The organism is Roseovarius aestuarii (assembly GCF_019966515.1).
GTDB classification, from domain to species: Bacteria; Pseudomonadota; Alphaproteobacteria; order Rhodobacterales; family Rhodobacteraceae; genus Roseovarius; species Roseovarius aestuarii.
On sequence record NZ_JAIMIB010000021.1, the window covers coordinates 1 to 57,671 of the forward strand.

Below are 57,671 nucleotides of genomic sequence, written 5' to 3' on the forward strand. Positions count from 1 at the left end.
TAAACATGCGCCCACCAGTACCTGAAACCTTATTAGAGAAACCTCAAATCAGTGGTACGGAAACAGGGGGCTAGACACATAAACTTGATAACAAGGTGATTGGCTACACCTCGGATCTCGGAGAGGCGCAGCGCATGATCGGCGCAGGACTTGGCTTCGGACCACTGCCGGTTCATGTCGCAGAGCGGTTTGTCAATCGCGGCAAGCTTTGGCGCCTGCCGCCCTATGAAAACTCGCTGGCAATTGATATCCATCTGGTACATCACAAAGGGACCCGGCTGGATCGGGCCGAACATGCCATACTTGACATGTTCCAACGCCGGATTTCGTCCATCCCGCTGGAACAGCGCAGCTACGATCCCGCAGAGATGGAATAGCTATCTGTGTAATTGACCGGACACGGAGACCAGAATTATGACAAAACATAAAACGCTGTCACTGCTGGCCTGCCAGTTAGAGATACCTCCCACGGCAGATGCGGCAGCCCGTGACAGGCATCTTGCCGCATCTGCCGAAAAAGTTCGCGTACAGCTTAACGCAGAGAAGGCAGACCTTGTTGTTCTACCCGAGCTGTCCAGCATAGACTACTCGCGTGAAGCTTTTGACAATCTTGACGAGATTTCGGAACCACTTAATGGGGCGTCGTTTCAGACCTGGCGCTCAGTCGCCCTCGAATTCGGCGTCTACGTATCCTACAGCTTTGCCCGAAGGGATACGGCGGGAACCTTCATTTCCATTGCGGTTGTCGCGCCCGATGGCACGCTGGTCGGGCATTATGACAAGCTTCACATGTGCCAATATGGCGCCTCTATGGAGAAGGAGTACTTTGATGCTGGCGATCGTGTTTTTACATTCAGCATCAATGACTTCACCATCTCCCCGATCATTTGCTACGATATTCGCATTCCCGAGCTCGCGCGCGTTTTAACCCTGAAACACGGAGTTGAACTGATCCTGCATTGCGGCGCCTACTACCGTGATGAATCCTTTAAAACCTGGCACGCATTTGCCACGGCGCGGGCAATGGAAAATCAGATTTTTCTGCTGTCTCTGAACCGCGCTGGAAAGACCTGGGGCAACTCAGTCTTTTGCGGGCCCTGGATGGATGAAAATTCACCGCCCGTCCGATTTGCGGACACGCGCGAGGAGTTTCGCTATCTCACGGTCGACAAGGAACAGCTGCTTAACGTGCGGGAAAAATATACGTTCCTGGCGGACCGTCTGACAGATTATGACTTGCTTTAAATTTCGCAGTCATACTGTTGGCTCGTTCAAGTTGTAAAATTGCGAAATCCTTGGTTGAGATTTGTGATGAAGAGCCGACGGTTGGTCATAAGATTTCGACGGTTTGAATAGAAGGACGATCAATATGAAACCCAGTTTGAAGCCCACATGCCGCGCATTGTAGTCGCCCCGGTTACCTGCGGAGAAATTCCCTCGCTGGATTTTGCGCTGATAGCGTTTTCATCCTAATTGGGCGATACACACCTTGCGGATCGGAAGGCGTTGGAAACAAGTTTCATGGGTAACCCGGCTTTCAATGCTCTGCTCGCTTACGAGTCCGCAGACATGTTCGGAGTGCTCGTGTGGTCCCCTCTATTTTCTACGACCCGAGGTGGCGGAGGCCTTTTTGTAAGCGATCTTTGGGTGGCTTCATCTGCAAGAGGACAAGGAACTGGACGCAAGCTATTGGCCCATGCGATTTCTGATGCTGAGGACTCATCAGGGGCGTGTTTTGTAAGATTGGCGGCTCATCGAAATAATCCCTCCGCATGCTCCTATTATGCGCATATCGGGTTTGACGAAGAAGCTGATATGTTGAGCATGCTACTTGAAGGTTCGGCGTTGCAGTACTTCAAGGAAATTTAATAAAGAGTCATTTCGCAGCCAAAACGTTTTCTTCGTTTACATTTGAGTTTCAAAAATTGCTTACTATGATAACGAGTTCGGTTAAGATGAACCTTGAATTTCGCCGACGCAAATTGCACCTAGTGCCGCTCCTCGATATTGGGTCCGACTGAGGCGAATGTCGGTCTGGGATCGACTGGATTGGGTTTGGTTGATCGATCGGTCTAAGGAAAACCGCTGCGTCACGGAAGCCACGCTACTGCAATCGCAAAGACTTTCTGCGCGAGCATTAGCTGTACCTGCACAAGTCCGTTTAGTCCGCAAGGAAGACGTTTGGACGATGCATAGCGAACGTCGGATTTCACGAGTCAACGCCACCACTTCAACATGTTATTCAATTCTGCCAAGAACATTAGCTATCCTGGAACCATCAAAGCAAAATTGATGGATAATAAGGCGGATATATATCCTCGTATTTATACTAATATACTGATTTATAATTATTTATTAAAATTTATTGGTGCGGGTGGAGGGACTTGAACCCCCACGCCTTGCGGCGCCAGAACCTAAATCTGGTGCGTCTACCAATTCCGCCACACCCGCACATGCTCTGGCGCGCTCTCTAGCAAAGCTTTGCAGCGGTTGCGAGCATAAAATTGACGAAATTTCCGCACTCTGACTCGCAAACAAAAAAGCGCGACATTTACCTATTCTTGCCATATTCTGTTGAAAATACTGAGGCAGAGACAAAGCGAGAAACGCCATGAAACCGAAAACGGTCGGGCGGAGCTACGGCGGCATGGCCGCACCTCCCCCCGAGGACCCGGCTGGCCTGTTGGCCGAAAGCATAATTCTGACGCTTGATGGCGAGAAGCGCGTTAGCGATGTCAGGCCGGGACAGCGCATCATCACCCGCGACAGCGGTACCAGCATGGTCAAATCAGTCACGCGCCGTCAGGTGCTCTGCCCGACCGTTCTTATCCGCGCCGGTTCGCTTGGCGACACCCGCCCCGACCGCGACGCTACCCTGCCCGCCGGTCAGGGCGTGCTGGTGCGGGACTGGCGCGCACGCGCACTTTTCGGCGTGCAGTACGCCTTGGCTCCGGCCTCTTATCTGGTGGATGAGGAATTTATCCGGCTCCTCGCACCGACGCTCGTGACACTTTGTGAAATTGAGTTTGACCATCCGCATATTCTTTATGTAGATGGCCTTGAAGTGGCCGGTCACATCACCGCCGCCGCGCATGCCATAGCTGCCTGAAGGAACGTCCCTCCTGGCAAAAAAACCCCGGTGCCGCTGCGGTGCCGGGGTTTTCATTTGTCACAGGCCGAGGTCGCGGAACACTTTCGGCAGTTCCTCGGGCAGGTCCTCGGCAATCAGCCCCGGCCCGAGACTGCGTGCGCATTCCACATGGAGCCACGCCGCCGTCTCCGCCGCCCGCATCGGGTCAAAGCCCCGCGCCAAAAGCCCGGTGATGAAACCTGCCAGAACATCGCCGGAACCAGCGGTCGCCAACCAGGGTGCCGCGCGTTCATACTGCGCCGAATTGATGCTGCAGCGCCCATCGGGATGCGCGATCACCGTATCCGGGCCTTTGAACAAGACCACGCACCCTGCCCGCTTCGCCGCCTCGCGCGTGGCATCCACCTTGGAATAGGCCGGGCCTTTGGTGGCGGGTGCGTTAAGCTTTTCCGCGATATCCGGAAACAACCGCGCAAACTCGCCCCCATGCGGCGTCAGCACGCAGTTTTTGTGCAGGCAGTCAAACAGAGCCTTATCCTGCGCCAACAGGGTCAGCGCATCGGCGTCCAGCACCGTGGCGCGTTTTCCCTCCAATGTGGTCTTCACCAGCGCCTCGCCCCGCGCCCCGATACCCAGACCCGGCCCGATACAAAGCGCGTTGATCCGGTCGTCCCTCAGCGTGACATCCAGCCCGTCAACTTCACCACTACCGTCTGTGACTCGCCGTAGCATGATCGCCGTGACCTGGCTCGCCACCTCCATTTGGGCCGAGGGCGGCACGCCCAACGTCACCAACCCTGCTCCGATCCGAAGCGCGCCACGAGCGGCCAATCGCGCCGCGCCGGTCTTGCCGGGACCGCCCGCAAAGATGAGAGCATGACCGTGGGAATACTTATGAGTTCGCAACGTTTTCTGCATACCATTGTCGAACCAGCCATCTTTATCCAATTGCAAATCCGTGTAACCAAGCAACCCGACGGTATCTGCATCTGTGTTCCAGTGAAAATTCAGATCAACGGTCTTGAATGACTTGATGTCGTACATGTTATGACCAAGGAAATGCCCCACCTTTGGCGTTTCAAACGTCACAAGAAGCTTACTGAACACCCAGTGACCGCCAATACACTTGCCGGAATCACTACAAAGGCCCGACGGCATATCAACCGCAACAGCGTATTCATAACAGTAATCGCCCCATTCCTTGAGCACATCCAATAGGTCTTCTTCGAAACGTCGCTTCAACCCCGTTCCAAAAAGTGCATCAATAAAGATGGTTTGCTGCCCGATGTTAGTCTCTGATTCCCAAGTTCCAGAGGCGTCGTATTGATCTTTATAAATGGCATTTTCCAAACCACGGTCGACTGACTGATCCAAAGAACCGGGTATAAGTGGCGCTACCTCGCCCTTCTCGCCCCACCGCTCATAATTCACCTTCGCATCCGGCGGCAGTTTCTCGGGATCACCGTAGAGGAATACCTCCACCTCCCAGCCCCATTCCTTCAGCAGCCGTGCGACCACGAAGCCGTCGCCGCCATTGTTGCCCGGCCCGCACAGAACCACGGCGCGGTGCGAGGTCTGCGCCAATTCCGGCCATTCCTCGAAAATCGCCTCGACCACGCCCCGCCCGGCGCGTTCCATCAGCTCAAGGCCCGTCACCTCGCCCGATGCAATCGCAGCCTCTTCGATGGCGCGCATCTGCGCGGCGGTCAGCAATTCGGTCATGGTGCTCCTCGGCAAAAGAAAACCGGCGCCCGTTTCCAGACACCGGTTATGCTAAATCTCTGGCGTGGCGCTTACCAGCCCTTGGGCAAAGGATCTTCTGCCAGAAATGCGCGCATGCCATTGGCCTGCGCCTCGTCCATCATCGGCAGCATCGCCCGGACCGAGTAGAAGCCATAGCCTCTGCCATCCTCGACAAAAGCCCAATCCTTGATCTGCGCATAGGAAAACTGCACTTCATCGCCAGCCTTCATCCCCGGAAGGTCCACCGGATCGTTGCTCAGCCTGCCGCGATATTGATCGGCACCATCCTGGTGGAAATCCGCAACCCAGATGTTTTCGATCTGAGTTTCCCCTTCCAGCGCCACCTTTATGGTGACCGTTTGCCAGCTTGCCGGCGCATTTGCCGCCGCCTCAAGGAAGGTAGGCAGACTGGCGCGCGCGGTCTCTAGCGCCTCTTGCATAGATTGATCCGCCGTTGGCACCTGAATCACATTGTTGCTGGAATTTGTGCCTGCAACGGCGGCGGATTGGCTCGACGACAGTAAGCCCATCTGCTGCCCCGCCCAAATAACGGCGGCAAGGCCACCCCAGAAAATCATCCTCTTAATCGGGAACCCATATGCCATCTTTGATCCTTATCCATTTCTTTCCAATTGAAGGTCTCAATTTTTCAGGCTCGTAGGGCGGGATTGGGGCGGATTTCGGGTTTTTCGACCGCACTGAGTCGTCCATATCCGTATGCCGGGCTTTGCAGATGGCCGTAACAATGGTCAACGCGATTCAATTATGATCTTTATTTGTGCACTTCGCCTAATTATTAGGCAAAGTGTTCCGATGAGCCACGCGTATGCGCGCGCGTGTCACCGATCTGATTGAAGCGGGTAAACAGAAGTGGTCATTGGCCTCAAATTCCAGATCAGGAGGCTGCCCCCCATGAAAAAGATCGAAGCGATCATCAAGCCGTTCAAGCTCGACGAGGTCAAAGAGGCCCTGCAAGACGCGGGCATTCAGGGCCTGAGCGTCATTGAGGTCAAAGGGTTTGGCCGCCAGAAAGGTCATACCGAGCTTTATCGCGGCGCTGAATATGTGGTCGATTTCCTGCCCAAGGTAAAAATCGACGTGGTGCTGGATGATGACCAGGTCGATGCTGCGATCGAAGCGATCTGCGAAGCAGCCAAGACAGACAAGATCGGTGACGGCAAGATCTTTGTCAGCCCCGTCGAACAAGCCATCCGCATCCGTACCGGCGAGACCGGCTCGGACGCGCTGTAATCCCTAAAATTTCTAAAGAAGAAGGACCAAGAGAATGAGCAAAGACGCAGTTCTCAAACTAATCGCGGACGAAGACATTGAGTATGTCGACATCCGCTTCACAGACCCGCGCGGCAAGCTGCAGCACGTCACCATCGTCGCTGATCTTGTGGACGAGGATTTCATTGAAGAAGGCTTCATGTTTGACGGTTCTTCGATTGCCGGCTGGAAGTCGATCGAAGCCTCGGACATGAAGCTGATGCTTGATTGTGACAGCGCCTATGTCGATCCGTTCTATGCCGAGAAGACGCTCTGCGTGCATTGCTCGGTGGTCGAGCCTGATACCGGCGAACCCTATAACCGCGACCCCCGCGGCACTGCCGAAAAGGCCGAGGCCTATCTGAAAGCGTCGGGCATCGGCGATGTGGCCTATATGGGCCCCGAGGCCGAGTTCTTTCTGTTTGACGATGTACGTTTTTCTAATTCTATCAACAAAGTATCCTACGAAGTTGATGCGATAGACGCCTCGTGGAACACCGATACCCAGTACGAGATGGGCAATACCGGCCACCGTCCAGGCCTTAAGGGTGGCTATTTCCCGGTCAACCCCACCGACGACGCGCAGGACATCCGCAGCGAAATGCTGAGCACGATGAAGCGCCTCGGCATGAAGGTCGATAAGCACCACCACGAGGTGGCGTCGTGCCAACACGAGCTGGGCCTGATCTTTGACAGCCTGACCAAACAGGCGGACGAGCTGCAGAAATACAAGTACGTTATCCACAACGTGGCGCAGGCCTATGGTAAATCAGCGACCTTCATGCCCAAGCCGATCTATGGCGACAACGGCACCGGCATGCATGTGAACATGTCTATCTGGAAAGATGGCAAGCCTTTGTTTGCAGGCGACAAATACGCCGATCTCAGCCAGGAGGCACTGTATTTCATCGGTGGCATCCTCAAGCACGCCAAGACGCTGAATGCCTTCACCAACCCGTCGACCAACAGCTACAAGCGGCTGATCCCTGGTTTCGAGGCCCCCGTGCTGCGCGCCTATTCAGCGCGCAACCGCTCGGGCTGTGTGCGTATCCCGTGGACTGAAAGCCCCAAGGCCAAGCGTGTCGAGGCGCGTTTCCCCGATCCGGCAGCCAACCCCTACCTGGCCTTCGCCGCCCTGCTGATGGCCGGTCTGGACGGGATCAAATCCAAGATCGACCCCGGCGAAGCGATGGATAAGAACCTCTACGACCTGCCCGCGGAAGAGCTGGAAGGCATCCCGACCGTCTGCGGCTCCCTGCGCGAAGCGCTCGAGGCGCTGGCGGCGGATCATGACTTCCTGCTGGCTGGTGACGTGTTCACCAAAGACCAGATCGACGGTTATATCGCGCTGAAGATGGAAGAGGTGGAGCTTTTCGAGCACACACCCCACCCGGTCGAATTCGGCATGTACTACAGCTGCTGATCCGGCAGGTATCACATTTCTGAAAGGGCGCCTCCCGGGGCGCCCTTTTCTTTGATTTCCAATGCCAAGGGCCCGACTGTTTCTTTGTTGCGAAATCCGACCCAAAAGTGGCAATTTATCCTGATTGCCCAAATGGTTCCGCAATTGAAACAAATTGTTCTCACTATTGCCTGCGACACCACAAAGTGACGAAAAGGGATAGTATTGGGCTGAAAAATGACAACCGAATTCACAATGCCAACCGCTGGGCTGATATTTCAGGGGCTGCGTGAGCTTGACATCGTCAAGATTGGCAATCGCGTCAGCAATGCGTTCGAAGCGCTTGAACAGAACGTGACCGGCGTCCGTATCCTTTCGACGGACAGCGCGCGTATTTCATCCAGCCATCACAATGTGACCGTAAGAGTGCTAGAAGATCAGGTGATCGACGGGCTGCCCAACCCTGCACCGCAACTGGTTGAACTCGCCATTGATGGCGGGTGCGATGACGATAGCGCGGATGTGCCCCGCATGGATACGGTCCTGGCGCACGCGCTCAAATCGCTCCATTGGACATTTTCTGCCGATCAGATCAAATGGGTGACCCCCGGCGCCATCCTCAGCAGCGCCGATTTCGTCATGGCAACATCACAGCCAGACACGCCCAATCCGACGCCCAAACCAAAGATGACACTCGCGCGCAATGCGGCTGGCATTGTCGAGCGGCGCTACGAGTTTCCCAATGTGGACGAAGCCAACGAAGTGCTGAATGAACAGCTGACCCAAAAGGCGGTGCAAGCGCTGGAAACCGGCGGGCAGTGCAAACTCTATGCTGCCTTCCTCGAAGATCCGCAGCCGGAAAATACGGCAGATGAAGACATTCGCGAAGAAACCGCGCCACTACGGTTATCGGTCTGGATGGTCACATTTACCGTTTCTCTCTTCGCCCTGCCGGTCGGCGCGGCCCTTTTGGTTTTCAACCTGCTCAAGGGTGAAAACCTGCGGTTGACGGCACAGGCCGCCGCCCTCACTGGCACCTTCATTACGCTTGAGACCCACGGCGCCATGGCACAAACCTTTTCGGTAATCCAACACCTGGTTGGTTAGGGCTGCGCCGCAGCGCACGAATTTTCTTTTAGGGGTCCTAGCGCTCCGTTACACTCCCGGTTGTGATGCTAGGTAGGAATGATTGATGGCCTTTCGAATTTTCGCTGCTCCGTCCACCGTTGCCGTTGCCCTTCTGCTGGCCGCACCGCCTCAGGCCAGCGCGGCCTCCTGTGGTAATAATGCGGGCGGGTTCGAGGCATGGAAAGCGGCCTTTGCAACACAGGCCAAGCGCAACGGTGTTGGCAAACGCGGATTGCAGGCGCTGGCGCAGGCGCGGTACGCCACCCGTACCATCGCCGCCGACCGCAACCAGAAAAGCTTCAAATACAGCCTCGAGAAATTCATGAAGGTGCGCGGGGCGACGACGATCATATCGCAGGGCCGCGCGCGCAAAGCCCGCAACCCGGGCTTTTATGGCGCGCTCGAACAACAATATGGCGTCCCGGCCGGCGTCCTGATCGCCATACACGGGATGGAAACCGGTTTTGGCGGATTCATGGGCGACAGCGCGATTGTCTCGGCCATCACCACGCTGGCTTACGATTGCCGGCGGTCCGATTTCTTCATCCCCCACGCTCTGGGTGCGTTGAAACTGGTCGATCAGGGGGCCATCACCCCCGCCACCAAAGGCGCCAAACACGGCGAGCTGGGCCATACGCAGTTCCTGCCTGGCAACGCGCTGAAATACGGTGTCGATGCCAATGGCGACGGCCGTGTCGATTTCTACAGCCAGGCCGACGCGCTTGCCTCAACAGCGAATTTCCTTCGTCAGAAAGGCTGGAAACCCGGTGTGGGTTATCAGGAAGGCCAGCCCAATTTCGCCGTGATCAAACAATGGAACGCCGCGAGCGTATATCAGAAGGCGATCGCGATCATGGCCGCCCGGATTGACGGTTAGACCCATGCGCGCACTCCTTTGGGCTGCCATCACCTGCATTGTGCTGTGGTCGCCGCAGGCCGGCGCCGACCCGTTCAGCTTTGTTGTGGTCGGCGACCAGCCCTATGGCAACAGCGCGGGCGTCAAGAGCCGTTACCGCACGCTGATCGACGCTATCAACGCCCATGACCCAGCGCTCGTCATTCATGTCGGTGACACCAAATCCGGCGGCACGTTGTGCTCGGATAGCCTTTTGCAGGAGCGGCTGGATTTCCTCAACGCCTTCACCGCCCCCACCCTCTACGCGCCCGGCGACAACGAATGGACCGACTGTCACCGCCTGTTCACCGGCGCCTATGATCAGACCGAGCGACTGGATTTCATCCGCAAAACCTATTTTGCCGACCCGGCCCGAAGCTTTGGCCAGAACCCGATCGAGGTCAGCCATCAAGCGGCCGAAGGATATCCGGAAAATGCCCGCGTAATGCGCGACGGCATCATGTTCATCACCGCCCATGTGGTCGGCTCGAACAATAATTTCGAGGCCACACGGCCCCAGGCCGCCGTCGAATTTGCTGCCCGCGACGCTGCCAACCGTAAATGGCTGCAAGACAGCTTTGCCGCCGCCAGCGATGCAAAGGCACTGGTGCTGGCGATCCATGCCGACATGTTCGAATTTGATTTCGGCCCGTCATGGGACCCCGAAGGTTTCCTGCGTCATTCCGGCTTCGGGCCATTCGCCGAAACGCTGATCTGGCAGGCCGTGCTGTTCGACCGACCGGTGCTGCTGACCTATGGTGACAGCCATAAATTCCGCATGTTCCGCCCGTTTCCCGAAGGCGCCCCTAACATCATGGCGCTGGAAACCTTTGGCGATGCGCATATGCATGCGGTGCGTGTCCACGTCACACCCGACGATCCCTACCCGTTTGCGATCCAGCCGCTGATCAACCCCGATCAGCCGCTCAGCCGCAAACAGAAATAACCGCACCCTTGACGGCGGCTTAAGCGATCCCTATCTGCGCTGCACGGGGACAGGCCCCGGCCGTTCGCAGGGCAGTTGCCCATGGTGAAGTCCTGAAACCTTTCGCTTCCAGTTTTTGACCAAGGGTCGAGGGACAGGATGGCAACGCGAACACCCTTCGATACACCCGGATGACCCGTCAAGGATCTGGAAACATGACACTGCACAATCTGCCCACCCGCGCTGCGCTGAAAGCGCAGGCCAAACGACTGCGCGCCACGCTTGGCGATCAGGGCACGCCGCTTACCCACGCCGCCGCGCTTGAAACCATCGCCCGGCAATGGGGATATCGTGACTGGAACACGCTTAGCGCCGCCGCCGACACCACGCCGACATGGCAAGTAGGCCAGACGGTCACTGGCCATTATCTGGGCCACGCCTTCACCGCGCGGCTGAAGTCTGTGCGCGAGGCGGCACGCGGCCACTGGCATCTGACACTGGTATTTAATCACCCTATCGACGTGGTCACATCCGATCAGTTCAGTTCGCTGCGCCGTCAGGTCAATGCCATCGTCAACGCCCGGGGCGTCACACATGAAAAAACCTCGGACGGACAACCGCATCTGGTGCTCCGGATGGGCTGAACACGCGCCGCGCGCCTCGTTTTGGGGCGCGCGGCGTGGCTGATGGGTCAAACCGGGCAAACCGATGTCGTAATCGGGCAAGCGTGCCGGACGTCCTGCATCGACCATCGGATCTAACAGCAACTGAGGTCCACGCATGAACACCCATTACCGCGACACCCGTAAGATCGATCCGAGCAAGGGCGCAACCCTTGGTGACAACACGCCCAATGATGCCAACCGGATCGAGATCGGACCAACCCGGCTTGCCTTTGCCGAGTGGGAAGCAGCGGGGCTGCAGCTACCCGACCTTCAGGCGATGCGGCGGCACCGCTGGGAACGGTTGACACGCCATATCGTTGATCGCGACTATGCCGGCCTTCTGATGTTCGATCCGCTCAACATCCGCTACGCCACCGACAGCACCAATATGCAACTTTGGAACACTCATAACCCGTTCCGCGCGCTGCTGCTCTGCGCTGATGGGTACATGGTGATCTGGGATTACAAGAATTCGCCCTTCCTCAGCACGTTCAACCCGCTGGTGCGCGAACAGCGCTCAGGCGCGGACCTGTTTTACTTTGATCGCGGCGACAAAATCGACATCGCCGCCGACAGTTTCGCGAACGAGGTACGTGGGCTGCTTCAGGAACATTCGCCGGGCAACAAGCGCCTCGCCGTGGACAAGATCATGCTGCACGGACTGCGCGCGCTCGAAGCGCAGGGGTTCGAGATCATGGAAGGTGAGGAAGTGACCGAAAAGTGCCGCGCCGTAAAAGGCCCGGATGAAATTCTGGCAATGCGCTGCGCCAGCCACGCCTGTGAGGTCTCGGTCAAGGCGATGGAGGATGCCGCCCGCGCCGGGGTGCCGATGGGCAATATGTCCGAGGACGATATCTGGGCGGTGCTGCATGCCGAAAATATCAAACGCGGCGGCGAATGGATCGAAACCCGGTTACTCACGTCAGGGCCACGCACCAATCCGTGGTTTCAGGAATGCGGGCCGCGCATCGTTCAGAATAACGAGATTGTGGCGTTTGATACCGATCTTATTGGCAGCTACGGCATCTGCGTCGATATTTCGCGTACCTGGTGGGTCGGCGATGAGAAACCGCGGGATGACATGATCTATGCCATGCAACACGCCCATGAACATATCATGACCAATATGGAGATGCTGAAGCCCGGCGTGATGATCCCCGAACTCACCGCCAATTCTCACCGGCTGGACGATCAGTTTCAGGAGCAGAAATACGGTTGCCTGATGCACGGCGTTGGGCTTTGCGATGAATGGCCTTTGGTGGCCTATCCCGACATGGCGGTGGCTGGTGCCTATGATTATCCGCTGGAGCCCGGGATGGTGCTCTGTGTCGAAGCGGCCGTTGGCGCTGTCGGAAGCGATTTTTCGATCAAGCTCGAAGATCAGGTATTGATCACCGAGGACGGGTACGAAAATCTGACGAAATACCCGTTTGATCCACGTCTGATGGGGCAAGGCTGACCCTGCCCCATAAGCTCACCCAAAGTCTGGACCCGGTTCAGTACGGCCCATACGACCGCTTCACGTTTCCATGCCAATCCTCAGCCTGAGGGACAGTCTGGTCGGCTTCCGGTAATGTCGGTGCCTCGATGTTCTGCGCCCCGAACCAGAAAACCATGCCCAAAAGGGCTGCTATCAAAACCAGCATTGCAGGGTTTGCGCTGCGAGTGGGGACACTTCTTTCGGTATAGATATCATGTGCCATTTCGCTCTCCATCATGTTGCGATGGGTCATAGGTAGGCGTAGATAAATCATAATTAAAACGAATTGTTGTTACGCTATATATCACAATGCGTGATTAAAAACACGCAATCCGGGTCACCAAAACAGGCACCGGCATTCGCTAACGGCGGTGTGCTAAGTTGCTGTCTCCGCCCATGTTATATCCTTGTCCAGTTCAGGGTTGTAAGTATAGACCCGGTCCCGACCATCCCGCTTGGCTCGATACGCTGCCAGGTCTGCCTGGTGAATGGCGTAGTCCACCTCCGAGATCGACGACGCCTCGGCCACGCCGAAACTGGCGGTAAGGCGCATCTGTTGACCTTCAGCAATGAATACCTTCTTGCGCACCTGATCACACAGGCGTTGGGCCGTCACGACGCCGTCTTCAAGCGACATCCCCTGCAGCAGAACTACAAACTCTTCGCCGCCAAAGCGGGCAATGACGTCTTCCTCACGGCTGTTGCGCGATAGCGTGTTGGCGAATTGCTTCAGCGCGCCGTCACCGGCTTTGTGGCCATATTTGTCATTGATTTTCTTGAAATGATCTATGTCTGCCGCGATTATCACCAGTGGAAGATCGTCCATCTCTGACAGGCGGCGATAAAAGCTTAGCCGCGTGCACGTGCCGGTCAGAGTGTCGTGATTGACCGCATGTTCCAGTTGCACAGTCAGATCGCTCACATCCTGAATTTTCAGCCCGACAAAATAGGTAATAGGTGTCATTACCATGATGGTGATCACAGAGGACGTAAACAGAACCTGATCAAGAATCGCAGCCGGCAGCATGAAAAACTGCAAAAGGATACTGAACGACAGAGCCGTGACCGTAATCGCCGCCGAAAATAATCGGACTTCATTCTGGTTTTTCAGCCGCAACTGCATTTTGGTCAACTCAAATCGATTTCTCACGCAAACTCTCATCTGCGGGTTAACAGCCGGTAGGCGGGCAATTGCATTCCGCACCCAATAAGAGCTAAATTTTAGACAGATGTGCTGGATATCGGCCCGTTTCGGCAAACGGCAATCCCACCGCAAGCGCCGTTGCCGCCTATCTCGAATAGTCACCTTAGCGTGACGGTGCTGACACATGACTGGTGCCTCGCCTATGGGCTGACTACCCTCAAAAAGATCCGCCACCTGAAGGAAACCCCATGCCGACCGAACGCCTTACCTTTCGCGGCCATGACGGCAGCACCCTTGCCGCCCGGCTTGACCTGCCGGAAGGGCCGCATCTGGCCACTGCGCTCTTTGCTCATTGCTTTACCTGCTCCAAGGACATCCCCGCCGCCCGTCGGATCGCCGCGCGCCTGGCCGGAATGGGCATCGCCGTGCTCAGGTTCGATTTCACCGGTTTGGGCCATTCCGGGGGCGAGTTCGAAAACACCTCGTTTTCGTCGAATGTTCGTGATCTGGTGCTGGCGGCCAGCGCCTTGGGCGACAGGAACATGGCGCCCGACCTGCTGATCGGCCATTCGCTGGGCGGCGCGGCGGTACTGGGCGCTGCCGGCGAGATCGACAGTGTCAAAGGTGTTGTCACCATCGGCGCCCCGTATGATCCGGGCCACGTGACTCATAATTTTGGCGACGCGCTTGAGGCGATCGCGGCCGAGGGCGCCGCAGAGGTTCAACTGGGCGGGCGCGGCATCCGTATCGGCCAGGGCTTTGTCGAGGATGTGAAAGCCGAAAACCTGACCATCAGGATCGCCAGCCTGCACCGCGCCCTGTTGGTACTGCACGCGCCGCGCGACACGACCGTGGGCATCGAAAACGCCGCTGAAATTTTCGGGGCGGCCAAACATCCCAAAAGCTTTGTCACCCTCGACAACGCTGATCATCTGATCACCGATCCGGCAGATGCCGAATACGCCGCCGAAGTGATCGCTGCCTGGGCCACGAAATACCTCAGCCTCAAACGTCCGGCCCCGCCCCCCGGTGCACCCGAAGGCATCGTCTGCGTGTCCGAGGCCGACCCGGACGGCTTTCTGCAGGACATAAATTCAGGGCCGAACCACCACGCTTTGGCAGATGAGCCGCTGGCCTATGGCGGCACCAATCGCGGCATGTCGCCTTACGGATTCCTCACTGCGGGTCTGGGGGCCTGCACGTCGATGACGATCAGGATGTATGCCCGTCGCAAGGGTTGGCCGCTTGAACATGTGCAGGTGGCGGTCAGCCATGACAAGGTGCATGCGCAGGATGCCGAATGCGGCGGCGGCAAGGCTCAGGCGGATACATTCAAACGGGTGATCAAATTGACCGGCGACCTCAGCGACGACCAGCGCGCGAGACTGATGGAGATCGCCGACAAGTGCCCGGTGCACCGCACGCTGGAGCGCAGTTCGACCATCATCACGCAACCGGGCTAAGCTACGGCGTTTCACCAGCCCGCAGCTAATCAGCGTCGAGGCGCTGCCCGGTCTTCGCTAATTATATCCTGCTCTGGCTTCACCCAAATGGTGAAAAAGCCCTGCGCCACAGTCTTAGACGATCTGGCGCTGCATAATGTTGCTTCGCATGGCGATAGAGCGCGACATCCAGCGCGTTTCTCTCTTCCAAAGTCGCCATTTGTTGAGGCGTGAATACCAGCTTTTCCGTTTGATTAACCCCGACCGAGGAATCGAACTTCACTCTCAATATCCGTAGCGCCCGGGCAAAGGTTTCAAGATCATCGCAAAAGCCCAGCAAATCAATGCTGTCCAGCGCTGCAATTGCATAAGCCAGCCTGCGCTCGGGATCGCCAAGCTCGCCACGCATAAGTGTATGGTTGGCGTTTGCCAGGTCCGGGGCGCCGACATCATCCAGGGACCCGCCCAGCAAGCGGGTCATGACGTTATCCGGCACCGGCAACCTCCCCTGGTCAAGCTCTGTGAAGGTCCAATCACGCCTTTCCGGATGCTTTCGGATCATGTGCCGAACATGCGAGGCGGCGCGTTCCACCGGATCACGCATAACTACGACTACCAAAGGGTCTCTAAGCCGGTGACGCAGCGAAAGGTGGTAATGCCCGCGGACCAGCCTGACCGACCGCGCCTTACAGGCCGCAACAAAATCATCAAGTGGCGGATAAGTATTGTTATTCGCCGCCGCCATTTCGCGTCTTGGCAAAATCTTATCGGGCCTGAAAGATGCCTCGAATGCCGCGGCAACGGCGGTGCCTGCGGTCTTGGGTATGTGGCAAAAAAATATTTGTCGCATTGGTTGGATATGCCAAGGATTTCTCCTGCATTTCAACCTGAAAGACACTCTGAGGCGAAGGCATTGTCATGCTTACGGCCTGTCAATCGGGGTGCAACGATCAATCCCGGGGAAAGTCCGGGATCTGGTTCGAAGCATTGCTTGGCAGAAGGGTTTTATGGCAACCGCCCGTAAACCTGCCGACCAAGCGCCAAGCGCAGGCAGGGGGTTTATTTCACTTGCGCGACGGCAGCGACTGGTCCAAGCCCCTGATGCTGCAGCAAGACCACTACCGGCGCATTCCCCTGCACCTGAGCCTGCATCGACAGCGGCTGACGCGTATCCCAATCGCCCAGTGCTCTCAGTTCGGTCACGACATTGGCATAACTCAGGGTGCGCCCGGCATTCTCGCCTCGCTTGATTTCGACGGTCTCGCGGGGCGAGTAGCGAATTAGCTGCACCGTTAGATCGTCCGTGAGTGGTTTTTCGACCGTGCCCCGAATGCTCAGCGTGGTGCCTTGCCGTTCAATATGCAGATTGACATAAGGTTTCGCCGCCTTGTGCTGATTGATCAGCGTCACCACGTCCCGCGGTCGGTTGCCCACCACATGATCCTTGCCGTTAATGATCATTTGCGGCGTGTAGATCATCCTGCGCCCGCCCGAGCTTGCATAGGCGCGCTGACGCTTGGTGTGTTCCGCGCTGCCAAAGCTATCTTTCCAGCCAATATAATCCCAGTAATCCACATGCATCGCCAGCGGAATGACATCATCGCGCGCCGCCAGCTCGTGCAGGAACGCATCAGCGGGCGGGCAGGATGAGCAGCCCTGCGATGTATAAAGTTCGACCACGACAGGTTCGCTCTGGCCCAAGGCCGGGGTGACCAGCATCATCGCAGCAGCGATCAGGGTGGAAATCTTGCGCATGTGTTTCGTCCGGTTGTTTTTCAGTGTGTCGGGAACTTATCTACGGATTAATGCGTTCAAAGACCAATCAAGGTTTCGCGAGACATTAGTGAAACTTGAAATATCTTGAATTGTGTGCAATGGTATACAAATTCTTCACCCTACCTCTTGAACGCACGAACCAAATCGGTCAGAAGCAACGTCAACTACACTATTCTCACCTCGAAAGGATGGCCCGGATGCCTATTGTCGTCGGACAGGATACAGCCAATACCCGTAAAACCCTCAGTGTGAACGGCGCGTCGGTGTCGTATTATTCCATCGCCGCTGCTGAAGCCGCCGGTCTGGGCGATTTCTCGCGCCTGCCCGCGGCATTGAAGGTGGTGCTGGAAAACATGCTGCGGTTCGAGGATGGCAACACCGTCACCACAGACGACATCAAGGCGTTTTCCGAATGGGCCGTGCAGGGCGGCAAGAACCCGCGCGAAATTTCCTATCGTCCGGCCCGCGTGCTGATGCAGGATTTCACCGGCGTGCCTGCGGTGGTCGATCTGGCAGCGATGCGCGATGGCATCGTGGCGCTTGGTGGCGATGCCCAGCAAATCAACCCGCTGAACCCAGTCGATCTGGTGATCGACCACTCGGTCATGATCGACGAATTCGGCAACCCCCGCGCTTTCCAGATGAATGTCGACCGCGAATATGAACGCAACATGGAGCGTTACCAGTTCCTAAAATGGGGTCAGGGTGCGTTCAACAACTTCCGCGTCGTGCCGCCGGGCACCGGCATCTGCCACCAGGTGAACCTGGAATATCTCGCCCAGACCGTCTGGACCGACAAGGACCAGAACGGTGACGAAGTCGCTTATCCCGACACGCTGGTGGGCACCGACAGCCACACCACCATGGTCAACGGCGCCGCAGTGCTGGGCTGGGGCGTCGGCGGGATCGAGGCCGAGGCCGCGATGCTGGGCCAACCGATTTCGATGCTCATTCCCGAGGTCGTGGGGTTCGAACTGACCGGGCAGATGGTCGAAGGCACTACCGGCACCGACCTGGTGCTGAAAGTGGTCGAGATGCTGCGTGAAAAAGGCGTGGTCAGCAAGTTCGTGGAATTCTATGGCAAAGGTCTTGATAATCTGCCGCTCGCCGACCGGGCCACCATCGCCAACATGGCCCCTGAATACGGCGCCACCTGCGGCTTCTTCCCGATTGACGACGAAACCCTGCGCTACCTGCGCAACACCGGCCGCGACAAGCACCGGATTGCTCTGGTCGAAGCCTATGCCAAGGAAAACGGCTTCTGGCGTGATGCCGATTATGCACCGGTCTATACTGACACGCTGCATCTGGATATGGGCACTATCGTGCCGGCCATCTCGGGGCCCAAACGCCCGCAGGACTACGTGGCCCTGACCGATGCGAAATCGGCCTTCAATCGCGAGATGAAGGAAACCTTCGAACGTCCGATGGATAAGGAAGTACCCGTCGCGGGCGAAGATTATACGCTGTCGTCCGGTGACGTGGTCATTGCCTCGATCACCTCCTGTACCAACACCTCGAACCCTTATGTGATGATCGGCGCGGGCCTAGTGGCGCGCAAGGCCGCCGCCCTTGGCCTGAACCGCAAGCCCTGGGTCAAAACCTCGCTGGCACCCGGCAGCCAAGTCGTGTCGCATTACCTTGAGGCCGCGGGACTACAAGAGGACCTCGACAAGATCGGCTTCAACCTCGTCGGCTATGGCTGCACCACCTGCATCGGCAACTCCGGCCCGATCCAGAAGGAACTCAGCGAGGCCATTGCCGAGGGCGATCTGGTCGCGACCTCGGTCCTCTCGGGCAACCGCAACTTCGAAGGGCGGATCAGCCCGGACGTGCGCGCCAACTACCTGGCCTCGCCGCCCCTCGTGGTGGCCTATGCGCTGGCGGGTACAATGGACATCAACCTCGCGTCCGACCCGATTGCACAGACACCCGAGGGCAAGGATGTCTACCTGAAAGACATCTGGCCCTCGACCAAAGAAATCGCCGAACTGGTCGAACAGACCGTCACCCGCGAGGCGTTCCAGTCGAAATATGCTGATGTCTTCAAAGGCGACGACAAGTGGCAGACGGTTGAGACGTCCGAGGGCGAAACCTATGACTGGCCGCCTCAATCTACCTATGTGCAAAACCCGCCTTACTTCCGGAACATGTCGAAAGACCCTGGCGAGATCGCAAATATCGAAAGTGCCCGCGTTCTGGCCCTGCTGGGCGACATGGTCACCACCGATCACATCTCACCTGCCGGGTCGTTCAAGGATACCACACCGGCCGGTCAGTACCTGACCGACCGTCAGGTGCCCGTGCGTGAATTCAACTCCTATGGCAGCCGCCGGGGCAACCACGAGGTGATGATGCGCGGCACCTTTGCGAATATCCGCATCAAGAACGAGATGCTGGACGGGGTCGAAGGCGGTTACACCAAAGGCCCAGATGGCAAACAGACCTCGATTTACGAGGCCGCAATGGCCTATCAGGATCAGGGCACACCGCTGGTCGTCTTTGGCGGCGAACAATACGGTGCAGGCTCCAGCCGCGACTGGGCGGCCAAGGGCACTGCCCTGCTGGGCGTCAAGGCGGTGATCGCCGAGAATTTCGAGCGTATCCACCGATCAAACCTTGTGGGCATGGGCGTCATCCCGTTTGAATTCACAGGCGGCGACACCCGCAAATCACTGGGTCTCACAGGTGAAGAAGAGGTCACCATCCTGGGCCTTGATGACGTCAAACCCCTGCAAGAGACGCCGTGCACGATCAAGATGGCAGACGGGTCGGTGAAAGAGATCACCCTCAAATGCCGCATCGATACGGCAATCGAGATCGACTACATCAAACATGGCGGCGTGCTGCACTATGTCCTGAGAAACCTGGCCAAGGCGGCCTGACACATTCCCACGCTCGAAAACGGCCCCTTCGCGGGGCCGTTTTACCGATGATCGACCTGATGGCAAACCTACAGAATTGGCCTCTATAAGCAGGCTTTCAATTTTTCCGCCGTCGCAAACATAAGCGGTATTTCCTGTTTCAGGTCGTGTATGGATTTGCGTGTGGTAAGCGCATGGGTGGAAAGGCTTGCAATCAGCGTCCCCGACGCGGCGTAGATCGGGACAGCGGCACCGACCATGTCATCAAACCACTCTTCCTTGTCCAGCGCGTATCCCCGATGTCTGATGTCAGCCAATTCGTCGGCAAAGGCACGCGGGTCGGTAATTGTATTGCGGGCCGATGGCTTGTCGGAAATCCGCTCGAATATGCCAAGGGCCGCCTTCGGTTTTAACGTTGACAGATAAAGCTTGCCCGACGCACAGCAATGCAGCGGCAGCGGCGCACCGACTTTCAGGTTCACCTGAAACGGCCAATGAGATTCGAGCCGGTCAAAATAGATCAGCTTGGTGCCATGCGGGATCGACAGGCTGACGGTTTCGTTCAATTGTTCGGACAGGCTGCGCAGCAGCGACCGGCGCTCGGTCACCCCGGGCTCGTATTGCAGGCTATTGAGGATCAGGTCACGAAACCGCTCACCGGGGACGTAGTGGCCAGAGGCGGTGGCGGCGATGAACCGCTCTTCGCTCAGCGCGTCCAACCAGCGGTAGATTGTCGGTGCCGGAATTTCCAATGATTGTGACAGCCGTGAAGCCGTCGCCGCCTCGGGATTCAGGCAGATGGCCTCGATGATTTCAAGAATCCGCCGTGGTGAATTCCGGGATTTTCTTTCTGCAGTCACGCCAAGCCTCGCTGCTTGCTGATCAGTTGGGACGTCCTGTTACAGCCAATTCAAAATTCTACAAGATGTTCTTTTTCGCAACCACACCAACAAGGTAGGCGCGTAAATCGGTGCACGCTACCTGGTCGATGGTGACCCAGTATTTTTCATAAGTCAACTAAATGAGAATTTTTATATCGTTTAGTTGACATAAGTAGAATGATCCCCGTAGGCTTGGTCAACGCCTTGGCAGTTCGTCGCGGTGTCAGGGGGAATTTCAATGACTGTTCGCGTTTGCACGCCAAGATATCTGAACATTGGACGCGGTGCGCTTGGCGGTATTGCCGAAATTCTTGACCGGATGGGCGGCGTCAAAAACCCGCTGATCGTAACCGACAGGTTCATGGTTGACTTTGGCATCACCGGTCAGGTGCAGACATTGCTGCACAAGGCAGGGCTTGCCTCGGGTGTCTTCGATGCGGTGCTGCCGGATCCAACGGATACTGTCGTTCTTGCCGGGGTCGATGCGCTGGAAGCCGGCGGACATGATGCGGTGATCGGGCTGGGCGGCGGCAGCCCGATTGACGCCAGCAAGGCGATTGCGGTGATGGCCAAAGGCAGTCGCAACATTCAGGATTATCGCCCGCCAAAACAGTCCGATACACCCGGCCTGCCGGTGCTGGCGATCCCGACGACGGCCGGGACCGGGTCAGAGGTGACGCATCACGCGGTCATTATCCATGACGCCACGCGCGAAAAAATTTCGTGCCGCGGCGAAGGGTTTGTGCCCACAGCCGCCATTGTCGATTTCGAACTGACCCTGTCAAAGCCCAAACGCCTGATCGCCGACAATGGGCTGGATACGCTGACCCATGCCATCGAAGCCTATGTCAGCCGAAAGGCCACGCTGTTTTCCGACCGGATCGCGCTGGATTGCATGCGGCTGGTGGCCAGCAACCTTGAACCTGCCTACGATGACCCCGAAAACCTGGCCGCGCGCGAAGCGCTGATGCTGGCCGCGACCTTTGGCGGGTTGGCCTTTTCCAATGCGTCGATTGCGCTGGTGCATGCGATGAGCCGACCGCTTGGTAGCCTGTTTCACGTCCCGCACGGGATGAGCAACGCCATGCTGCTGCCGACAGTCACCGCCTTTTCCAAGGAGGCGGCGCAGGCACGTTATGCTCAATGCGCACGGGTGATCGGCATGGCCGAAGAAAACACCCCCGATGCCAAGGCCACTGATATGCTGGTCGAGGGGCTATACGCGATGAATGACCGGCTGGATGTGCCAAGCCTCTCGGGTTTTGGCATCGACCATGCCGCCTATTCCAACGCGGCGGGACAAATGGCGGACGACGCGGTGCGTTCGGGCGCACCGGCGAACAACCCGCGTGTCGGCAGCGTTGAAGAAATAACAGACCTCTTTCATGAGGCATGGGGCTGACGCCCCGCGATCGGGTGTGACTAACGCAGCACCCGACACCTGAAACGACGACAACAATGGAGGAAACGAAAAAATGACAACTCTGACCCAATCCCTGAGCGGGATCGGACGCCGCGCCCTGGGCATTGCCGCATTGTCCGCGCTGTGTGTTGGCGCGCTGGTGCCGACCAAGGCCGATGCCCAAGACAAGATACGCTGGAAAGTGCAGGCCACGTTCAACACCGGCTGGCCCGCCCTTGGCGATCCGATTGCACGGGTATCCGAGACGCTGGATGCCGTCACCGATGGGCGCATCAAGCTGAAAATCTTCGAGCCGGGCAAGATCGTCCCGCCGCTGGAAATCTCACCATCGATCACCAATGGCAACTTGCCCGCGGCGTATAACTATCTGGCCTACGACCAGGGCCGTATCCCGTCGGCAGTCCTGTTCTCGGCCGTCCCCTTCGGGATGGAGCCGTGGGAATATGCTGCATGGTGGTTTGAAGGCGAAGGCCACGGTCTTGCCGAGGAAATCTATCATGCCCAGAACATCCACCCGCTTCTGTGCAGCACGATCGGGCCGGAAACCGCAGGCTGGTATCGCAAACCAATCACCCAGCTGAGCGATCTCGAGGGGCTGAAAATCCGCTTCTCGGGTCTGGGTGGCATGGTGCTCGACCGGATCGGCGCCTCGGCCACATTGATGGCGGGCGGTGAGATTTTTGCCGCGCTCGAAAAGGGTACGCTGGACGCGACCGAATATTCCATGCCGGCGATTGACGAGATTCTGGGCTTCCACAAGATCGCCAAGTTCAATCTCTTCCCGGGCTGGCACCAGCCATCCACGTCGACCCATCTGCTGATCAACCTGGATGAGTGGAACAACCTTTCGGATCCCGACAAGGCGCTCTTTGAGATGGCCTGTACCGCCGCCACGATGCGCGCCATCACCACCGGCGAGGCCCTGCAGGGCGCACAGATCAAGAGCTTCCCGGACAAGGGCGTGACCGCCGCCAAACTGCCTGATGACGTGATCGCGGAACTCAAGCGTGTCACAATGGAAGTCATGACCGAGGAAGCCGCGAAAGACGCGGACTTCGCCCGGGTCTGGGAGTCGCAGAAGGCGTTCCATGCCGATTATCAGATCTGGAAAGAGCTGGGCTATCTGCCCCGCGACTTTGACTGACGTTTCGGGTTAAGGTGAAACAGCGCGGCAGTCCTGTCGGACAAAGGCGACGGGGCTGCCGCATGCGTGTAACCGGATGAAATTGGGGTAAATACATGCAAGACGATCACGAGGACGGGCTTGTTACGGCGATTGACGATCTGCATCACCATGACGATGAGGTCATGCGCGACACCGGCTTCAGCCGCACCATCGACCGGCTGGTCGACCTGATCGGCGAGGCGTTCAGCTGGCTCTGGTTGGTGCTGCTGGCGGTGATCATCGGCAATGTCATTCTGCGCTACGTGTTCAGCCAGGGCATGATCGAGCTGGAAGAGCTGCAATGGTATCTTTACGCCGCTGCTTGGCTGGTGGGCCTGTCGTACACGTTCATCTCGGACGGTCACGTCCGGGTCGATGTGGTGCATGACCGGCTGTCATTGCGCACGCGCATGTGGCTTGAATTTCTCGGGCTGACCCTGCTTTTTCTGCCCTTCGTCCTCTTCGTGATTTACTACTCCATCCCCTTTGTAGAGCTTTCGTGGCAAACCAACGAAACCTCGACATCGGCCAACGGCCTACCCGCGCGTTGGTTGATCAAAGGCTGTCTGCTGTTCAGTTTCCTGCTTTTGCTGTTGGTGGGGGCGGCCCGACTGATCCGTGTGATTGCCACGCTCAGACATGGGCCGGTATCGGCCAACGGAGCGACATGAGATGATCAGCGATCCCGCCCAGTACATGGCCATTGCCCTGTTCGTCAGCTTCGTCACGCTGATCTTCACCGGCTTTCCCGTGGCATGGCTGATGGCCGGGCTGGCGGTTGTCTTTACAGCCATTTCGGTCGTCTCGGACACTTATCTGGATACGTTTTTCGGCGTCGACTGGGGCTATAGCTCGATCGTGGTGGACCGCATCTATGCGGTGATGAACAACTGGGTGCTCGTGGCGCTGCCGATGTTCGTATTCATGGGGATCATGATGGACAAATCCGGCATCGCCGAAGACCTGATGACCGATCTGGCGAAACTCTTCGGCCGGGTCCGCGGCGGGCTGGCGATCACCGTCGTCGTGATCGGGGTTTTGCTGGCGGCCTCGACGGGTATCATCGGTGCTGCGGTGGTGTTGTTGGCGATCCTGGGTATTCCGCTGATGCTCAAGCACAATTACGACGCCTCACTTGCTTGCGGTGTCGTATGTGCGACCGGCACGTTGGGCATTCTTATTCCACCGTCGATCATGCTGGTTCTGATGGCCGACCAGATCCGCGTCTCCGTCGGAGATCTGTTCATGGGCGCAATGCTGCCCGGGCTGATGCTGGGCGGCCTCTACGGTATTTTCATTCTGCTCTACGCCTGGCTGAAACCCGGTGCGGCGCCGGCCCCGAAAGATGCCGAACCTGTCACGCTCGGTCTGTTCCTCAACGTTCTCAAATCCACCATCCCGCCTGCGCTGCTGATCATCGCCGTGCTGGGTAGTATCTTTTTCGGCATCGCCACCCCGACCGAGGCGTCGGGCGTTGGCGCGCTTGGGGCCATGCTGCTGGCGCTGGCGCGCCGCAGGCTTTCCTTCGACGGGTTCCGCGATGTGCTGCGCGGCACGATGCGCACCACCTCGTATATCTTCGCCCTCTTCGTCGGCGCGACCGCCTTCGCGCTGGTCCTGCGCGGGTTCGGCGGTGACGAGTTGATCGAGGATGCGCTCACCGCCCTGCCCTATGGCCCCGACGGCGTGGTCATCGTGATCCTGCTGATCGCCTTCCTGCTGGGCTTTGTGCTGGACTGGATCGAAATCACGCTGATCCTGCTGCCGTTGATCGCGCCGGTCCTCTTGGGTATGGACGTAAACCTTGTGTGGTTCGCCATCCTGTTTGCCGTGACACTGCAAACCTCGTTCATCACGCCGCCCGTAGGTTTTGCGCTTTTTTACATGAAGGGGGTGGCACCCAAAGGGGTGGATACCATGACGATCTATAAGGGCATCATACCTTTCATGATAATCCAGCTAATCGCGGTCAGCCTGATATTCATCTTCCCCAAACTGGCCACGTGGTTGCCCGCCATCGCTTACGGTTAGGATCAAATCGGCAGGGCTATCCCAAGGCAGACAATCAGAAGGCACCCATACTGAGCCCCGCCGCCAGCGCCATCCCAAGCTCGCGGCAACGGGCAAGGTCTTCGTCGGGAATTGTCTTCTCAGCCAGAATCTGCTCGGGCGTCTGCGCATGGGTACAGACGATCAAGGGTTTCTGCACTTCCTTAAGCCGCCAACCCTGCGCGATCCGCGCGATCTGCCGCACGGCATTTTCGCCATCCGACCCGGCACAGACCATCTGGGCATAGGGCCGCCCCTCGATACGCCCCAATACCGGGTAATAGCAGCGGTCAAAAAAATCCTTCATGACGCCCGCAATTGCGGCCAGGTTTTCCGGCGTGCAAAACAGATACCCCGCCGCTGCCAGTAAATCGTCCGGCCCGGCCTGTTCGGCGGTCATCAGCTTGACCACACCTTCCTCGCGCGCCGCCGTGGCCGCTGCTTGGGCCATCTGGCGGCTGCCACCTGTCTTCGAGTGATACACGATCAAAAGTTCCGTCACGCCGCTTCCTTCTTACACCTGCCCATAGTGGCCACACCCCCACCTCATACACAAATGAAAACAAGTTTGGAGTGATTTCCGCCCATGACAAAATTGTGAGCAATTTGCACTATTCTTCCCCTTTGATCCGGCTGCGAAATACCCATCTTGGGGGCAGGCACAACAGGTCAGGCAAGCTCATGCGTACCACTCTCATCACTCTTCAGGTTCTTGCGATTTCCCTCTTTGCCGTTCTGGGCGCACAGGGCAGTACCCACGACAGGCCCGCCTGTCCGGTCAGCGCCGCCGCTGCCGACCGGAATTGTGACCGCTGATCTGATCGAAACGTAGATCCCAAGCGTTATCGTAAAAGCAGGTTCTGGTCAGCGGGCGCTTTCAATGGCCGGGCGGATTTCGTTTTCCAGCGCACGCTGTGTGATCGGCCCGGCGAACCGCAGGACCACATTGCCAGCACCGTCGATAATATAGGTCTCGGGCACGCCATAGACACCCCAGTTGAGCGCCATGCGACCGTTTTCATCGGCTCCCATCCGGGCATAGGGGCTTCCCAGCTCTTCGAGGAATTTCAACGCTTTGGCGGGATCGTCCTTGTAATTCACTCCGTAGATCACCACCCCCTCATCAGCCAACGCCTCAAGGTTCGGATGCTCGACCCGACATGGCCCGCACCAACTCGCCCAATAGTTCACCAGCTTTACGGTACCATCCCGCAAGTCACTGTCCTCAAAGGGTTTCCCCTTACCCAACTGCGTTAAGCTCACCCCAGGTGCGGTTTTTCCGACCAGCGCCGAGGGTAGTGCATCGGCGTTCTCACGCTGCATTCCCACATAGAAAAGCGCCGCGAGTCCGACAAATATCACCGGAGGCAAAACCATCAGAGGCGACACCTTAGCCATGCTTTTTCGCTTTCGTTTCAACTTCCTGAAGTCGCCTCTTGATATGCCGGGCACGAATAAGGCTGATCAGAACCAACCCCAGGATCAGAAGGATCGATACCGCATAGGCCGACAAAACCGTCTCGGCGTATTTCCCCAGCTCAGGCATCATCCCATCCTCTCGCGGGCCAAAAGCGCCCGCATCCGCCGCGCGCGAATTTCCGTACGGGTCCGAAGCAGCACCAAGGCGATGAAAAGTAACACAAACCCGGCGATGCAGATCAGCAGCGGATAGTAGAAAACATCCGCTACATGCTCTTCTTTATCAAGGCTCAGCGACGCGCCTTGATGCAGGCCCTGGTTCCAGAAGTTCACCGCGTACCGGCTGAGAAGCGCGAAAACCGATCCGACAAGACATAAGACGCTGGTCAGATCGGCGGCGGTGTCGTCATTCTCGATCGCCGACCACAAGGCTATATACCCTAGATAAAACAGAAACAGGATGAGGAAAGATGTTAGTCGCGGGTCCCATGCCCAATATGTCCCCCACATCGGCTGGCCCCAGATCGCGCCTGTCAAAAGCGCAATCAGCGTCATCACCAGCCCGACCGGCGCCGCCGCGCGTGCTGCCAGCGCACTGACATGGTGCCTGCGCACCAACCAGATCAACGAGGCCACTAGCATCATCAACCAGGCATTGATCGCCATCAACGCGCTTGGCACATGCAGATAAATGATTTTTACCGTTGATCCCTGCCGGTAATCATCGGGCGTAAAGAAAAAACCCCAGATCAGCCCGGCCACCAGCGCGACGACGGATAGCACCGATACCCAAGGCAGCACCTTGTCGGTGGTCTGGACGAATTTCTTGGGATTGGCATATTCCCAGACCGAGTTCACGGCGCTTCCTTCCATTTCTCTTCGTCTATCATCGCAGGTTGACCCTCAATGCCGCGGCAGAGGCAAAGGGAAGCAGCGCAATGACGCCAAGGGTAATCCCCGCCAACATCAACATCGGCGTGCCATTGTCCAGCCCCGCGACACCACGCCGCGCCACCTCGGCCCCGAAGATCAATGTAGGAACGTAAAGCGGCAAGACCAGCAGGCTCAGCAACAATCCCCCACGTTTCAGCCCCACGGTCAGCGCCGCCCCGAATGTTCCGATCACACTCAATGCGGGCGTACCTAGAATAAGCGACAATATCAGAGGCTTATAGCCGTTGGTGGGAAGGTTCAGCAGCAGGCCGAACACCGGGGCCGCCAGTACCAGTGGCAGCCCTGTCGTCACCCAGTGGGCAAGTGCCTTGACACTTACGATGGCCTCCATCGGCAGGGGCGCCGTGGCCAGCAGATCAAGGCTGCCATCCTCCCAATCAAGGGCAAAGATACGATCCAGCGACAACAGGCAGGCCAACAGCGCGCCAAGCCATAAGATACCCGATGCAATTACCGCCAGAAGGGCGCTTTCCGGGCCAACACCGAACGGCACAAGGGTCACGACAATCAGGAAAAACGCCAACCCGAGGCCAAATCCACCACCCGCCCGCATGGCCAGTTTCAGATCTCGAACCAGCAACGCGATCATAGGAAAACCCCGTCGAAATCATCCGGTTCCGGGGCTTTGGCGCGAAACGGCGCAAGGTCCAGCGTGCTGGCCTCCTTGATCCCAAGGTCTATATGAGTTGCCATCAGCGCTGCACCGCCCCGGCTCAGATGTGCACGGATAACTTCAGCAAACATCGCCACGGCATCACTGTCCAGCGACACGGTCGGTTCATCCAGCAACCAGAGCGGACGACCCGTGACAAGCAGCCGGGCAAGGCCCAAGCGCCGCTTCTGACCGGCGGACAGCGCGCCTGCAGGCCGGTCTGCAAGCGATGTAAGTTGAAATGCTGACAGAGCGTCAGAAACATCCTTATTCCCAAAGACATGCGCCCAGAAGCTAAGATTCTCTTCCACGCTCAGCGTCGCTTTCAAACCATCGGCATGGCCAGCATAGACATGATTGTCGACCGCCATCTCAACCCGGCCCGACACCGGCGGCTGCAGCCCTGCGACGGTACGCAACAATGTTGTCTTGCCGATCCCGTTCGGTCCGCGCAGAACCAACGCCTGACCGGGTTCCAGCGCAAAGCAAACGCCCTCGAGTACCTTGATGCCACCGCGGGCCACCGCAAGATCAGAAACAGCTATCCCCATGCTGATGTGCTTAGCGCAATCATTGGCGGTGGAAAAGCGGGATAGGGCTAACCCGGTGCGGGCTCAAACCGGCAGCACCGCTGCCGCAACGCGGCGGCCTTCGGACAGCAGCACGTTGAAGGTACGACAGGCAGAGGGGGAATTCATCACCTCCACCCCGATTTCGGCCTCTTCCAGCCTGGTGCGCAACTCGCCCGGAATATGAGCGGTTTCTGCACCGGTGCCGATAAACATCACATCGACCTCGCTCGCCATTGCCATCAAGGTCTTGTCATCGTCGTAGCCGCCCCAGCTTTGCGCGCCGGTAGATGTGACGCAGACAGCTCCGTGAAACACCTTCCCTCCAACCCGGAAAAATCCCGGGCCGTAGCCGTCGATCGGCGTGGCTTGCGAAAATGTGATCTCGTTCAACTGCATCTTGTGTTCCCTACGCCCAAAGTGGCAAGCCGCTGACAACCGCCAGACCGATCACCGTATAGGCGCCCGCCCGGAAAAGCCTTTCGTGCCGTGGGTCGAACAGCGCCTGTCCGATCATCGTGGTGATAAAATAGGGCACAGCAAGCGTGATCGCCAGCGCAACCTCGGCCAGCCCCAGTGATCCGCGCAACAGCAGGTTGGCTGCAATCACCACGTCCAACGCCGCCAGGAACAGGATCGTGTTGGCCCGAATGCGCTGTGCCGCGGACTGGCCTGCAAGATAAAACAGGACGATGATGGGCCCTGTCAGCCCGGTCATGCCCCCAACGACCCCGGCAGCCGCCCCGATCAGCAACAGCCCGACGCGGTTGATCTGTCCGGAAAACCGCCAGCCTGTGACCAACAACAGAAAAGTAGACCCCACGATGACCGCAACGAACCAGCGCACGGTCAGTTGATCCAGCAAAACCAACAGCCACAGACCCAACGGTACGGTCAGCATGGCAGCGAATGCCAGCAGTCCCACCTCGGCCCGTGCGGCCTGGCGCCATGCGCGCGGAATCAGTGCGGCATTGCTGGCGATACCGGTCAAAACCATCACAGCGACCACGGTTGCGGGGGGCAGGAATATACCTGCGATCGGCACAAAGATCATAGCCGTGCCAAAGCCGGTAAAGCCGCGCACAAGCCCAGCCAACCCAATGGTAAGCATCAGCCAGACGAGGCCGGGCGTGGCCCAGACCTGCGTCAGGATATCAGGCATCTACATTGGCAAACTGATTGCCGGCATTGGCATCCGGCTTACTCCAGTCGCGTTTCACGCCCAGCCACAGAAGGATGGTGCTGGCCACGAATACCGACGAATACGTCCCGACGATCACGCCCCAGATCATGGCAAAGACAAAACCACGGATCACGTCACCCCCCAGCACGTAAAGTGCCAGAAGCGCCAGTAGGGTCGTGACCGAGGTCATTACCGTCCGGCTAAGCGTTTCGTTGATCGAGATGTTCAGCACCTCAGATAGCGGGATCTTCTTGTATTTACGCAGATTTTCCCTGACACGGTCGAACACCACCACCGTGTCGTTCAGTGAATAACCGACAATGGTCAGCAACGCCGCGATGATGGCCAGATCGAACTGAATTTGCAGCTCCGAGAACACACCTATGGTTAGCACCACATCGTGCACCAGCGCCGCCACCGCACCCACAGCAAACTGCCATTCGAACCGGAGCCAGATATAGATCAGAACCGCCCCGATCGCGAGGCTGACAGCGATAACGGCGGCTGTAATCAGCTCCCCTGACACCTTGGGCCCGACACTTTCGACAGACGTGAATTTCAGGTCCGGAACCGTTTGCTGCAGCACCTCTTCAACGGCAAGTATCACCTCATTTGAAACGCTTTCCTGCCCCTCTTGCGCCTGCACGCGGATCATCGCGACGTTCTGATCCGGTCCAAAGGTCGGGTCGAACACTTCGGCGATCGAGACATCGCCCAAATCCAACTGCCCGATAGCATCCCGATACTGTCCGACATCAATCGGCTGCGCGCTCTCGGTGCGGATGGTTGTCCCGCCCCGGAAATCGATACCGAAGTTGAGGCCCTGCACCACAAACGACCCAAAAGCGATCACGATCAGAAACGCGGAGATACCCAGCGATACACGCCAGCGGCGGAAGAAATCCCACTTGGTTTCCTGAGGGACAAGCCGCAATGCCCGGCCCTGAAGGACCGTCTTGGGGCGTCTGCGTTCGTACCAGATGATCGCCATCAGCCGGGTTACGAAGATCGCGGTGAAGACCGAGGTGATGATCCCTAGCCCCAGGGTGATCGCAAAGCCGCGCACCGGGCCAGAGCCCATCGCGTAAAGGATCAGCGCGGTGATGAAGGTGGTGATATTGGCGTCCGTAATGGCGCTCAGCGCCTTTTCGTAGCCCAACTCAATGGCGCGGGCGGGGCCGCGGGCTGTTTTCATCTCTTCCTTGATACGCTCGAACACCAGCACATTTGCATCCACCGCCATACCGATGGTCAGCACGATCCCGGCAATCCCCGGCAGCGTCAGCGTCGCCCCGATACTGCTGAGCAGGCCAAAGATCAGCCCCACGTTGATGATCAGCGCGATATTGGCAAAAATCCCGAACGTGCCGTAGCTGAGGAACATGAAGACCAGCACCAGAACAAAGGCGACGATACAGGCGATCTTGCCCGCTTCGATACTGTCCGCCCCCAGTTCGGGTCCGATGGTGCGCTCTTCGAGGAATTCCAGACCTGCCGGCAGCGCGCCTGCACGCAGGAGGACCGCCAGATTGGTCGATTCCTCAACCGTGAACCGGCCCGTGATGATGCCCGACCCGCCCGGAATATGGCTCTGGATCACCGGCGCGCTGATTACCTCGCCGTCCAGCACGATGGCGAAGGGGTTGCCGATGTTTTCAGCCGTGTAGTCGCCGAACTTGCGCGCGCCGGTCGGGTTGAAGCGGAACGAGACAGCGGGCCGTCCGTTCTGGTCGAAATCGGGCTGTGCATCGACCAGTTCCTCACCGGTCACGACGGCGGCTTTTTCGAGGATGTAGAACGTGCCTTCCTCGTCCAGTGACGGCAGCAGTTCGTTGCTGGCGCCGGGGCTTTCATTGGCATTTGTGGTGCGGCTGACCACCGGTTGGAAGGTGAGTTGCGCGGTCGTTCCGATGATGTCTTTCAACTCGGCCGCGCTGCCGATCCCAGGCACCTGAATCAGGATACGGTCCGCCCCCTGCCGCTGGATCGTGGGTTCCCGGGTGCCGACCTCGTCGATCCGTCTGCGAATGATTTCAAGCGCTTGCCGCACGGTGCGTTCATCCGTCGCCTGTTGTTCGGCCTCGCTGAGACGCACAATGATCTGATCGCCCTCGGTGGTCACGTCTATGTCGCTGGCACCCACCCCTGTCAGTGTAGTAACCGGACGCGCAAGACCGCGCACAAGGGTGGCCGCCTCGTCAACCATCTCCGGTTTTTCGACAAGACGAACGCGGAGTTCGGGCGCGTCGGTGGGTTGCAGGCGGATGGGGCCAATTGTGGCGCGTTCCTGACGCAGCAGGTCGCGCACTTCGGGCCACATGCCTTCGACCCGCGCCTGATACACATCCGCGACCTGCACCTCGGCCAGCAAATGCGCACCGCCACGCAGATCAAGCCCCAGATTGACCAGGCCCGAGGGCATCCAATCGGGCCAGGCATTTGCCGCTTCGGTCAGCTCGGCACTTTCCTGACCAGCCTCGATCGCAGTCTGCGCGTCGTTATGGGTTTCAACCCGGCTGTAGAATCCGTTTGGCAGGGCCAGCAACAAACCCAGAGCGACAACGCCCCAGATCACGATGCGCTTCCACAGGCTGATTTGAAGCATTGCTATGCCTTTTCAACGGGTTGAATTGTAATGTTCAGCTTAACTATCAGCCGGTTCAGTCTTGGAGAGGACCTGCGCAATCGTGGATTTGACCTGCCGCACCTTGACGCCCGAGGCGATCTCGATCTCGACCTCGTCGGCATCTTTGACCTTGGTAATCTTGCCGATCATCCCGCCCTGCGTGATCACCTGATCGCCCTTGCGCACCGCATCGACCATCGCCTTGTGTTCCTTCATCTTCTTCTGCTGCGGACGGATCAGCAGGAACCACATGATGGCAAAGATCAGGATGAGGGGGATGAATTGTCCTATGGATTCCATACGCGTTTTCCTTCGAGTCAGAGAACGGGGCGGCCCCCGCGAATTTTGGCGGAACCTATGTCCGGAACCGCCCTTTTGCAAGGCGAGAAACCCACGTCGGTATTCTGTCGGTATTACGTCGGTATTTTTTCCCGACGTGCGTTTCGCAGATTTCGCGGTATGGTTGCCGGGGAGGAATGAATTTGACGTAAGGCATTTTCAGGATGGAAACATTTTACGAGTTGGCAGCGGACCCGCTTTTCTGGAAACTCGCGATACCTGCGCTTGCAGTTGCCATTCTGCTGGCGCTCATCTGGCGCGGAAGCGTGAAAGGATCAGCCGCCGCTCTTACCCTTGCCGGTGAGCGAATGGGCCTTGGCAACCTGCCCCCTGCCCTGATCGGTTTTGCATTTCTTACCTGGGGCGTCTTTGCGCTGATGCTGCTGATCGGCCTCTATTCTCTGATCTGGGAGGTGATCTGGCACGCAGCCATCCCCGAGAGCGAGAAGGACAGGTTGTGGAACTGGCGCTTTCTTCTGGCGCAACTAGCGGCATTGGCGACGGTGCTGGGGGCTGTCATCGCCCTGCCTGTTTCGTTGAATCGCCTGTTCCTGGCACGTCGGCAAACCGAGACCGCCGAAAACCAGTTGTTCAACAACAAGCTGAACAGGGCGACTACCGATCTGGCGGCGCGCCATCAGGTCACGCGTGAAATCGGACGCGGCCAACAAAAGCGAATCCTGACGGAGTGGCAGGACGATCTGCTGACCCGGGCCGCCGCAATCGACCGGCTGGAAGGTCTGGTACATGAACGCGAAGAAGAGGCGCCACGTATCGCACGAACACTAAGCCTTTATGTGCGCGAGTTGACGCGCATATATGCACCGGAAACAGCGCCGAAAGATGCCTCTGCCGCAGAATTGCGCGCGTGGGCACGAGGGATACAGCCGGTCAGACCCGATATGGAAAGCGCAGCCCAAAGCCTTGGGCAGTTGCAATCGCCTCAAATGCCAGAGGCAGAGCCCGTGAAGATCGACCTGCGGCACGCCAACCTTCAGGGTTTCAATCTGAATTCACTCCGCCTCAGGAACGCTCAACTGACAGGGGCCGCGCTGAGGTTGGTGGATTTTACCAATATACCACAGATCGCGGATCATCTGGGCGATGTGTTCGGCGATGGCACGGTCATTCTGCCGGGCGGGCATGCGCCGGATCATGCGGACTGGCCTGCGCATTGGCCGAAAGAGGAACTCTCCCATGGTGACTTCATGGAGAAGTGGCGGGAGTGGCAGGCGGGTCTGGAGGGGTATGAGGCGCCGGAGCCTTCGGTGGGGGACGGGTAAGACCTGACCGGGGAAATGCGTGGGGTGCACCCACCCTACGGTTTTTTGGGGGTGAGGCCCCCGCTCGGGGGCCGGGGCGGGGGGGAAAGGCCGCTCTACACCCCGGCAAGAAACTGGGGCATAAGACGGGGACGACTCACTCAACCATCAGGACGTGCCAGACATGCATGACATTCGCGCCATTCGTGAAAATCCCGACGCTTTCGATGCTGCCATGGGGCGGCGGGGGCTGGACGCGCCGTCCCGGGAAATCCTTGGGATCGACGAGGCGCGCCGGGCGCATATTCACGCGGCCGAGACGGCGCAGGCCGATCAGAACCGGGCCTCGAAGGATGTGGGCGCGGCCAAGGCGAAGGGCGACGATGCCGAGTTCGAGCGGTTGCGGGCGCTGGTGGCCGAGAAGAAGGCCGAGGTGGCGGCGATGCAGGCCGAGGCGAAGAAATTCGACGAGCAGTTGACCGAACTGCTGATGGGGCTGCCCAACCTGCCCTATGACGACACGCCCGATGGCGCGGATGAGGATGATAACGTCGAGATCCATCGCTGGGGCGCGCCGCAGACCTTCGATTTCACCCCGAAGGAGCATTACGAGCTGGACGGCGTGAAGCCGGGGATGGATTTCGAGACCGCCGCGCGGTTGAGCGGCGCGCGCTTTGTCGTCCTGTCGGGCGGCGTGGTGCGGATACACCGGGCGCTGGCGCAGTTCATGCTGGACACGCATATCGAGGAAAACGGGCTGACCGAGACCTGGACGCCGGTGCTGGTGCGGCCCGAGATGATGTTCGGTACCGGGCAGCTGCCGAAATTTGGCGAGGATAGTTACGAGACCACCAATGGCTGGTGGCTGGTGCCGACCGCCGAGGTGACGCTGACCAATATCGTCAATGGGATGGTGGTCGAGGAAAGCTATCTGCCGCGGCGCTACGTGGCACATACGCAGTGTTTCCGATCCGAGGCCGGGAGCGCGGGCAAGGATACCGCCGGCATGCTGCGCCAGCACCAGTTTGAGAAGGTCGAGATGGTGTCGGTCACGCATCCGGATCACTCGCGCGACGAGCTGGACCGGATGACCAGCTGCGCGCAGGGCATTCTGGAGAAGCTGGGCCTGCCCTATCGCACGGTGGTTCTGTGCGTGGGCGACATGGGATTCGGGGCGCGGCGGACCCATGATATCGAGGTCTGGCTGCCCGGTCAGGGCAAGTATCGCGAGATCAGCTCGGTCTCGGTCTGCGGGGATTTCCAGGCGCGGCGGATGAATGCGCGGTTCAGGAGCAAGGAGGGCGGCAAGCCGCAGTTCCTGCATACGCTGAACGGTTCCGGCCTGGCGGTGGGGCGGTGCTTGATTGCAGTGTTGGAGAACGGTCAGCAGGCCGATGGGTCGGTCGACCTGCCCGAGGCGTTGCATCCGTACCTGCGGGGCAAGACCCGGCTGGGCGCGGATGGCAGCCTGATCTGATCAGAACTCCTCATCACCGTCGTCGAAGCTGTTGCGCTGGAAGGTTGCGGCTTCGAGATTGGTCAGAGCGGTCAGTTCGTTGAGGTAATCCTGCTCGCGGATCGACAGTTCGTGGTTGGCGCGGGAATTGCCGCCGCCCAGCATCGCGTTGAGCACCTCGTCGATGAAATCAATCAGTTTCATGATCCAGCCGAAGCCAAAATCGAAGGTCTGGATCAGCCAGTTGATCAGTTTCTTGACGAGCTGGACGATTTGCGCTGTGCCGAGCGCGCGGCCGAAGCTGCCCTGGCTGGCGGCCATTTCACCCGCCTGCCGCATCAGCGTGTCCGAGGCCATGGTGGTGAACATGCGCTCGGCATCCTCGATCATCACCTTGTCGGCGCGGCGCTTGCCCTCGGCCAGAAGATCGGCGGTGCGGGCCATTGTGTCGATCAGCAGGGGGCCGTAGACCTCGACCATCTTGACGGCATCGTCGTCGCCGCGCTGCTGGGCCGCTTTATGGGCGCCCTTGACGATCGCCTTGGGCAGGTCGCGCAGCCCGTCGATGAAGTCATCAATACGGGAGGTCGGGGCATTGGGTGTGGGTGTCTTGGACATAATCTTTACTCCTTGTCATGATGGTTAATAATGGTGGAGACACGCAAAACCTCCCGGATAAGTTGCAAATCTGAGTTGGTTTTTTCCCAAAACCATTGATCGTTTGAGATAAGATACTGGAATCATTTAAATTTCGGCGCATCGAGAGTGGTCGATACGACCGCCGGAGCGGCACCCTTGCAGCAAGTTGCGCAGAACGCTGTAGTTCGTTGCGGCATTGTCCGGTGTCACGCGGATGAAAGCGACAGTCCGACTTCAGAGATGCTGTCAAACCTTTGACGACAGATATTCAAAGACCCAGTTTCGGACACAGAGCTATATACATGGCGCCGACCTAAAGGGCCCGATCTTAGGTGATCCGCGTGCCGCCCTGCCATAACTCGGGCCTGAGCGCCGCCATTGAACGCGGGCGATAGAGCGGATCGGCATCAAGGCGTTGATCAACGGATGGGTGCCTGTCGGATTGCCGTCGCGGGCCGTTACGCCAAGCCAGCAGGTTGGGCGAAAGCTTGTAAAAGCCCTTCGGGTTATTCATCTCAGGAGCGGAATCCGTCGGGTTGGGGGGCGCGTCGGGAATGGCTGCGCCGGATTTGAGCGTCATACCAGCATCCCTGGCCCCTTCGACAATCCAACTCATCCCATAGGACACAAGCCCGCGGGCCGAACTGCGCCCACCCAATACCCCATGATCGCCAATGAACCACATCTGCTGAAACGGCCTGTCGGGTCCGGTGGCACCTTTGTTAAGGCCGCCGTTGGTACCAGTGTCGAGATTGTCCCAAAGCGCGGGCACATAGAATTTCCGCCTCTCATCCAACGCCACCGCATGGCGCGCGGATTTCACCAGGCTGGTCAGGTCGGTGTCATGGAACTGATGCCTGCTGTTGATGTGTTTGGCGAGCGGACCCAGCAGATTTGCGGGAATGCCAAGCGCGCCAACCGTATCCCAGACGCCCAGATAGGCGATTTCAAGCAGATGCGAGCCGTCGTTGCGATCCGTTCTGTCCTTCTCTGACGTGGCATAACCCGGGGACAACTCGCGCCGTTGGCGCCAGATATTGGGCTTGTCGGGCGCATTATCGGGTCCGCGTCTGCGATACAGCCGAAACGCCTTGTTTACTACTTGCCGCGTGACCTTGTCTTTCGGGGGCAAGCCGCATTTGCGGATCATTCCCGCCAGAGATCGCGCCGTATACGCGCCGCGCGAAAATCCAAAAATCATGATCTTGTCACCGGGGTTATAGCTTTTTGCCAACTCGCTATAGGCGATCTTGATGTTTCGGTTCAGGCCCCAGCCAAAAGCACCGCCTCCGACCTTGTTAACCACATTGCCCAGAATGGTGGCAAACCGGCCGCCGGTGCCCACGCCGGGAATATAAAGATGCGCCTGCCCCGGGGTTCCGACCACCGCGTCACGCAGTTTGACGACATTTGTCACCAGCTCAATGCTGGCTGAATTCCACGTTCCATCACAAAAAATCAAAATATTCTTCATCAAATCCCCCAAGCTCAGCGCCGTAATCTCGACGCATGTGGACCAAGCATTGAGCACAACCAAGGGCTGCGTCAAGGTCAGGTTACCCTGACTGCCGGCTCTTTCCCGAACCATCGGAAAGGATCTGGCGTTACATTCGTGCGATGATTTTCGGTCAAATATGATGGACTGGATTTGACCTTGAGCTACGTTTCGGGTCAGCCTTCCCGCGTGAAGCAAAGCCCACAGGGCACGACACGATCGCCAGGTCAGGATTTCTGTGGCGGTTTTCCGAGATGCTTGCGCAGCCGCGAAGGCGTTGATTTCTTCTTGGCCTTGTAAGGGTTCTTGTCCGATTGGCTACGCATATGCAGGCGAATGGGCGTGCCGGGCATGTCGAAATCGGTGCGCAACCCGTTGACCAGATAGCGCGAATAACTTTCCGGCAGCTTGTCGGGGTGCGAGCACATGACTACAAAGCCCGGCGGACGGGTCTTGGCCTGGGTCATGTAGCGCAGCTTGATACGTTTGCCGCCCGGCGCGGGGGGCGGATGTTGCTCCAGCATACCGGTGAGCCATCGATTGAGCTGCGCGGTGGTGATCCGGCGGTTCCAGACCTCGTTGGCTTTTTCCACCGCCTGCCGCAGCCGGTCGAGCCCCCTGCCCGTCTTGGCCGATACGGTCACCAGCGGCGCGCCGCGAAGCTGTGGCAGAAGGCGTTCAAAGGATTCGCGCAGATCGCGCAGCTTCTGCTGCTTTTCCGGCTCCACGTCCCATTTGTTGACCGCGACCACCACGGCACGGCCTTCGCGTTCGGCCAGATCGGCAATGCGCAGATCCTGCTGCTCAAAGGGGATCGCGGCGTCGAGAAGCACCACCACGACCTCGGCGAACTTCACAGCGCGCAACCCGTCCCCGACAGACAGCTTCTCCAGCTTTTCCTGCACCTTGGCCTTTTTGCGCATGCCGGCGGTATCAAAAATACGCGTCGGCAGCCCGTCCCAGTCAATCTGGACTGATATGGCATCGCGGGTGATCCCGGCCTCGGGACCGGTCAGCAGACGCTCTTCGCCCAGTATCTTGTTGATCAGGGTGGATTTCCCGGCATTCGGCCGCCCCACCACGGCCACCTGAAGGGGGCGCGCCTTGGTCGGCACGCGCACGCCGTCGTCGCTGTCTTCATCGATGCTCACATCGGTTTCGGGGGTGTTTTCGCGGGCGCGTTCCTCGAACTGATCGGCCAGCGGCATCAGTTGGGCGTAAAGGTCGTTGAGCCCCTCGCCATGTTCGGCGGACAGACGGATCGGCTCCCCCAAACCCAGACCGTAGGCTTCGATCACACCGGCATCCGCCGCCGACCCTTCGGATTTGTTGGCGGCCACAATCACATGGGCGCTGCGTTTGCGCAAAATATCGGTAAAGAGTTCATCCGTTGGTGTCACACCAGCGCGGGCATCAATCAGGAAAAGACAGATATCGGCCATATCCACCGCGCGCTCGGTCAATTTGCGCATCCGACCTTCAAGCGATTCATCTGTCGCCTCTTCCAGACCGGCGGTGTCGATCACGGTGAAGCGCAGATCACCCAGACGCGCGGCGCCTTCGCGCAAATCGCGCGTGACGCCGGGCTGGTCATCGACCAGTGCCAGGCGCTTGCCGACAAGGCGGTTGAACAGCGTGGATTTGCCCACATTGGGCCGCCCCACGATGGCGAGGGTGAAACTCATGGTCTTCGGGCTCCGGAACCAGTCAGGCGGCCCTGTTACAGCATCGCACGCTTAACGGAAAGCGGCCAATTGTCCCTTGGTCGTCACTACGTAAAGCGTGCTCCCCGCCACAACCGGGTTGGTGGTGGCCCCGCCTGGCATCGCAACGGCGCCGCGCTGGACACCCGATACCGGGTCAAACAGGCGAAGCTGTGCATCGCTTGAGGCGACAATCAGGTTACGCCCGGCGATGATCGGCCCGTGATGGGCGAAAATCTCGGCCTGACGCTTGGGGCGCTGCTTGGTGAAGAAGGGAAGTTCCTTACCCCAAATTCGGGTGCCATCCTCGGCGTTCAGGCGAATCAATTCGTTGCGATCCGAGACCATGAAGACAGAATCTCCGGCTGGCCAGACAGGGTTGAGTGCACCATCCCGCGCTGTCCAGAGCCGTTTGCCACTGCCCAATGTCAGCGCGACGGTTCGCCCCGAATGGCTGCCGACATAGAGCCTGTCATCCACCACCACCGGATCGCCGGTGATATCGCCGATACGCGCCGCCGCATAGCCCGGGCGCTGCCCGGCCACTTGCGCGTCCCACAGGCGCAGACCGCCCTTGCGGAAGGCACCCTGTAATTCACCCGACCCGAAGGCGAATACCACGTATTTATCAGTCACGGCTGGTGCCGGGCCGCCCATGACATTATTGATGTCGGGTGTCGCCGCCAGTTGCCAGCGAACCCGGCCATCGGAAGTGTCCAGCGCCCAGGCAACCTCATCGCCCGCGACAACGTAGACAAGATCGCCGCTAACACTTGGGCTGCCGGAGCCCGTCGCCTGCAGCTCCTGCTGCCAGACCTGCGCCCCTGTCGCACCATCAAGCGCTGTCATCAGGCCAAAACCGGAGGAGACAAAAAGCGTTCCATCTGCATAGGCAAGCCCGCCGCCGCTGGCATCTTTTGCGGAATCGTTAGCTGGCACCAGATCCGTTGACCAAAGGACCGCGCCGCTGGTTGATACCGCGGTAACCCGCGCTTCGGCATCAAGGGTGTAGATACGCCCGCCCCCCACGACCGGATCGGCAGTGATACGGTTCTTGCGGCCATCGCCAGCACCAATTGACACGGCCCAGGCCAACCGGGGCGAGGATGACAGCGCAGGATGATCGGTACGGGTGGCCGGCGAGGTAATGCCTTGCAGCCAATCAGTGTTGGCGCGCATGGGCGGCAGCGCCAACGCGCGGCTGGTATCTTCGGCGACATCAGCAACCGGGATGTCGGCCGGATCTACCAACACGTCGCGGATCGCTTCACGCTCGCCCGGCAGGATCACTTCCTTCTTCGCGCAGGCGGCCAGGGCGATAGCGCCCAGAAGTCCCAGCAAGATCGCTCTTGGTTTCAGCACCTTATACCCCCACTTGTCCCTTGTTACCCTTGTACCCCGCAAACCCCGGGCACGGACAGATCCTATTCTTCCGGCGGCGCCTCGGATAAATTACTACCCAGTTCGCCTCCAAGTGCCACAATCACCTGCGAGGCCCGTTGGCGCAAGTCTGTCGTGGCCCCGGCATCCGCAATCAATTGTTTAAGCCGCGTGATCGCCTCATCGACCTCACCCTGTTCAACCTCGATCAGGGCAAGCTGTTCTTCAGCAAGCAGCCGCACAATCCCGCTGCCCAGCGCCAACCCCTCCAGCCGGGTGCGGCGGTCATCGACCGACAGCCCGGCTTCGGGGATTGTAACCGCTTTGAGTGTGGCGACCTGACGATAGACCGGATCAATGCCATTCCGGTCTGCCAGCGCCAACAGACGCGCGGCCGCATCCTTTGGCGACGATGCGGAATCCTCGGCCGCCGCGAGCAGTTCTATGACCGCCTGTCCAGCAGGATTTGGCGACGCAACATCCGACAGGGCGCTGGCGCGCGCGGCTTCGTCCGGCTGATCCAGCGCCGCTACCATCGCGTCACCGAAAGCTTCGGCGACGGCACGCTCTTTCGCCTTGCTCCATTCGTTCCAGGCCGCGCCACCGACGATCACGATCACCGCCAGTATCGCGATCCAGCCATAGCGCTTCATCGCCTTGAACAGGCGATCCCGGCGCACTTCTTCAGTGACCTCATCAATAAAACTGTCGGTATCGCTCACGGCTTGTGCCTCATCAATTTCCGACCCCTCTTAGCGCGTCACTTGAGCCCTGCCAAGGGGCCGGTGAAGTGGCGAAAACAGGCCAACTTGCGAGGGTGCGACGAAAAGTATAATCTAAACCGGATAGTTCAGTGTATATGACGTTGAAAAATACGGTCGCACGACTCATCTAGGTATGAGGAGTGCGGTATTGGGTTTGGAAGGTAAGTAAGATGCGATTCTTTCCGATTCTGGCGGCCATCGTCGTTTCCGCGATGGTTTATGTGTTCGTTTTCCAGCGTGAAACGCTGACCGGAACAGAAACCACCGACGCGCCCGCAGCGGCGGAAAGTGCTACGGCAGCAGAGGAAAACGAGGGCGCCGTCGGCGTTGTCGTGATGCGTTCGGTGGCACGGGCCATCGACAGCGCGGTGGTGCTGCGCGGCCAGACCGAGGCCGACCGGCAAGTTGAGCTGCGCGCCGAAACCTCGGGGCAGGTCATCTCAGACCCGCTGCGCAAGGGGGCTTTCGTCGAAAAGGGTCAGCTATTGTGCAGCCTGGATCCAGCGACGCGCAAGGCGACGCTGGCCGAGGCTCAGGCCCGTCTGCAGGAAGCGCAATCGCGTGTCCCCGAAGCCGAGGCGCGACTGGACGAGGCCCGCGCGCGGCTGGAAGAGGCCAGGATCAACGACAATGCCGCAGCCAAACTCTCTGAAGGCGGTTTTGCCTCGGACACCCGTGTGGCATCAACCAAGGCCGATGTCAGCACCGCGATGGCCGGGGTTGAAACCGCCCGGGCCGGATTGGAAAGCACACGTTCGGGGATTCAGTCCGCTGAGGCTGCCGTGGCCGCCGCCGAATGGGAAATTCACCGCCTGTCGATCAGGTCACCCTTCGCCGGGTTGCTGGAATCGGATACGGCGGAGCTGGGCAGCTTGCTGCAGCCCGGCGCGCTGTGCGCTACGGTCATTCAGCTTGATCCGATCATGATGGTGGGGTTTGTGCCCGAAACCGAAGTAAACCGGGTGGAAATGGGCGCGCGGGCTGGCGGGCAACTGGCCGCCGGCGATCAGCTTGAGGGCAAGGTGACCTTCCTGTCGCGCGCCGCAGACCCCGAGACCCGCACCTTCCGGGTCGAGATCGAAGTGCCCAACCCCGACCTGCGTTTTCGCGATGGCCAAACCGCCAAGATCGTTATCGCGGCGGATGGCACCACGGCGCATCTGCTGCCGCAATCGGCCCTGACCCTGAACGACGAGGGCACGATGGGCGTGCGCGTGGTAACCGAGGATCAGATGGCAGAATTCGTGCCGGTGACCTTCCTGCGCGATACCCCGAACGGCGTCTGGCTTGGCGGCCTGCCGGAAAAGGCGGATGTGATCATCATCGGACAGGAATTTGTTATTGACGGTGTGCGCGTCACCCCGAGCTATCAGGAGGTCAGTCAATGACGGGACTGGTCGACTGGGCCGCCGCCCGGGCGCGGATGGTCATTGCCTTTATTGTTCTGTCGCTTCTGGCGGGCAGTCTGGCCTATGTCGGCCTGCCTAAAGAGGGTGAGCCGGATATCGAAATTCCGGCGCTTTTCGTTTCGGTCCCCTTCCCCGGCATTTCCGCCGAAGACAGTGAAAAGCTGCTGGTCAAGGTCATGGAGACCGAACTTTCCGATCTGGACGGTCTGAAGAAGATGACCGGCACCGCGCTGGAAAACTATGCTGGTGTCGCGCTGGAATTCGAATTTGGCTGGGACAAGACCAAGATTCTGGCAGATGTGCGCGACGCGATGAGCACGGCCGAGGCCGACTTTCCCGACGGCGCGGAAAAATACACCATCAACGAGATCAATTTCAGCGAATTTCCGATCATCATCGTCAACCTGTCGGGCGCCGTGCCGGAACGCACAATGGCGCGTCTGGCCAAGGATCTGCAGGACCGACTGGAAAGCCTTGAGCCGGTGCTGGAAGCCGGGATCGCGGGCAATCGCGATGAGATGGTCGAGGTGGTGATCGACCCGCTGCGACTTGAAGCCTATAACATCACCGCGCTGGAACTGATCAACGTGGTGCGCAACAACAACCAGCTAATCGCCGCCGGCGAGGTGGACACCGAACAGGGTACGTTTGCGGTCAAGATCCCGTCGTCCTTTGACGAACCCCGCGACATCTATGAGCTGCCGGTCAAGACCAATGGCGATCGCGTCGTTACCCTGGGTGAGCTTGCCACCATCAACTTGACCTTCGAGGACCGGTTGGGCACCGCCCGGTTCAATGGCGAGAACACCGTCGCCCTGCAGGTCGTCAAACGCAAAGGCTATAACGTCATCGACATGGCGCAGTTGGTACGCGAGACCGTCGTCAAGGCCGAAAAGACATGGCCGCCGGAATTGCAGGCCGCCGTCAATGTGGGCACCTCGAATGACCAGTCTCGGGTGATCGATTCGATGGTCAGACAGCTCGAAGGCTCGGTCCTGACGGCGATTGCGCTGGTGATGATCGTCATGTTGGCAACCTTGGGTATCAGGCCCTCGCTTCTGGTTGGCTTTGCGATCCCCACCTCGTTCCTGCTGTGTTTTGCGCTTCTGGCGCTGATGGGCGTGGCGGTGTCGAACATGGTAATGTTCGGCCTCATCCTTGCGGTCGGCATGCTGGTAGACGGGGCGATTGTCGTGGTGGAATACGCCGACAAGCGCATCCGCGAGGGATCGGGCCCGATGCATGCTTATGTCGAGGCGGCCAAACGGATGTTCTGGCCGATTGTCAGCTCGACCGCGACAACGCTTTGCGCCTTCCTGCCGATGCTCTTCTGGCCCGGTGTGCCGGGGCAGTTCATGCGTATGTTGCCGGTTACGCTGATCTTTGTTCTGTCCGCCTCGCTTCTGGTAGCGCTGGTCTATCTGCCGGTGGTTGGCGGGGTCACGGGCCGTATGGAACGTTGGTTCAACGAGCGTATCAGCCAGATTGCAGGCTGGCGCTGGTACTGGCATCTGGTGCTGTTTCCAGTCGCGGCCCTGGTTGCCGCCGGTGCAGGCAGCATTGTCCCGGTTCTGCTGGAGGCGGTAGGCGCACAATTTGCCACGATGGATGGCAGCCGGATTCTGGCATCAGTCCTCCCGGTGCTGGTTTTGTCCTTCGCCATGTTGCTCTGCGTTGTGGTGCTGGCGGCTGCCGGGCTGGTCGCGATAATCACCGTGCTGCTGGGGCTTTTGTCATTGCCACGCCGGTTTTCCGACCTGTTAGGTTACCTGCGAGGGCGCGTCTTTCCCCATCACCGCCACCGCGCCCGTGTGCGCGCAGGCTATCGCCGCACGCCCTTTGGCCAGTTCATCCATCTGATTGCAGCCAATCCGATAGCGCCGATCCTGTCCTTCTGCGCGATCTTCGTGCTGGTCGGATCGGTCACGATGTATTTCATCAACAACAATAAAGGCGTCGAGTTCTTTGTGGATTCACAGCCCGAGAACGCCCTGGTTTATGTGAAGGCACGTGGCAACCTCTCGCTTGATCAGAAGGACGCGCTGGTTGATCAGGCCGAGAAGATTGTTCTGGCCCACCCAAACATCAAAAGCGCCTTTGCCTTTGCCGGTGATGGCGGGTTGAACAACAATACCGGCGGCGCCACAGCACCGCTGGACACGATCGGTCAGGTGCAGATCGAACTGCTGCCGTGGGAAGATCGCCCGACCGCGCGCGAAGTCTGGTTCACGGTGCCGCTCTTGGGCATTGATATTGAACGTCAGGTGTCAAGCTCTGAGACCGACGGCAACAAGACCATTGATGAGCTGACCACAGAGCTGAAAAAAATCCCCGGCGTGCAGATCGAAATACTGGCACTGGAGCAGGGCCCGGCCTCGGCCAAACCCGTGCATCTACGGCTCAAGGGCGATGACTGGGACACGCTGAAAGCATTTACCGAAGAAGCCCGCGCGAAATTCGACGAAACCCGCGGGCTGAAACTTGTCGAAGATACCCTGCCCCTGCCCGGGATCGACTGGCAGATCGACGTGGATGTGGAACAGGCCGGGCGTTACGGTGCCGATGTGGCCACGGTAGGCGCTATGGTGCAACTGGTCACACGCGGTATTTTGCTGGACACGATGCGCGTCGACAGCAGCGACGAAGAGATCGACATTCGCATCCGCCTGCCCGAGGAAGACCGGGTGCTAAGCACGCTCGACACGCTGAAGCTGCGCACCGACAAGGGGTTGGTGCCGCTCAGTAACTTCATTTCGCGCCAACCGGTACCCAAGCTGGCGCAGATTGATCGGATCGATCAGACCCGCTTTTTCGACGTTAAGGCCGCCGTTATCGACGGGCTCGTGTCGACGGTGACCGATGAAAAAGGCAAACAGAGCGAAGTGCCACTCAACGCCAATGAGCGTATCGCCGCGCTGACCAAGTGGCTTGACAGCGGCGTTGTACCCCCGGGCTTGGAATACGAATGGACCGGCGATGCCGAGGATCAGGAAGAAAGCGGCGCGTTTCTTCAACAAGCCTTTCTGGGTGCGTTGGGGTTGATGTTCATCATCCTGCTGGCGCAGTTCAACAGCGTCTACAACGCGGTTCTGGTGCTTATGGCAGTGGTGCTGTCGACCACAGGCGTGCTGATCGGAATGTTGGTGATGGATCAGCCGTTTTCGATCATCATGACGGGGACGGGTATCGTTGCACTGGCCGGGATCGTCGTGAACAACAATATCGTGCTGATCGACACTTATCAGGATTTCTCGCGCTACATGCCACGGATCGAGGCGATCACCCGCACCGCCGAGGCGCGGATAAGGCCGGTTCTTCTGACAACGGTCACGACGATGGCGGGGCTGGCACCAATGATGTTCGGCCTCAGCCTGAATTTTGTCGATGGTGGATATACGTTCAACAGTCCAACTGCGCTGTGGTGGACACAACTGGCGACGGCGGTAGTGTTTGGCCTTGGCATTGCCACGGTGCTGACGCTGATCTTCACGCCGTCGATGCTGGCGCTGCGCATCTGGGCCGGGGTCTATGTAAAATGGATTTCAAAGGGGCTGGCCAAACTTTCACTGGGAAGCGGCAGCCGGGTCGCTCGCGACTGGGCGCTTAATATCGAAGCCCGCAGGGTGAAAGCGCCCGAGATCATCTGGGAGATCGAAAAGCCCGGCCAACAGGATATACAATCCCCGCGCAAAGGCAGCCCCCTGCGCGCCGCCGAATGACGTCGGGTGATCGCTCCCAGGCATCCCGTCACCCACTGCCCGCCGTTTCCAGCGCGAAAAGCCGCATCTCGAAGACGCGCATCAATGCGCCCATCGGCTTTACGCGCAGCTGTACCCGCGAGCCTACCTGCAAGCTGTCCCACAACTCAGGAAAGTCTTCGCAATAGGCGATGCAAAGCGGCGATTCACTCAGCACACACCAGATATGCGCCGCGGCTCCGCAGGGTGAAAAATACAGAACAACACCTTCGATCATCCGACCGCCTCCAATAAAATAACGTCCTTAACAGCCCACCCGGAGCCGACCAAACCCGGCGTCCATCCCGCCGGTCCACGAAATTATTTTGATGTGATGGTAATGCGCTTCCAAATTTTTTTACCAAAGGGGAAAACGGACGAAATCTGATCAAAAATCGACATGCAACCCCAAGATGTAAAATTACGTTACGTCATTCTGCTGCTTTGCTGGGGCTACGCTCGCTTGCCTGACGTTCCCAAAGGCTCGCATATCGGCCTTGCCGGGCCAGCAGGTCAGCATGAGTACCTTCTTCGGCGATCTGACCGTCTTCCAGAACGACAATCCGGTCGGCATCCGCCACGGTGCTGAGCCGATGGGCAATGGTAATGACCGTCCGCCCCTGGCCGGCGCGCGCCAACGCCTCCTGAATGCCCTGCTCGGTTTCGCTGTCAAGCGCACTTGTCGCCTCATCCAACAGCAGGATCGGCGGGTTCTTCAGCAAGGTCCGGGCGATGCCCACACGCTGCTTCTCACCACCCGAAAGTTTCAGGCCACGCTCCCCTACAAGCGTGTCATACCCGTCGGGCAACCCCGCGACGAAATCGTGGATCTGCGCGTCCTTCGCCGCCTCTTCGATCTCTGCCTGCGTGGCCCCATCCCGGCCATAGCCGATATTGTAGCCAATGGTATCGTTGAAAAGGACGGTATCCTGGGGCACCACACCGATGGCGTCATGCAGGCTTTCCTGGGTGACGTCGCGCAAATCCTGCCCGTCGATGGTAAATGCCCCGCCTTGCACATCGTAAAACCGGAAAAGAAGTCGCCCGATGGTCGACTTGCCTGACCCCGAAGACCCGACAACCGCAACCGTCTGGCCGGGCTGAACCGCAAGGCTGACCCCTTTGAGGATAGGCCGCGCATCTTCATAGCCAAAACGCACATCGTCCAGTGCTACATGCCCGCCATTGACCTTCAACGGCCTTGCATCCGGCTTATCGGTCACGTCCGGAGCCTGCTCCAGCAAATCGAACATCTCGCCCATATCTACCAGCGACTGGCGGATCTCGCGATAGACCGTGCCGAGGAAGTTCAAAGGCATGGTGATCTGAATCATATAGGCGTTGACCATAACAAAATCGCCCACTGTGAGCGTCCCTGACTGCACGCCGAGCGCGGCCATGACCATGACGATCACCAGCCCGCCAGTGATCAGGAACGATTGCCCAAAGTTCAGTAACGCCAGTGAATACGACGAATGCAACGCCGCCTGTTCATAACCTTCCATCGCGGCGTCATAACGTTCGGCTTCGCGCCCCTCGGCCCCGAAATACTTGACGGTTTCGAAGTTGAGCAGGCTGTCGATGGCTTTTTGGTTGGCGTCGGTATCCTGATCGTTCATCCGCTTGCGCAACTTCACCCGCCACTCGGTCACCTTGAAGGTGTAAATCGTGTAGGCGCCGATCACGGCAACCACCACGGCCACATAACGGAAGTCGAAGAGCGTCCAGAGCACTACACCGATCATCAGCAATTCAAGGATCAGCGGCCCGATCGAAAAGAGCAGGAAGCGCAGCAGAAACTCGACCCCTTTCACACCGCGTTCGATGATCCGGCTGAGGCCGCCTGTTTTACGGCTGATGTGATAGCGCAGCGACATAGCATGGATGTGCCGAAAGGTCTTGAGCGCCAGCGATCTGAGCGCCCGTTGGCCTACGCGGGCGAAGATTGCATCGCGGAGTTGCTGGAAACCGACCACCATCAACCGTGCAAACCCGTAGGCAACAGTCAGCCCGATCGCCCCGAAGCCCAGCATCCAGGCCGCACTTTGACCTTCGCCCGCCAGCGCATCAACGGCGGCCTTGTAAAACAGTGGTGTGCCGACGGCGATCAGCTTTGACAGGAAAAGCGTAACCAACGCCAGAATGACGCGGCGCTTAACCCAGGGCTGACCGGCGGGCCACAGGTAGGGCGCGACCCGGCGGATGGTGCGCCAGCCGTTCGTTGGTGCGTCAATGGTGGTTAGCGTGCGTCGGCGCATCGTGAAATATCGGTTTCCTCAGGTCGACCAGACATAGGCCGAGCGCCTGAAGATTGCCAGCCCCGCCGCCCCATTCGGGCACCGTTATTCAGGCACCGTGAAGACCTGCCCCGGATAGATCAGATCAGGATCACGGATCAGATCACGATTGGCTTCGAACACACGCACGTAGAGGATACCATCGCCATAAGCCTCGCGCGAAATCGCCCAAAGGGTCGATCCCGGCTGCACGGTCACCGCCGTGATTTTTGGCGTCTCTTCTGCCGTGCCCGCCTGCGCCAGCACCGCTTCATCCTCGCGTTTGAAGGGCGTTTCCACGCGCGAGGTTACGTTGCCGTCGTCGTCAACCTCGTCAATCCTCAAGGTATAGACTCCTGCATCGACCTCGGGCAGTTCGGTTTGCCAGTTCCCATCCTGTTCGATAGGGGACGAGGTGATCGGTGCATTGTCCAGGTAAACCCGCACATGGCCCTCCCCCCCGGCGCGGCCCGAAAGCTGGACATCGCCCTGTTCGGAATAGGTGATAGCGTCAAGCGCTACAGCAAGATTGGTTTCGCTGTCACCCAGTGGCAGTTCAGGGGCTTGCAGCACCCGGACACCGCTTTCATCAGCCAAGAGCACCGTCGGCGACTGCTCTGCGGACTCATCCGTTGCTTCGGTCTCATCCTCCACCCCATCGCCCCCGACCGCATCACCCGCAACCGCCTTGTTCTCGGCCAGTTCGATTTCAGCCGCTTCCGCCTCAGCCACCGTTTCATCTGGGTCTTCCGCTGCATCCGGTGTCCTAGTGTCGGGCGCGGCGATATCGGTTGTCTCGTCCGGTTCGGCAGTTGCCTCATCGGCAGTGCTGGCGTTAGCGGGCTCTGATTGCGGCGCGGTCGCGCCAGTATCCGCGCTGGCGATCACGCTCGGACTGGGGGTGATAATGATCTCTTCAACCGACGGAATGCTGTTCAGCCCGTCGGGCGACCGCATCGACAGGCTCAGAACGCGCGGCTTGTCGCTGGAAGGAATATCCATGAATTCAACGAATTGCCCCTGGGCATCCGGGGTCACGTCGCCCAATGGCTCGCCGTCGAGGATAACTGACGTCTGCCAATCTGGTGCGGTGCGGCCGGCGATCAGCATCCGCCCATCGCCCTCCAGCCGGAACGTATCGATTGTCGGTGGCGCAGGCAGATCGGCAGTTTCTTCGGCAGGCTCGGCTTCGGTGACAGCGTTGGCTTCCGGGTCAACCTGTTCGGTAACGGCTTCTTCTGCCGCGGGCTGCTCATCACCCTCAGCTGCATCATCGGCCTGCGGTGACAAAATAGCGACCGGATCCGGATCAGACGTTCCGAACGGTGGGTGAAAGCCCGAGTAAAACACCATCGCAGACGCAATCGCCATGATCGCTACGCCCACAAATCCCAGGATCATCCCTTTCGACAAGCCACTGTTTTTGCTCATCTTTGCCCTTCCATTATCGCGGCACCCAAGCTCCGCGGTTGTCGGACGATAACAACAAGGCTATCACTGGTCAAAACAACGTATTGCGAGACGGGGGAATTCATGGTCGCACGCTCAGTCTGTGTCTTTTGCGGCGCACGTTCGGGCGCGCAGGCAATTTTCGAAGAAGAAGCCACCGAGGTTGGCCGGATGATCGCCGGTAACGGATGGCGGTTGGTCTATGGCGCGGGTGATGTCGGGCTGATGGGGGCGACGGCCCGCGCGGCGCAGGAAGCGGGCGGCAAGACCTTTGGCGTGATCCCCGAACACCTGATGGCGGCCGAAATCGGCAAGAAAGACCTTAGCGAGCTGATCGTGACCGCGACCATGCATGAACGCAAGGAATTGATGTTCAAAAACTCCAACGCGATCATCGTGCAGCCGGGCGGGGCCGGTACGCTTGACGAGTTTTTCGAGGTGCTCACATGGCGGCAGCTTGGCCTGCATGACAAACCGATTTTCCTGCTGAATACCGAAGATTTCTGGCAACCACTGATCCAGATGCTGGGACATCTGATCGCTGAGGGTTTCGCCGAGACATCACTGTTGGACTACGTCCAGGTTGTCGGCTCAGTCAAGGAACTGTCAGTCGAGTTGCGGAAAGCTCTCGCCTGAGTCCGCGACTGACGGAGCCCGTCCGGAACAACACATCACCCCCCTGCCAACAGCCGCACCATGGTCTGGCGCGAGACATAGCCAGTGACCGGCAGATCGCGTAGCCGTTGATAGCGCCGGATCGCTTGCCGGGTTTTCTTGTTGAACTTGCCGTCCACCTTGCCGGGGTCGGCACCGATCTGCGCAAGCCGCTTTTCGACCACAAGCCGGGCCACCGACCCACCTGCAACCTGTTTTTCCTCGGCCTTGGCCTGATTGATGATATCGGCGTCCCGCGCCTCCTCGGTCAGTTGCCGCAGCCGGTCCTGCGCGGCGGGGGCAAAACCGCTGGCTGGGTAATCTGCCAGAAATACCTCGTAGGTATTGATATCATCGCTTTCGCGCGCCTTGTCCCAGGCCTCGCGCTCTTCGCGAGCGGTTTCAGCGCGGCGGGCCTCTTCGATCTCGTCCAGACGGGCCTGCGCGATGTCCGCAAACTCGCCATCCGGATATTCCTGCAGGTATTTACGTAAGCCGGCTTCGTCGCCGGTACGCCCGGTGTCGCGCCAATAGGCGCGATCCTGCTTTTCTTTTTCGGCTTGAACACGCTTTGCCTCAGCCTCCAGTTCTTCGGCGCGGGCCCCAGCGGCTTCGCGCAGCCGCAAAAGCTGATTGCCGTTGAGAAACCCTGTCTCCTCGAAACCCTGATCACGTTGCCACGCGGAAATTGCGGCCCGGCTGCCGGGGCCGAACAAACCGTCGATCCCGCGCGGATCAAACCCCAGCAAGGCCAGATCACGCTGAATGCCGCGGCGTGCCTCACGGGTCAGGTTCAACCCTTCCTCGGCGTCGCGCGCCTCGCGTTCAGGGGCAGATTGCAGAAAGTTCAGGCGGTCCGCCACCTCGCTTTCGTATGCACCGCCGGGATAGGCATCAAGATACGCAAGGTAGGCTTCCTGGGTATCGATCGCCTGAGCTGCGGCCCAGAACCCGCGCTCTTCGGCAGCTTCGGCGTCCACAGCCAACCCCTGCCCCATGAGCCCGATCTGCTCAGAGACAAAGCCCGAGACCTCGACCTCCTCAGGCGCCACACGCGCTAATTCGGCAAAGCTTGTGTCGGCCTCAAGCAACCCGCCGTTCACAACCTCGACCAGCTCTTCCGCCGGGCCGACAATATAGGTGACACCCTGCGCCTCGTTCAGATCCGCAAGCCCGGGGGTCAACCCATTGCCAAGCGTGTCGATCTCCTTGCCCGGCGCGATCAGGATCACCGCCCGATCTCGCGCAGTCTTCGCCATGTCCGACAGAGCGCCCAGCGAAATACCAGTTACCCCCGCATTCAGCGACGAAGCCCCTCCCCCGCCGTTCGACAGCGCCCAGCTTTCGCGATCGGAGCTGGCCAGCGGACCCATCACGACGATCACCAGGCGATCAACCGCGCCGTCCGCCAGCGCCGTCTCGACCTGCTGCGCCGCCAACCGCATGTTCCCCGAACTGCGGTTCTTGGGTTGGATAATCTCGAACCCTGCCTCGCGCAGTGGGGCGGCAAAATCGGTTGAAGTTGCAGAGGTATCGCTGCGATGCGCCGCAATCTGACCAATATCGCCCAGAATCAGCGCCACATCATCAGCAAGCGCACCCCCGGCCCAGAAAACCACTGCCCCGGTCAGGCCCCCGAACAGTTTCAAGACCCGCATGGCACTTCCTTTCAACGCAGTTATTCAATCGTAACTGCGTTGATCTTCTATCACTTTGCCATCGTTGGGAAGGCTGCCCCGGTCGACGATCTCGATCTTGCCTTTAAGCTTCAGCGCCTCGACCACCGATCCGGCATAGGTGTCAGGCTCGCCACCATCGGCCTCGATCTGAACGGTCATCACGTCACGCTGGCCCTCGCGGCTAGCGATCACCCGGGCGCGGCTGATCTCGTCATGGCGCGCAACCAGGGCCGCAACCTGTTCGGGGCGCACGAACATGCCCTTGATCTTGGTGGTCTGATCAGCGCGCCCCATCCAGCCCTTGATGCGAATATTCGTGCGGCCGCAAGGGCTTGGGCCATCCATCAGCGCGCTCAGATCACCAGTGGCAAAGCGGATCAGCGGATAGTCGGGATTAAGCGTCGTCACCAGCACTTCGCCCACCTCGCCCGGTGCCACCGGAGCACCGGTACCGGGCGTTACAATTTCAACGATAACTCCTTCATCGACGATCAACCCTTTTTGGGCCTCGCTTTCATAGGCGATATTGCCCAGATCGGCCGTGGCATAGCATTGCAGACAGGTGATGCCCCGATCGGCATATTCCTGCCGCAGAGACGGAAACAACGCCCCGCCCCCAACAGCCGCCTTGCTGATCTTCAGGCTCAGACCCATCTCGTCGGCCTTGTCGAGAATGACCTTCAGGTAGTCAGGGGTGCCAGCATAGGCGGTGCAGCCCAGATCGGCGGCGGCGCGCGCCTGCAACTCGGTCTGGCCGGTTCCGGCGGGAAATACCGTCGCCCCCACCGCACGCGCGCCGTTCTCAAAAATCATTCCTGCAGGCGTCAGGTGATAGCCAAAGCAGTTCTGTACGATATCGCCCGGCCCCACGCCACAGGCATGCAGGAACCGACCCATCCGCCACCAGTCATGGCCGCCGCCGCCCGGTTCGTAGATCGGCCCCGGTGATTGAAACACATGGGCAAAGCTGCCCACCGCCTGCGTCGTCAGCCCGCCAAACGGCGCTGCGCTCCCCTGCGCGCTAACCAGGTCAGATTTACGCAACACCGGCAGCGCGGCCAGATCAGCGACCGACCTCACATTGTCTGCGTTGACTGACGCCAATGCGCGCCCATAGCCTGACAAACCCTGCGCGCGGGCAATTTGCAGCGGCAAGGCATCGGCGATGGCATCAGCGCGCACCGCTGCTCTGCGGGTCTCAAGATCATCAAAATATGGGGACATCGGCCATCCTTTGCCGGTCGCAGGGGGCGCGACAGGTTGACATGTTGATTGGAATCTCTGGTTGGGGCAATAAACGGCATACATTGGTATACCGCGCGAATTTCTGAATGAATTCATCGAAGGATCGACCATGACCGACCCGCATAGCACGACCCAGATCAGCGATGCCGACCTTGATCAGCGCATCAGCTTTCATGACGATTTGCAGGCCATGGAGGCCGATTTTTGCGACTTTCACTTTGACAGCTCGGCGCTGGTGAACCGCATGTATGACCGGCTTGAGGCGCGCATTGCCGCAACCGGAGAGGAGAAGTGGTTCTTTCTTGTGAACCTCAACGGCACCCGCATCGACCCGGTCGCCTGGACCGCCTATTCCCGGCGCGGCAAGGCGCTGAACATGGCGCATTCCATGGGGTCGGTCCGCTATGACGCCTCCGAGGTGACCCGGCGCCAGATCGAGCGCGCCGCCAATACCGAAGCGTTCGACCCGAACCTCTTTACCACCCGCGATGCCGCCATTGCGCGCATTCGTGAAATGCCCTCGACCCGGCGCAAGAAGCTGGTGCTTGAGCGCAATTACGAGCTTTCGGATTTTGTTCGCCGGGTAAAGTTTGATGAAGAGCGAGTGATCATGGACGTGGATTTTTCCCACTTCACCTTTCACCATTCCCGCGACGTGAACGAGTTTTACGACTACCTCGAAGACATGATCAAGGAAAGCGACCGGCGCTGGTTTTTCCTGGTCAACATGAATGGCTGCCAGATCCTTCCGGGGGCATGGATTCAATACGCCCATCGCGGCAAGCGACTTAACGAGGCCGGATCGCTGGGCTCGGTCCGCTATGCCACCGGATCGGAAACCGAGGCCGACATTCGCCTGCGCGCCGAAAGCGCCGGTTTCCGTCCCAACATCCGCAACACGCGCGAAGAAGCGCTGGAACGGATCGAGGAAATGCGGGTTGAACTGACGCAAGGCTAAACCCTCAGCTCAGCCACCGCTTGCGGCGGCGATAGGACCGTACATCGCGAAAGCTCTTGCGCCCCTCATCCGACATGCCGAGGTAGAATTCCTTCACATCCGGATTTTCGCGCAGATCGGCGGCGGGGCCGTCCATGACGACACGGCCGCTTTCAAGAATGTACCCGTAATGGGCAAAGCGCAGCGCCACATTGGTGTTCTGCTCGGCCAGCAGGAAGGTCGCGCCCTCCTTTTCGTTCAGCGATTTGACGATGTGGAAAATCTCTTCGACCAGTTGCGGCGCGAGGCCCATACTGGGTTCGTCCAGAAGAATCGTCTCGGGGCGGCTCATCAACGCACGGCCAAGCGCCACCATCTGCTGCTCTCCACCCGAGGTATATCCTGCCTGAGACTTTCGCCGGTCCTTCAGACGCGGAAAATACTCATAAACCTTGTTCAGATCTGCATCGATCTCACCCCGGCTTGACCCGCGCGTGTAGGCCCCGGTCAGCAGGTTTTCCTCAACGGTCAGATGCTCGAAACAATGCCGGCCCTCCATCACCTGGATCACGCCTTTCTTGACCAGATCAGAGGGCACTAGATCCTGCACCCGCTCGCCGCGATAGGTGATCGAGCCCTTCGTGACCTCGCCACGCTCCGATTTCAGCAGGTTCGAAATCGCCTTCAAGGTTGTGGTCTTGCCTGCGCCATTGCCACCCAGAAGCGCGGTGATGCCGCCCTTGGGCACCTTCAGGCTAACGCCCTTCAACACCAGGATCACGTGGTTGTAGATCACCTCGATGTTATTGACCTCCAGCAAGGTCTCCCGATTTTCCATGGCGTCCATCATGGTGCATCTCCATTGCAATCAGCCCGCGCCGATCTGTCCCAAGGCGCTTACGCCCTGGCTTCATCGTTCCAAAAATACTCAAATCCTCTGGCCGCGGCCCACGCCACGGCCAGAGAGTAGCTCAGGCCTTAGCAGCCAGACTCGATACCGTTTTCGGCGGCAAATGCGGCCGAGTCTTCGTCGATCAGCGGCTGCACCACTTCCTGATCCGATTGGACATATTCGGTGACCAGCTTGAACTCACCCGCAGCAGCATCCCATTGCGACACGGCGCCATAGCCATTGCCGCCATGGTTCTCACAGCTCACTTCGAATTCAGGACCGAAGTTCGGCAAACCAAGCGCGGTCATCTTCTCCTCGTTCATGACCAGCGCCTCCATGCCATCGCGCATCATGGCCGGCGTGATTTCGGACGTGCCGTGGATTTCCATCGCGGTTTTGGCCGCTTCCACCGACAGCATCGCCGTGTAAAGGCCACGGTTATAAAGCACCGATCCGACACCATCGCCCGCGCCGGATGCCTTGCCAGCATCGACAACGTATTTCTGCAGATCGTCATAGAGCGGATAGTCGCTGCCAAGGTTGTGCAACGCCAATGCCTTATACCCGTTCGCCGCATCCCCGGCAGGCTTCACGTCGTTTTCCGATCCGGACCACCAGATGCCGATGAAGTTTTCCATCGGGAAACGGATATTGGCCGCTTCCTGGATGGCCACCTGGTTCATCACGCCCCAGCCCCACATCAGCACATAATCCGGCTTTTCACGACGGATCTGCAGCCATTGCGATTTCTGCTCCTGCCCGGGGTGATCGACCGGCAGCAGTGACAGCTCGTAGCCATGCTTCTTGGCCAGTTCTTCCAGCGTGCGGATCGGCTCCTTGCCGTAGGCCGAGTTGTGATAAACCAGCGCCACCTTCTTGCCGCTGATGTCGCCACCATTCACATCAAGAATGTGGCTGATCGCATGGCTCGCACCATCCCAGTAGTTGGCCGGGTAGTTAAAGACATTGCGGAACACCTTGCCGTTCTTGGCCGAGGTCCGGCCATAGCCCAACGTGTGCAGCGGGATGCCATCCGCCGTCACTTTGGGAATAAGCTGATAGGCCATCCCCGTCGAATACGGGTTATAGACCAGAACGCCTTCGCCCTTGGTGGACTCGTAGCATTCAACCCCTTTTTCGGTGTTATACCCGGTCTCACATTCGACCACCTTGATCTTCTGGCCATTGATGCCGCCATCGCGTTCGTTGATCAGCGTGTAATAGTCAACCTGCCCGTCAGCGAGCGGGATACCGTTCGAGGCATAGGGCCCGGTTCGATAACTTAACACGCTGAAGGCCAGATCGGCCATCGCCGGGCCTGCCGCCACCACAGCCGCCAGCGCGGCAGTTGCTAATTTATATTTCATTGGTTTCGTACCTCCCTTGGTTTTCCCAATGTTCGCAGGGCGGGGTCCGCCCCACCACACTTCTTGCGGCCTTCCTAGTGCGGGAAGGGCCAAAGTCTCAGTTTTTCCTTCGCCACGCGCCACAGCTGCGCCAGCCCATGCGGCTCGGCAATCAGGAAAAGGATGATCAGCGCGCCCACGATCATGAATTCAAGATGCGCCGCCAGATCGGTGGGCCATCCCATCGCGCCGACCAGCACGTTC

53 protein-coding genes and 1 tRNA gene (1 of these 54 running past the window's edge) are annotated in these 57,671 nt (G+C 58.9%); 24 read left to right on the top strand and 30 right to left on the bottom strand.

All coding sequences use genetic code 11. The features are described 5' to 3' along the window. Nucleotides 1-95: 95 nt before the first annotated feature. The 3 genes from LC334_RS19405 (at nt 96) to LC334_RS23315 (ending at nt 1,869) form a co-directional block, all read left to right on the top strand. Nucleotides 96-377, top strand: coding sequence for a LysR substrate-binding domain-containing protein (locus tag LC334_RS19405; RefSeq protein WP_085802032.1), 282 nt, complete (start codon nt 96-98; stop codon nt 375-377). A gap of 37 nt (nt 378-414) precedes the next feature. After that, complete coding sequence (locus tag LC334_RS19410; protein WP_085802033.1) at nt 415-1,245, top strand: carbon-nitrogen hydrolase family protein; 831 nt, start codon at nt 415-417, stop codon at nt 1,243-1,245. Between the two features lie 261 nt (nt 1,246-1,506). After that, nucleotides 1,507-1,869 (top strand): GNAT family N-acetyltransferase, encoded by a 363-nt coding sequence (locus LC334_RS23315; RefSeq protein ID WP_223413090.1) that lies wholly within the window; start codon nt 1,507-1,509, stop codon nt 1,867-1,869. A gap of 497 nt (nt 1,870-2,366) precedes the next feature. Here LC334_RS23315 and LC334_RS19420 read toward each other — a convergent pair. Further along, nucleotides 2,367-2,451 (bottom strand) — tRNA-Leu (locus LC334_RS19420). Between the two features lie 160 nt (nt 2,452-2,611). Here LC334_RS19420 and LC334_RS19425 point away from each other — a divergent pair. Beyond that, a complete protein-coding gene (locus LC334_RS19425; protein ID WP_085802035.1) occupies nt 2,612-3,109 on the top strand; it encodes a Hint domain-containing protein in 498 nt (165 codons plus the stop codon). A gap of 60 nt (nt 3,110-3,169) precedes the next feature. On the opposite strand, the gene LC334_RS19430 is transcribed toward LC334_RS19425, so the two are convergent. Both LC334_RS19430 and LC334_RS19435 read right to left on the bottom strand, forming a co-directional pair. Then, on the bottom strand, nt 3,170-4,813 hold the full coding sequence (locus LC334_RS19430; RefSeq protein ID WP_085802036.1) for an NAD(P)H-hydrate dehydratase: 1,644 nt from the start codon (nt 4,811-4,813) through the stop codon (nt 3,170-3,172). Nucleotides 4,814-4,884: 71 nt separating this feature from the next. Then, a complete protein-coding gene (locus LC334_RS19435; protein WP_085802037.1) occupies nt 4,885-5,439 on the bottom strand; it encodes a YegJ family protein in 555 nt (184 codons plus the stop codon). A gap of 307 nt (nt 5,440-5,746) precedes the next feature. Here LC334_RS19435 and LC334_RS19440 point away from each other — a divergent pair, with 307 nt between their 5' ends. The 7 genes from LC334_RS19440 to dddP all read left to right on the top strand — a co-directional run bounded on the left by LC334_RS19440 (nt 5,747) and on the right by dddP (nt 12,577). Further along, on the top strand, nt 5,747-6,085 hold the full coding sequence (locus LC334_RS19440) for a P-II family nitrogen regulator (RefSeq protein ID WP_085802038.1): 339 nt from the start codon (nt 5,747-5,749) through the stop codon (nt 6,083-6,085). Between the two features lie 34 nt (nt 6,086-6,119). Beyond that, complete coding sequence (gene glnA, locus LC334_RS19445; RefSeq protein ID WP_085802039.1) at nt 6,120-7,526, top strand: type I glutamate--ammonia ligase; 1,407 nt, start codon at nt 6,120-6,122, stop codon at nt 7,524-7,526. 234 nt (nt 7,527-7,760) lie between these two features. After that, nucleotides 7,761-8,612 (top strand): hypothetical protein, encoded by an 852-nt coding sequence (locus tag LC334_RS19450; protein ID WP_223413085.1) that lies wholly within the window; start codon nt 7,761-7,763, stop codon nt 8,610-8,612. An 85-nt stretch (nt 8,613-8,697) separates the two neighbouring features. Next, a complete protein-coding gene (locus LC334_RS19455) occupies nt 8,698-9,510 on the top strand; it encodes a lytic murein transglycosylase (protein WP_085802041.1) in 813 nt (270 codons plus the stop codon). Between the two features lie 4 nt (nt 9,511-9,514). Further along, complete coding sequence (locus LC334_RS19460) at nt 9,515-10,474, top strand: metallophosphoesterase (RefSeq protein ID WP_085802042.1); 960 nt, start codon at nt 9,515-9,517, stop codon at nt 10,472-10,474. Between the two features lie 194 nt (nt 10,475-10,668). Further along, nucleotides 10,669-11,097: a glyoxalase superfamily protein gene (locus tag LC334_RS19465; RefSeq protein WP_085802043.1), complete on the top strand. Its 429-nt coding sequence runs from the start codon at nt 10,669-10,671 to the stop codon at nt 11,095-11,097. Nucleotides 11,098-11,233: 136 nt separating this feature from the next. Beyond that, nucleotides 11,234-12,577 carry a dimethylsulfonioproprionate lyase DddP gene (gene dddP / locus LC334_RS19470; RefSeq protein WP_085802044.1) on the top strand — a complete coding sequence of 448 codons (1,344 nt, stop codon included), beginning with the start codon at nt 11,234-11,236 and terminating at the stop codon, nt 12,575-12,577. A gap of 397 nt (nt 12,578-12,974) precedes the next feature. On the opposite strand, the gene LC334_RS23220 is transcribed toward dddP, so the two are convergent. Beyond that, nucleotides 12,975-13,976, bottom strand: coding sequence for a GGDEF domain-containing protein (locus tag LC334_RS23220; RefSeq protein WP_139836512.1), 1,002 nt, complete (start codon nt 13,974-13,976; stop codon nt 12,975-12,977). A 14-nt stretch (nt 13,977-13,990) separates the two neighbouring features. Between LC334_RS23220 and LC334_RS19480 the strand changes: the two genes are divergently transcribed. Next, nucleotides 13,991-15,205 carry a bifunctional alpha/beta hydrolase/OsmC family protein gene (locus tag LC334_RS19480; protein WP_085802047.1) on the top strand — a complete coding sequence of 405 codons (1,215 nt, stop codon included), beginning with the start codon at nt 13,991-13,993 and terminating at the stop codon, nt 15,203-15,205. Nucleotides 15,206-15,284: 79 nt separating this feature from the next. On the opposite strand, the gene LC334_RS19485 is transcribed toward LC334_RS19480, so the two are convergent. Beyond that, nucleotides 15,285-16,034, bottom strand: a complete 750-nt coding sequence (locus tag LC334_RS19485) for a sulfotransferase family 2 domain-containing protein (protein ID WP_085802048.1) — start codon at nt 16,032-16,034, stop codon at nt 15,285-15,287. 209 nt (nt 16,035-16,243) lie between these two features. After that, on the bottom strand, nt 16,244-16,939 hold the full coding sequence (locus tag LC334_RS19490; RefSeq protein ID WP_085802049.1) for a DUF1223 domain-containing protein: 696 nt from the start codon (nt 16,937-16,939) through the stop codon (nt 16,244-16,246). A 218-nt stretch (nt 16,940-17,157) separates the two neighbouring features. Between LC334_RS19490 and acnA the strand changes: the two genes are divergently transcribed. After that, nucleotides 17,158-19,845 carry an aconitate hydratase AcnA gene (gene acnA / locus LC334_RS19495; protein ID WP_085802097.1) on the top strand — a complete coding sequence of 896 codons (2,688 nt, stop codon included), beginning with the start codon at nt 17,158-17,160 and terminating at the stop codon, nt 19,843-19,845. An 83-nt stretch (nt 19,846-19,928) separates the two neighbouring features. On the opposite strand, the gene LC334_RS23225 is transcribed toward acnA, so the two are convergent. After that, nucleotides 19,929-20,684, bottom strand: coding sequence for an IclR family transcriptional regulator (locus LC334_RS23225; RefSeq protein ID WP_085802050.1), 756 nt, complete (start codon nt 20,682-20,684; stop codon nt 19,929-19,931). 259 nt (nt 20,685-20,943) lie between these two features. On the opposite strand from LC334_RS23225, the gene LC334_RS19505 reads away from it, so the two are divergent. The 4 genes from LC334_RS19505 to LC334_RS19520 all read left to right on the top strand — a co-directional run bounded on the left by LC334_RS19505 (nt 20,944) and on the right by LC334_RS19520 (nt 25,324). After that, entirely contained in the window at nt 20,944-22,107 is a 1,164-nt protein-coding gene (locus tag LC334_RS19505; protein ID WP_085802051.1) for an iron-containing alcohol dehydrogenase, read from the top strand. A 73-nt stretch (nt 22,108-22,180) separates the two neighbouring features. Beyond that, complete coding sequence (locus LC334_RS19510; protein WP_085802052.1) at nt 22,181-23,272, top strand: TRAP transporter substrate-binding protein; 1,092 nt, start codon at nt 22,181-22,183, stop codon at nt 23,270-23,272. A gap of 95 nt (nt 23,273-23,367) precedes the next feature. After that, nucleotides 23,368-23,964: a TRAP transporter small permease subunit gene (locus LC334_RS19515; protein ID WP_085802053.1), complete on the top strand. Its 597-nt coding sequence runs from the start codon at nt 23,368-23,370 to the stop codon at nt 23,962-23,964. Between the two features lies 1 nt (nt 23,965). Beyond that, complete coding sequence (locus LC334_RS19520; RefSeq protein ID WP_085802054.1) at nt 23,966-25,324, top strand: TRAP transporter large permease; 1,359 nt, start codon at nt 23,966-23,968, stop codon at nt 25,322-25,324. A gap of 34 nt (nt 25,325-25,358) precedes the next feature. On the opposite strand, the gene LC334_RS19525 is transcribed toward LC334_RS19520, so the two are convergent. After that, complete coding sequence (locus LC334_RS19525) at nt 25,359-25,844, bottom strand: flavodoxin family protein (RefSeq protein WP_085802055.1); 486 nt, start codon at nt 25,842-25,844, stop codon at nt 25,359-25,361. A gap of 179 nt (nt 25,845-26,023) precedes the next feature. On the opposite strand from LC334_RS19525, the gene LC334_RS23135 reads away from it, so the two are divergent. Next, nucleotides 26,024-26,158 carry a hypothetical protein gene (locus LC334_RS23135; protein WP_263286578.1) on the top strand — a complete coding sequence of 45 codons (135 nt, stop codon included), beginning with the start codon at nt 26,024-26,026 and terminating at the stop codon, nt 26,156-26,158. Nucleotides 26,159-26,206: 48 nt separating this feature from the next. Here the strand turns inward: LC334_RS23135 and LC334_RS19530 are convergent, their stop codons facing one another. The 9 genes from LC334_RS19530 to yajC all read right to left on the bottom strand — a co-directional run bounded on the left by LC334_RS19530 (nt 26,207) and on the right by yajC (nt 33,045). Next, nucleotides 26,207-26,740, bottom strand: coding sequence for a DsbE family thiol:disulfide interchange protein (locus LC334_RS19530; protein ID WP_139836513.1), 534 nt, complete (start codon nt 26,738-26,740; stop codon nt 26,207-26,209). Beyond that, the gene (gene ccmD, locus LC334_RS19535) at nt 26,733-26,888 is read right to left on the bottom strand and encodes a heme exporter protein CcmD (protein ID WP_306372165.1); all 156 of its coding nucleotides are present in this window, start codon (nt 26,886-26,888) and stop codon (nt 26,733-26,735) included. The genes LC334_RS19530 and ccmD overlap by 8 nt, the downstream gene beginning before the upstream one ends. After that, nucleotides 26,888-27,634: a heme ABC transporter permease gene (locus LC334_RS19540; RefSeq protein ID WP_085802057.1), complete on the bottom strand. Its 747-nt coding sequence runs from the start codon at nt 27,632-27,634 to the stop codon at nt 26,888-26,890. The genes ccmD and LC334_RS19540 overlap by 1 nt, the downstream gene beginning before the upstream one ends. 13 nt (nt 27,635-27,647) lie before the next feature. Next, complete coding sequence (gene ccmB, locus LC334_RS19545; protein ID WP_085802058.1) at nt 27,648-28,304, bottom strand: heme exporter protein CcmB; 657 nt, start codon at nt 28,302-28,304, stop codon at nt 27,648-27,650. Then, nucleotides 28,301-28,918 (bottom strand): heme ABC exporter ATP-binding protein CcmA, encoded by a 618-nt coding sequence (gene ccmA, locus LC334_RS19550; protein ID WP_085802059.1) that lies wholly within the window; start codon nt 28,916-28,918, stop codon nt 28,301-28,303. Before ccmA ends, ccmB begins: the two co-directional genes overlap by 4 nt. A 63-nt stretch (nt 28,919-28,981) precedes the next feature. Then, nucleotides 28,982-29,335 carry an Mth938-like domain-containing protein gene (locus LC334_RS19555; RefSeq protein ID WP_085802060.1) on the bottom strand — a complete coding sequence of 118 codons (354 nt, stop codon included), beginning with the start codon at nt 29,333-29,335 and terminating at the stop codon, nt 28,982-28,984. Between the two features lie 10 nt (nt 29,336-29,345). Beyond that, nucleotides 29,346-30,098 carry a sulfite exporter TauE/SafE family protein gene (locus LC334_RS19560; protein WP_085802061.1) on the bottom strand — a complete coding sequence of 251 codons (753 nt, stop codon included), beginning with the start codon at nt 30,096-30,098 and terminating at the stop codon, nt 29,346-29,348. Beyond that, nucleotides 30,091-32,724: a protein translocase subunit SecD gene (gene secD / locus LC334_RS19565; protein ID WP_085802062.1), complete on the bottom strand. Its 2,634-nt coding sequence runs from the start codon at nt 32,722-32,724 to the stop codon at nt 30,091-30,093. The genes LC334_RS19560 and secD overlap by 8 nt, the downstream gene beginning before the upstream one ends. 39 nt (nt 32,725-32,763) lie before the next feature. Beyond that, nucleotides 32,764-33,045 (bottom strand): preprotein translocase subunit YajC, encoded by a 282-nt coding sequence (gene yajC, locus LC334_RS19570; protein WP_085802063.1) that lies wholly within the window; start codon nt 33,043-33,045, stop codon nt 32,764-32,766. 203 nt (nt 33,046-33,248) lie between these two features. Between yajC and LC334_RS19575 the strand changes: the two genes are divergently transcribed. Both LC334_RS19575 and serS read left to right on the top strand, forming a co-directional pair. Beyond that, nucleotides 33,249-34,367 (top strand): pentapeptide repeat-containing protein, encoded by a 1,119-nt coding sequence (locus LC334_RS19575; RefSeq protein WP_085802064.1) that lies wholly within the window; start codon nt 33,249-33,251, stop codon nt 34,365-34,367. A 163-nt stretch (nt 34,368-34,530) separates the two neighbouring features. After that, entirely contained in the window at nt 34,531-35,823 is a 1,293-nt protein-coding gene (serS, locus tag LC334_RS19580; protein WP_085802065.1) for a serine--tRNA ligase, read from the top strand. On the opposite strand, the gene LC334_RS19585 is transcribed toward serS, so the two are convergent. From LC334_RS19585 to LC334_RS19605, 5 genes are all read right to left on the bottom strand, one after another. Next, nucleotides 35,824-36,420, bottom strand: a complete 597-nt coding sequence (locus LC334_RS19585; RefSeq protein WP_085802066.1) for a hypothetical protein — start codon at nt 36,418-36,420, stop codon at nt 35,824-35,826. A gap of 349 nt (nt 36,421-36,769) precedes the next feature. Continuing rightward, entirely contained in the window at nt 36,770-37,915 is a 1,146-nt protein-coding gene (locus tag LC334_RS19590; RefSeq protein ID WP_085802099.1) for a DUF2235 domain-containing protein, read from the bottom strand. Nucleotides 37,916-38,163: 248 nt separating this feature from the next. Further along, the gene (gene der, locus LC334_RS19595) at nt 38,164-39,621 is read right to left on the bottom strand and encodes a ribosome biogenesis GTPase Der (protein ID WP_085802067.1); all 1,458 of its coding nucleotides are present in this window, start codon (nt 39,619-39,621) and stop codon (nt 38,164-38,166) included. Between the two features lie 51 nt (nt 39,622-39,672). Beyond that, nucleotides 39,673-41,001 (bottom strand): PQQ-like beta-propeller repeat protein, encoded by a 1,329-nt coding sequence (locus tag LC334_RS19600; RefSeq protein WP_306372166.1) that lies wholly within the window; start codon nt 40,999-41,001, stop codon nt 39,673-39,675. Nucleotides 41,002-41,063: 62 nt separating this feature from the next. Further along, complete coding sequence (locus tag LC334_RS19605) at nt 41,064-41,741, bottom strand: tetratricopeptide repeat protein (RefSeq protein ID WP_085802068.1); 678 nt, start codon at nt 41,739-41,741, stop codon at nt 41,064-41,066. 212 nt (nt 41,742-41,953) lie between these two features. Here LC334_RS19605 and LC334_RS19610 point away from each other — a divergent pair, with 212 nt between their 5' ends. Beyond that, a complete protein-coding gene (locus LC334_RS19610) occupies nt 41,954-43,171 on the top strand; it encodes an efflux RND transporter periplasmic adaptor subunit (RefSeq protein ID WP_085802069.1) in 1,218 nt (405 codons plus the stop codon). Further along, nucleotides 43,168-46,911, top strand: coding sequence for an efflux RND transporter permease subunit (locus LC334_RS19615; RefSeq protein WP_085802070.1), 3,744 nt, complete (start codon nt 43,168-43,170; stop codon nt 46,909-46,911). The genes LC334_RS19610 and LC334_RS19615 overlap by 4 nt, the downstream gene beginning before the upstream one ends. Before the next feature lie 28 nt (nt 46,912-46,939). On the opposite strand, the gene LC334_RS19620 is transcribed toward LC334_RS19615, so the two are convergent. From LC334_RS19620 to LC334_RS19630, 3 genes are all read right to left on the bottom strand, one after another. Next, nucleotides 46,940-47,167 carry a hypothetical protein gene (locus tag LC334_RS19620; protein ID WP_085802071.1) on the bottom strand — a complete coding sequence of 76 codons (228 nt, stop codon included), beginning with the start codon at nt 47,165-47,167 and terminating at the stop codon, nt 46,940-46,942. A 193-nt stretch (nt 47,168-47,360) separates the two neighbouring features. Continuing rightward, nucleotides 47,361-49,187, bottom strand: a complete 1,827-nt coding sequence (locus LC334_RS19625) for an ABCB family ABC transporter ATP-binding protein/permease (protein ID WP_085802072.1) — start codon at nt 49,185-49,187, stop codon at nt 47,361-47,363. An 84-nt stretch (nt 49,188-49,271) separates the two neighbouring features. Further along, a complete protein-coding gene (locus LC334_RS19630) occupies nt 49,272-50,636 on the bottom strand; it encodes a LysM peptidoglycan-binding domain-containing protein (RefSeq protein ID WP_223413086.1) in 1,365 nt (454 codons plus the stop codon). A 102-nt stretch (nt 50,637-50,738) separates the two neighbouring features. On the opposite strand from LC334_RS19630, the gene LC334_RS19635 reads away from it, so the two are divergent. Next, nucleotides 50,739-51,290: an LOG family protein gene (locus LC334_RS19635; RefSeq protein WP_085802073.1), complete on the top strand. Its 552-nt coding sequence runs from the start codon at nt 50,739-50,741 to the stop codon at nt 51,288-51,290. 35 nt (nt 51,291-51,325) lie between these two features. Here LC334_RS19635 and LC334_RS19640 read toward each other — a convergent pair whose 3' ends face one another. Further along, complete coding sequence (locus LC334_RS19640; protein WP_085802074.1) at nt 51,326-52,966, bottom strand: peptidoglycan-binding protein; 1,641 nt, start codon at nt 52,964-52,966, stop codon at nt 51,326-51,328. 24 nt (nt 52,967-52,990) lie between these two features. After that, nucleotides 52,991-54,211: a phenylacetate--CoA ligase family protein gene (locus tag LC334_RS19645; RefSeq protein WP_085802075.1), complete on the bottom strand. Its 1,221-nt coding sequence runs from the start codon at nt 54,209-54,211 to the stop codon at nt 52,991-52,993. A 130-nt stretch (nt 54,212-54,341) separates the two neighbouring features. Here LC334_RS19645 and LC334_RS19650 point away from each other — a divergent pair, with 130 nt between their 5' ends. Continuing rightward, nucleotides 54,342-55,190 carry a hypothetical protein gene (locus LC334_RS19650; RefSeq protein WP_085802076.1) on the top strand — a complete coding sequence of 283 codons (849 nt, stop codon included), beginning with the start codon at nt 54,342-54,344 and terminating at the stop codon, nt 55,188-55,190. Between the two features lie 4 nt (nt 55,191-55,194). Here LC334_RS19650 and LC334_RS19655 read toward each other — a convergent pair whose 3' ends face one another. The 3 genes from LC334_RS19655 to LC334_RS19665 form a co-directional block, all read right to left on the bottom strand. Further along, a complete protein-coding gene (locus LC334_RS19655; protein WP_085802077.1) occupies nt 55,195-56,019 on the bottom strand; it encodes an ABC transporter ATP-binding protein in 825 nt (274 codons plus the stop codon). A gap of 128 nt (nt 56,020-56,147) precedes the next feature. Beyond that, a complete protein-coding gene (locus tag LC334_RS19660; protein ID WP_085802078.1) occupies nt 56,148-57,428 on the bottom strand; it encodes an ABC transporter substrate-binding protein in 1,281 nt (426 codons plus the stop codon). A gap of 74 nt (nt 57,429-57,502) precedes the next feature. Next, nucleotides 57,503-57,671, bottom strand: the final stretch of a protein-coding gene (locus LC334_RS19665) for a branched-chain amino acid ABC transporter permease (RefSeq protein ID WP_085802079.1). Its footprint extends 908 nt past the window's final position; the window shows 169 of its 1,077 coding nt (coding positions 909-1,077); its start codon lies beyond the right edge, outside the window — the gene reads right to left on this strand; the stop codon is at nt 57,503-57,505.

Bases quoted from the DNA above. Each gene is read 5' to 3' on its own strand.
- ccmA (WP_085802059.1), bottom strand. From the start codon at position 28,918: ATGGGGATAGCTGTTTCTGATCTTGCGGTGGCCCGCGGTGGCATCAAG.
- LC334_RS19430 (WP_085802036.1), bottom strand. From the start codon at position 4,813: ATGACCGAATTGCTGACCGCCGCGCAGATGCGCGCCATCGAAGAGGCT.
- LC334_RS19425 (WP_085802035.1), top strand. From the start codon at position 2,612: ATGAAACCGAAAACGGTCGGGCGGAGCTACGGCGGCATGGCCGCACCT.
- yajC (WP_085802063.1), bottom strand. From the start codon at position 33,045: ATGGAATCCATAGGACAATTCATCCCCCTCATCCTGATCTTTGCCATC.
- LC334_RS19560 (WP_085802061.1), bottom strand. From the start codon at position 30,098: ATGCCTGATATCCTGACGCAGGTCTGGGCCACGCCCGGCCTCGTCTGG.
- acnA (WP_085802097.1), top strand. From the start codon at position 17,158: ATGCCTATTGTCGTCGGACAGGATACAGCCAATACCCGTAAAACCCTC.
- LC334_RS19480 (WP_085802047.1), top strand. From the start codon at position 13,991: ATGCCGACCGAACGCCTTACCTTTCGCGGCCATGACGGCAGCACCCTT.
- dddP (WP_085802044.1), top strand. From the start codon at position 11,234: ATGAACACCCATTACCGCGACACCCGTAAGATCGATCCGAGCAAGGGC.
- LC334_RS19410 (WP_085802033.1), top strand. From the start codon at position 415: ATGACAAAACATAAAACGCTGTCACTGCTGGCCTGCCAGTTAGAGATA.
- LC334_RS19510 (WP_085802052.1), top strand. From the start codon at position 22,181: ATGACAACTCTGACCCAATCCCTGAGCGGGATCGGACGCCGCGCCCTG.
- LC334_RS19630 (WP_223413086.1), bottom strand. From the start codon at position 50,636: ATGAGCAAAAACAGTGGCTTGTCGAAAGGGATGATCCTGGGATTTGTG.
- LC334_RS19625 (WP_085802072.1), bottom strand. From the start codon at position 49,187: ATGCGCCGACGCACGCTAACCACCATTGACGCACCAACGAACGGCTGG.
- LC334_RS19465 (WP_085802043.1), top strand. From the start codon at position 10,669: ATGACACTGCACAATCTGCCCACCCGCGCTGCGCTGAAAGCGCAGGCC.
- LC334_RS19555 (WP_085802060.1), bottom strand. From the start codon at position 29,335: ATGCAGTTGAACGAGATCACATTTTCGCAAGCCACGCCGATCGACGGC.
- der (WP_085802067.1), bottom strand. From the start codon at position 39,621: ATGAGTTTCACCCTCGCCATCGTGGGGCGGCCCAATGTGGGCAAATCC.
- LC334_RS19490 (WP_085802049.1), bottom strand. From the start codon at position 16,939: ATGCGCAAGATTTCCACCCTGATCGCTGCTGCGATGATGCTGGTCACC.
- LC334_RS23135 (WP_263286578.1), top strand. From the start codon at position 26,024: ATGCGTACCACTCTCATCACTCTTCAGGTTCTTGCGATTTCCCTCTTT.
- LC334_RS19485 (WP_085802048.1), bottom strand. From the start codon at position 16,034: ATGCGACAAATATTTTTTTGCCACATACCCAAGACCGCAGGCACCGCC.
- LC334_RS19645 (WP_085802075.1), bottom strand. From the start codon at position 54,211: ATGTCCCCATATTTTGATGATCTTGAGACCCGCAGAGCAGCGGTGCGC.
- secD (WP_085802062.1), bottom strand. From the start codon at position 32,724: ATGCTTCAAATCAGCCTGTGGAAGCGCATCGTGATCTGGGGCGTTGTC.
- serS (WP_085802065.1), top strand. From the start codon at position 34,531: ATGCATGACATTCGCGCCATTCGTGAAAATCCCGACGCTTTCGATGCT.
- LC334_RS19620 (WP_085802071.1), bottom strand. From the start codon at position 47,167: ATGATCGAAGGTGTTGTTCTGTATTTTTCACCCTGCGGAGCCGCGGCG.
- LC334_RS19640 (WP_085802074.1), bottom strand. From the start codon at position 52,966: ATGCGGGTCTTGAAACTGTTCGGGGGCCTGACCGGGGCAGTGGTTTTC.
- ccmB (WP_085802058.1), bottom strand. From the start codon at position 28,304: ATGATCGCGTTGCTGGTTCGAGATCTGAAACTGGCCATGCGGGCGGGT.
- LC334_RS19650 (WP_085802076.1), top strand. From the start codon at position 54,342: ATGACCGACCCGCATAGCACGACCCAGATCAGCGATGCCGACCTTGAT.
- LC334_RS19610 (WP_085802069.1), top strand. From the start codon at position 41,954: ATGCGATTCTTTCCGATTCTGGCGGCCATCGTCGTTTCCGCGATGGTT.
- LC334_RS19450 (WP_223413085.1), top strand. From the start codon at position 7,761: ATGCCAACCGCTGGGCTGATATTTCAGGGGCTGCGTGAGCTTGACATC.
- glnA (WP_085802039.1), top strand. From the start codon at position 6,120: ATGAGCAAAGACGCAGTTCTCAAACTAATCGCGGACGAAGACATTGAG.
- LC334_RS19505 (WP_085802051.1), top strand. From the start codon at position 20,944: ATGACTGTTCGCGTTTGCACGCCAAGATATCTGAACATTGGACGCGGT.
- LC334_RS19440 (WP_085802038.1), top strand. From the start codon at position 5,747: ATGAAAAAGATCGAAGCGATCATCAAGCCGTTCAAGCTCGACGAGGTC.
- LC334_RS19660 (WP_085802078.1), bottom strand. From the start codon at position 57,428: ATGAAATATAAATTAGCAACTGCCGCGCTGGCGGCTGTGGTGGCGGCA.
- LC334_RS19655 (WP_085802077.1), bottom strand. From the start codon at position 56,019: ATGATGGACGCCATGGAAAATCGGGAGACCTTGCTGGAGGTCAATAAC.
- LC334_RS19585 (WP_085802066.1), bottom strand. From the start codon at position 36,420: ATGTCCAAGACACCCACACCCAATGCCCCGACCTCCCGTATTGATGAC.
- ccmD (WP_306372165.1), bottom strand. From the start codon at position 26,888: ATGCCTGAGCTGGGGAAATACGCCGAGACGGTTTTGTCGGCCTATGCG.
- LC334_RS19635 (WP_085802073.1), top strand. From the start codon at position 50,739: ATGGTCGCACGCTCAGTCTGTGTCTTTTGCGGCGCACGTTCGGGCGCG.
- LC334_RS19455 (WP_085802041.1), top strand. From the start codon at position 8,698: ATGGCCTTTCGAATTTTCGCTGCTCCGTCCACCGTTGCCGTTGCCCTT.
- LC334_RS19530 (WP_139836513.1), bottom strand. From the start codon at position 26,740: ATGGCTAAGGTGTCGCCTCTGATGGTTTTGCCTCCGGTGATATTTGTC.
- LC334_RS19540 (WP_085802057.1), bottom strand. From the start codon at position 27,634: ATGGAAGGAAGCGCCGTGAACTCGGTCTGGGAATATGCCAATCCCAAG.
- LC334_RS19460 (WP_085802042.1), top strand. From the start codon at position 9,515: ATGCGCGCACTCCTTTGGGCTGCCATCACCTGCATTGTGCTGTGGTCG.
- LC334_RS19515 (WP_085802053.1), top strand. From the start codon at position 23,368: ATGCAAGACGATCACGAGGACGGGCTTGTTACGGCGATTGACGATCTG.
- LC334_RS19435 (WP_085802037.1), bottom strand. From the start codon at position 5,439: ATGGCATATGGGTTCCCGATTAAGAGGATGATTTTCTGGGGTGGCCTT.
- LC334_RS19575 (WP_085802064.1), top strand. From the start codon at position 33,249: ATGGAAACATTTTACGAGTTGGCAGCGGACCCGCTTTTCTGGAAACTC.
- LC334_RS19615 (WP_085802070.1), top strand. From the start codon at position 43,168: ATGACGGGACTGGTCGACTGGGCCGCCGCCCGGGCGCGGATGGTCATT.
- LC334_RS19590 (WP_085802099.1), bottom strand. From the start codon at position 37,915: ATGAAGAATATTTTGATTTTTTGTGATGGAACGTGGAATTCAGCCAGC.
- LC334_RS19520 (WP_085802054.1), top strand. From the start codon at position 23,966: ATGATCAGCGATCCCGCCCAGTACATGGCCATTGCCCTGTTCGTCAGC.